General features: G+C 61.4%; 59 protein-coding genes and 1 tRNA gene (2 of these 60 cut by a window edge). 30 read left to right on the forward strand and 30 right to left on the reverse strand.

The window, feature by feature from the left end; all coding sequences use genetic code 11:
* On the reverse strand, window positions 1-793 hold the 5' portion of the coding sequence (locus ACIPSK_RS15465; protein WP_162117128.1) for a citrate synthase. Its footprint begins 353 nt before the window's first position; only the first 793 of its 1,146 coding nucleotides appear in the window; its start codon is at window positions 791-793; the stop codon falls past the left edge of the window.
* Window positions 794-876: 83 nt separating this feature from the next.
* Here ACIPSK_RS15465 and ACIPSK_RS15470 point away from each other — a divergent pair, with 83 nt between their 5' ends.
* Window positions 877-1,965 carry a citrate synthase/methylcitrate synthase gene (locus ACIPSK_RS15470; protein WP_162117127.1) on the forward strand — a complete coding sequence of 363 codons (1,089 nt, stop codon included), beginning with the start codon at window positions 877-879 and terminating at the stop codon, window positions 1,963-1,965.
* Between the two features lie 42 nt (window positions 1,966-2,007).
* Here the strand turns inward: ACIPSK_RS15470 and ACIPSK_RS15475 are convergent, their stop codons facing one another.
* The 5 genes from ACIPSK_RS15475 to ACIPSK_RS15495 form a co-directional block, all read right to left on the reverse strand.
* Window positions 2,008-2,478 carry an SRPBCC family protein gene (locus tag ACIPSK_RS15475; protein WP_162117126.1) on the reverse strand — a complete coding sequence of 157 codons (471 nt, stop codon included), beginning with the start codon at window positions 2,476-2,478 and terminating at the stop codon, window positions 2,008-2,010.
* 71 nt (window positions 2,479-2,549) lie between these two features.
* Window positions 2,550-4,178, reverse strand: a complete 1,629-nt coding sequence (locus tag ACIPSK_RS15480; protein ID WP_017964388.1) for a CTP synthase — start codon at window positions 4,176-4,178, stop codon at window positions 2,550-2,552.
* 143 nt (window positions 4,179-4,321) lie between these two features.
* A complete protein-coding gene (gene secG, locus ACIPSK_RS15485) occupies window positions 4,322-4,852 on the reverse strand; it encodes a preprotein translocase subunit SecG (protein ID WP_162117125.1) in 531 nt (176 codons plus the stop codon).
* A 131-nt stretch (window positions 4,853-4,983) separates the two neighbouring features.
* Window positions 4,984-5,754, reverse strand: a complete 771-nt coding sequence (gene tpiA, locus ACIPSK_RS15490; protein ID WP_017964390.1) for a triose-phosphate isomerase — start codon at window positions 5,752-5,754, stop codon at window positions 4,984-4,986.
* Between the two features lie 196 nt (window positions 5,755-5,950).
* On the reverse strand, window positions 5,951-6,850 hold the full coding sequence (locus ACIPSK_RS15495; RefSeq protein WP_162117124.1) for an alpha/beta hydrolase: 900 nt from the start codon (window positions 6,848-6,850) through the stop codon (window positions 5,951-5,953).
* 219 nt (window positions 6,851-7,069) lie between these two features.
* On the opposite strand from ACIPSK_RS15495, the gene parE reads away from it, so the two are divergent.
* The 3 genes from parE (at window position 7,070) to ACIPSK_RS15510 (ending at window position 11,855) form a co-directional block, all read left to right on the forward strand.
* Window positions 7,070-9,169 carry a DNA topoisomerase IV subunit B gene (gene parE, locus ACIPSK_RS15500; RefSeq protein ID WP_162117123.1) on the forward strand — a complete coding sequence of 700 codons (2,100 nt, stop codon included), beginning with the start codon at window positions 7,070-7,072 and terminating at the stop codon, window positions 9,167-9,169.
* 197 nt (window positions 9,170-9,366) lie between these two features.
* Window positions 9,367-10,521, forward strand: coding sequence for an esterase-like activity of phytase family protein (locus ACIPSK_RS15505; protein ID WP_162117122.1), 1,155 nt, complete (start codon window positions 9,367-9,369; stop codon window positions 10,519-10,521).
* A 116-nt stretch (window positions 10,522-10,637) separates the two neighbouring features.
* Window positions 10,638-11,855, forward strand: coding sequence for an AI-2E family transporter (locus tag ACIPSK_RS15510; RefSeq protein ID WP_162117121.1), 1,218 nt, complete (start codon window positions 10,638-10,640; stop codon window positions 11,853-11,855).
* Window positions 11,856-11,874: 19 nt separating this feature from the next.
* Here the strand turns inward: ACIPSK_RS15510 and ACIPSK_RS15515 are convergent, their stop codons facing one another.
* Entirely contained in the window at window positions 11,875-12,333 is a 459-nt protein-coding gene (locus tag ACIPSK_RS15515) for a GNAT family N-acetyltransferase (RefSeq protein WP_162117120.1), read from the reverse strand.
* 128 nt (window positions 12,334-12,461) lie between these two features.
* Here ACIPSK_RS15515 and ACIPSK_RS15520 point away from each other — a divergent pair, with 128 nt between their 5' ends.
* Window positions 12,462-12,884, forward strand: coding sequence for a hypothetical protein (locus ACIPSK_RS15520; protein ID WP_162117119.1), 423 nt, complete (start codon window positions 12,462-12,464; stop codon window positions 12,882-12,884).
* Here the strand turns inward: ACIPSK_RS15520 and ACIPSK_RS15525 are convergent.
* From ACIPSK_RS15525 to ACIPSK_RS15535, 3 genes are all read right to left on the reverse strand, one after another.
* The gene (locus ACIPSK_RS15525) at window positions 12,881-14,023 is read right to left on the reverse strand and encodes a DUF2336 domain-containing protein (protein WP_162117118.1); all 1,143 of its coding nucleotides are present in this window, start codon (window positions 14,021-14,023) and stop codon (window positions 12,881-12,883) included. The genes ACIPSK_RS15520 and ACIPSK_RS15525 overlap by 4 nt on opposite strands.
* A 101-nt stretch (window positions 14,024-14,124) precedes the next feature.
* Entirely contained in the window at window positions 14,125-14,742 is a 618-nt protein-coding gene (locus tag ACIPSK_RS15530) for a flavin reductase family protein (RefSeq protein WP_017964398.1), read from the reverse strand.
* The gene (locus ACIPSK_RS15535; RefSeq protein ID WP_162117117.1) at window positions 14,742-15,326 is read right to left on the reverse strand and encodes a nitroreductase family protein; all 585 of its coding nucleotides are present in this window, start codon (window positions 15,324-15,326) and stop codon (window positions 14,742-14,744) included. Before ACIPSK_RS15535 ends, ACIPSK_RS15530 begins: the two co-directional genes overlap by 1 nt.
* Before the next feature lie 114 nt (window positions 15,327-15,440).
* On the opposite strand from ACIPSK_RS15535, the gene ACIPSK_RS15540 reads away from it, so the two are divergent.
* A complete protein-coding gene (locus ACIPSK_RS15540) occupies window positions 15,441-16,541 on the forward strand; it encodes a hypothetical protein (protein WP_162117116.1) in 1,101 nt (366 codons plus the stop codon).
* 160 nt (window positions 16,542-16,701) lie between these two features.
* Here the strand turns inward: ACIPSK_RS15540 and thrS are convergent, their stop codons facing one another.
* The 5 genes from thrS to ACIPSK_RS15565 form a co-directional block, all read right to left on the reverse strand.
* On the reverse strand, window positions 16,702-18,687 hold the full coding sequence (gene thrS, locus ACIPSK_RS15545) for a threonine--tRNA ligase (protein WP_162117115.1): 1,986 nt from the start codon (window positions 18,685-18,687) through the stop codon (window positions 16,702-16,704).
* Window positions 18,688-18,810: 123 nt separating this feature from the next.
* Window positions 18,811-19,338: a DUF1697 domain-containing protein gene (locus tag ACIPSK_RS15550; RefSeq protein WP_017964402.1), complete on the reverse strand. Its 528-nt coding sequence runs from the start codon at window positions 19,336-19,338 to the stop codon at window positions 18,811-18,813.
* Window positions 19,335-19,754: a DUF2267 domain-containing protein gene (locus ACIPSK_RS15555; RefSeq protein ID WP_162117114.1), complete on the reverse strand. Its 420-nt coding sequence runs from the start codon at window positions 19,752-19,754 to the stop codon at window positions 19,335-19,337. The genes ACIPSK_RS15550 and ACIPSK_RS15555 overlap by 4 nt, the downstream gene beginning before the upstream one ends.
* 5 nt (window positions 19,755-19,759) lie before the next feature.
* A complete protein-coding gene (gene yidD, locus ACIPSK_RS15560) occupies window positions 19,760-20,164 on the reverse strand; it encodes a membrane protein insertion efficiency factor YidD (RefSeq protein ID WP_162117113.1) in 405 nt (134 codons plus the stop codon).
* 5 nt (window positions 20,165-20,169) lie between these two features.
* The gene (locus ACIPSK_RS15565; protein ID WP_162117112.1) at window positions 20,170-20,616 is read right to left on the reverse strand and encodes an iron-sulfur cluster assembly scaffold protein; all 447 of its coding nucleotides are present in this window, start codon (window positions 20,614-20,616) and stop codon (window positions 20,170-20,172) included.
* 307 nt (window positions 20,617-20,923) lie between these two features.
* On the opposite strand from ACIPSK_RS15565, the gene folE reads away from it, so the two are divergent.
* The 3 genes from folE to ACIPSK_RS15580 all read left to right on the forward strand — a co-directional run bounded on the left by folE (window position 20,924) and on the right by ACIPSK_RS15580 (window position 23,095).
* A complete protein-coding gene (gene folE / locus ACIPSK_RS15570) occupies window positions 20,924-21,538 on the forward strand; it encodes a GTP cyclohydrolase I FolE (RefSeq protein ID WP_017960561.1) in 615 nt (204 codons plus the stop codon).
* Window positions 21,539-21,563: 25 nt separating this feature from the next.
* Window positions 21,564-22,016: a phosphoribosyl-AMP cyclohydrolase gene (gene hisI / locus ACIPSK_RS15575; RefSeq protein WP_017964406.1), complete on the forward strand. Its 453-nt coding sequence runs from the start codon at window positions 21,564-21,566 to the stop codon at window positions 22,014-22,016.
* A 116-nt stretch (window positions 22,017-22,132) separates the two neighbouring features.
* On the forward strand, window positions 22,133-23,095 hold the full coding sequence (locus ACIPSK_RS15580; protein ID WP_017964407.1) for a patatin-like phospholipase family protein: 963 nt from the start codon (window positions 22,133-22,135) through the stop codon (window positions 23,093-23,095).
* 69 nt (window positions 23,096-23,164) lie between these two features.
* Here ACIPSK_RS15580 and ACIPSK_RS15585 read toward each other — a convergent pair whose 3' ends face one another.
* The gene (locus tag ACIPSK_RS15585) at window positions 23,165-23,599 is read right to left on the reverse strand and encodes a CBS domain-containing protein (protein ID WP_017964408.1); all 435 of its coding nucleotides are present in this window, start codon (window positions 23,597-23,599) and stop codon (window positions 23,165-23,167) included.
* 93 nt (window positions 23,600-23,692) lie between these two features.
* Window positions 23,693-24,484, reverse strand: a complete 792-nt coding sequence (locus tag ACIPSK_RS15590; RefSeq protein ID WP_162117111.1) for a rhomboid family intramembrane serine protease — start codon at window positions 24,482-24,484, stop codon at window positions 23,693-23,695.
* A gap of 263 nt (window positions 24,485-24,747) precedes the next feature.
* Between ACIPSK_RS15590 and ACIPSK_RS15595 the strand changes: the two genes are divergently transcribed.
* The 7 genes from ACIPSK_RS15595 to ACIPSK_RS15625 all read left to right on the forward strand — a co-directional run bounded on the left by ACIPSK_RS15595 (window position 24,748) and on the right by ACIPSK_RS15625 (window position 31,677).
* A complete protein-coding gene (locus ACIPSK_RS15595; protein WP_170255840.1) occupies window positions 24,748-25,392 on the forward strand; it encodes a PAS domain-containing protein in 645 nt (214 codons plus the stop codon).
* A 124-nt stretch (window positions 25,393-25,516) separates the two neighbouring features.
* Window positions 25,517-26,128, forward strand: a complete 612-nt coding sequence (locus tag ACIPSK_RS15600; protein WP_017964411.1) for a PilZ domain-containing protein — start codon at window positions 25,517-25,519, stop codon at window positions 26,126-26,128.
* 374 nt (window positions 26,129-26,502) lie between these two features.
* Window positions 26,503-27,474 carry a prolyl aminopeptidase gene (gene pip, locus ACIPSK_RS15605; protein WP_446532945.1) on the forward strand — a complete coding sequence of 324 codons (972 nt, stop codon included), beginning with the start codon at window positions 26,503-26,505 and terminating at the stop codon, window positions 27,472-27,474.
* Window positions 27,475-27,839: 365 nt separating this feature from the next.
* Complete coding sequence (locus tag ACIPSK_RS15610) at window positions 27,840-28,445, forward strand: transglutaminase-like cysteine peptidase (RefSeq protein ID WP_017964412.1); 606 nt, start codon at window positions 27,840-27,842, stop codon at window positions 28,443-28,445.
* Window positions 28,446-28,748: 303 nt separating this feature from the next.
* Complete coding sequence (locus ACIPSK_RS15615) at window positions 28,749-29,558, forward strand: hypothetical protein (protein WP_162117108.1); 810 nt, start codon at window positions 28,749-28,751, stop codon at window positions 29,556-29,558.
* 110 nt (window positions 29,559-29,668) lie between these two features.
* The gene (locus tag ACIPSK_RS15620) at window positions 29,669-31,288 is read left to right on the forward strand and encodes a D-alanyl-D-alanine carboxypeptidase (RefSeq protein WP_162117107.1); all 1,620 of its coding nucleotides are present in this window, start codon (window positions 29,669-29,671) and stop codon (window positions 31,286-31,288) included.
* A 113-nt stretch (window positions 31,289-31,401) separates the two neighbouring features.
* Window positions 31,402-31,677 carry a hypothetical protein gene (locus ACIPSK_RS15625; RefSeq protein WP_162117106.1) on the forward strand — a complete coding sequence of 92 codons (276 nt, stop codon included), beginning with the start codon at window positions 31,402-31,404 and terminating at the stop codon, window positions 31,675-31,677.
* Window positions 31,678-31,766: 89 nt separating this feature from the next.
* On the opposite strand, the gene ACIPSK_RS15630 is transcribed toward ACIPSK_RS15625, so the two are convergent.
* Together ACIPSK_RS15630 and ACIPSK_RS15635 are read right to left on the reverse strand one after the other, a co-directional pair.
* Window positions 31,767-32,204, reverse strand: a complete 438-nt coding sequence (locus ACIPSK_RS15630; protein WP_162117172.1) for a DUF1489 family protein — start codon at window positions 32,202-32,204, stop codon at window positions 31,767-31,769.
* A 169-nt stretch (window positions 32,205-32,373) separates the two neighbouring features.
* A complete protein-coding gene (locus ACIPSK_RS15635) occupies window positions 32,374-33,777 on the reverse strand; it encodes an L-serine ammonia-lyase (RefSeq protein ID WP_162117105.1) in 1,404 nt (467 codons plus the stop codon).
* Window positions 33,778-34,126: 349 nt separating this feature from the next.
* Here ACIPSK_RS15635 and ACIPSK_RS15640 point away from each other — a divergent pair, with 349 nt between their 5' ends.
* On the forward strand, window positions 34,127-34,561 hold the full coding sequence (locus ACIPSK_RS15640) for a VOC family protein (protein WP_162117104.1): 435 nt from the start codon (window positions 34,127-34,129) through the stop codon (window positions 34,559-34,561).
* Between the two features lie 38 nt (window positions 34,562-34,599).
* On the opposite strand, the gene ACIPSK_RS15645 is transcribed toward ACIPSK_RS15640, so the two are convergent.
* A complete protein-coding gene (locus ACIPSK_RS15645; RefSeq protein WP_162117103.1) occupies window positions 34,600-35,799 on the reverse strand; it encodes an acyltransferase family protein in 1,200 nt (399 codons plus the stop codon).
* A gap of 163 nt (window positions 35,800-35,962) precedes the next feature.
* Here ACIPSK_RS15645 and rpiB point away from each other — a divergent pair, with 163 nt between their 5' ends.
* From rpiB to ACIPSK_RS15660, 3 genes are all read left to right on the forward strand, one after another.
* Window positions 35,963-36,406 carry a ribose 5-phosphate isomerase B gene (gene rpiB, locus ACIPSK_RS15650; protein WP_162117102.1) on the forward strand — a complete coding sequence of 148 codons (444 nt, stop codon included), beginning with the start codon at window positions 35,963-35,965 and terminating at the stop codon, window positions 36,404-36,406.
* Window positions 36,407-36,647: 241 nt separating this feature from the next.
* Complete coding sequence (locus ACIPSK_RS15655; RefSeq protein ID WP_017964420.1) at window positions 36,648-37,412, forward strand: DUF599 domain-containing protein; 765 nt, start codon at window positions 36,648-36,650, stop codon at window positions 37,410-37,412.
* Entirely contained in the window at window positions 37,412-38,401 is a 990-nt protein-coding gene (locus tag ACIPSK_RS15660; protein ID WP_162117101.1) for a heparan-alpha-glucosaminide N-acetyltransferase, read from the forward strand. Before ACIPSK_RS15655 ends, ACIPSK_RS15660 begins: the two co-directional genes overlap by 1 nt.
* Window positions 38,402-38,426: 25 nt before the next feature.
* Here ACIPSK_RS15660 and ACIPSK_RS15665 read toward each other — a convergent pair whose 3' ends face one another.
* Complete coding sequence (locus ACIPSK_RS15665) at window positions 38,427-38,819, reverse strand: MerR family transcriptional regulator (RefSeq protein WP_011652104.1); 393 nt, start codon at window positions 38,817-38,819, stop codon at window positions 38,427-38,429.
* Window positions 38,820-38,882: 63 nt separating this feature from the next.
* The gene (gene mgtE / locus ACIPSK_RS15670) at window positions 38,883-40,298 is read right to left on the reverse strand and encodes a magnesium transporter (protein ID WP_017964422.1); all 1,416 of its coding nucleotides are present in this window, start codon (window positions 40,296-40,298) and stop codon (window positions 38,883-38,885) included.
* Between the two features lie 240 nt (window positions 40,299-40,538).
* Here mgtE and ACIPSK_RS15675 point away from each other — a divergent pair, with 240 nt between their 5' ends.
* The 3 genes from ACIPSK_RS15675 to ACIPSK_RS15685 all read left to right on the forward strand — a co-directional run bounded on the left by ACIPSK_RS15675 (window position 40,539) and on the right by ACIPSK_RS15685 (window position 42,323).
* Entirely contained in the window at window positions 40,539-41,033 is a 495-nt protein-coding gene (locus tag ACIPSK_RS15675; RefSeq protein WP_162117100.1) for a peptide deformylase, read from the forward strand.
* Window positions 41,034-41,130: 97 nt separating this feature from the next.
* Window positions 41,131-41,649, forward strand: a complete 519-nt coding sequence (locus tag ACIPSK_RS15680; RefSeq protein WP_162117099.1) for a BON domain-containing protein — start codon at window positions 41,131-41,133, stop codon at window positions 41,647-41,649.
* A 308-nt stretch (window positions 41,650-41,957) separates the two neighbouring features.
* Complete coding sequence (locus ACIPSK_RS15685; RefSeq protein WP_017964425.1) at window positions 41,958-42,323, forward strand: hypothetical protein; 366 nt, start codon at window positions 41,958-41,960, stop codon at window positions 42,321-42,323.
* Window positions 42,324-42,418: 95 nt separating this feature from the next.
* Here the strand turns inward: ACIPSK_RS15685 and ACIPSK_RS15690 are convergent, their stop codons facing one another.
* Together ACIPSK_RS15690 and lipB are read right to left on the reverse strand one after the other, a co-directional pair.
* Entirely contained in the window at window positions 42,419-43,063 is a 645-nt protein-coding gene (locus ACIPSK_RS15690; protein WP_017964426.1) for a methyltransferase family protein, read from the reverse strand.
* Between the two features lie 259 nt (window positions 43,064-43,322).
* Window positions 43,323-44,042 (reverse strand): lipoyl(octanoyl) transferase LipB, encoded by a 720-nt coding sequence (lipB, locus tag ACIPSK_RS15695; RefSeq protein ID WP_162117098.1) that lies wholly within the window; start codon window positions 44,040-44,042, stop codon window positions 43,323-43,325.
* Window positions 44,043-44,224: 182 nt separating this feature from the next.
* Between lipB and ACIPSK_RS15700 the strand changes: the two genes are divergently transcribed.
* From ACIPSK_RS15700 to sugE, 7 genes are all read left to right on the forward strand, one after another.
* Window positions 44,225-44,309 (forward strand) — tRNA-Leu (locus tag ACIPSK_RS15700).
* 97 nt (window positions 44,310-44,406) lie between these two features.
* The gene (locus tag ACIPSK_RS15705; protein WP_210254184.1) at window positions 44,407-45,357 is read left to right on the forward strand and encodes a DMT family transporter; all 951 of its coding nucleotides are present in this window, start codon (window positions 44,407-44,409) and stop codon (window positions 45,355-45,357) included.
* 97 nt (window positions 45,358-45,454) lie between these two features.
* A complete protein-coding gene (locus ACIPSK_RS15710) occupies window positions 45,455-46,159 on the forward strand; it encodes a hypothetical protein (protein WP_162117096.1) in 705 nt (234 codons plus the stop codon).
* A gap of 75 nt (window positions 46,160-46,234) precedes the next feature.
* Window positions 46,235-48,244 carry an acetyl-CoA carboxylase biotin carboxylase subunit gene (locus tag ACIPSK_RS15715; RefSeq protein ID WP_162117095.1) on the forward strand — a complete coding sequence of 670 codons (2,010 nt, stop codon included), beginning with the start codon at window positions 46,235-46,237 and terminating at the stop codon, window positions 48,242-48,244.
* A gap of 426 nt (window positions 48,245-48,670) precedes the next feature.
* Entirely contained in the window at window positions 48,671-49,069 is a 399-nt protein-coding gene (locus ACIPSK_RS15720) for a hypothetical protein (RefSeq protein WP_162117094.1), read from the forward strand.
* Window positions 49,070-49,203: 134 nt separating this feature from the next.
* Window positions 49,204-49,671 (forward strand): YaiI/YqxD family protein, encoded by a 468-nt coding sequence (locus ACIPSK_RS15725; RefSeq protein ID WP_017964432.1) that lies wholly within the window; start codon window positions 49,204-49,206, stop codon window positions 49,669-49,671.
* Window positions 49,672-49,884: 213 nt separating this feature from the next.
* Window positions 49,885-50,199, forward strand: a complete 315-nt coding sequence (gene sugE, locus ACIPSK_RS15730; RefSeq protein WP_017964433.1) for a quaternary ammonium compound efflux SMR transporter SugE — start codon at window positions 49,885-49,887, stop codon at window positions 50,197-50,199.
* 42 nt (window positions 50,200-50,241) lie between these two features.
* Here sugE and ACIPSK_RS15735 read toward each other — a convergent pair whose 3' ends face one another.
* The 6 genes from ACIPSK_RS15735 to ACIPSK_RS15760 all read right to left on the reverse strand — a co-directional run.
* Entirely contained in the window at window positions 50,242-50,634 is a 393-nt protein-coding gene (locus tag ACIPSK_RS15735) for a DoxX family protein (RefSeq protein ID WP_003559672.1), read from the reverse strand.
* Between the two features lie 139 nt (window positions 50,635-50,773).
* A complete protein-coding gene (locus tag ACIPSK_RS15740) occupies window positions 50,774-52,306 on the reverse strand; it encodes an acyl-CoA carboxylase subunit beta (protein WP_162117093.1) in 1,533 nt (510 codons plus the stop codon).
* 103 nt (window positions 52,307-52,409) lie between these two features.
* Window positions 52,410-52,871, reverse strand: coding sequence for a hypothetical protein (locus ACIPSK_RS15745; protein WP_162117092.1), 462 nt, complete (start codon window positions 52,869-52,871; stop codon window positions 52,410-52,412).
* 67 nt (window positions 52,872-52,938) lie between these two features.
* Window positions 52,939-53,724, reverse strand: coding sequence for an ATP12 family chaperone protein (locus ACIPSK_RS15750; protein WP_162117091.1), 786 nt, complete (start codon window positions 53,722-53,724; stop codon window positions 52,939-52,941).
* Between the two features lie 9 nt (window positions 53,725-53,733).
* Entirely contained in the window at window positions 53,734-54,387 is a 654-nt protein-coding gene (locus tag ACIPSK_RS15755; protein WP_162117090.1) for an HAD-IA family hydrolase, read from the reverse strand.
* Window positions 54,384-55,178 carry the 3' portion of an RluA family pseudouridine synthase gene (locus ACIPSK_RS15760; RefSeq protein WP_017964438.1) on the reverse strand. The gene runs 198 nt beyond the window's last position, so only the last 795 of its 993 coding nucleotides appear in the window; its start codon lies off the right edge, out of view; its stop codon occupies window positions 54,384-54,386. Before ACIPSK_RS15760 ends, ACIPSK_RS15755 begins: the two co-directional genes overlap by 4 nt.

The raw sequence follows: 55,178 nt of genomic DNA on the forward strand, positions 1-55,178 counted from the left end.
TCGCCTTCTCCGCCCCAAGGGTGGAAGCGGTCTCTATCAAGGCGTCGACGGCTTGCCAGGCGGCACCATGCAGCGGCCCTGTCAGCGTCGCCAGACCGGACAGCACGGCGGCCGAAAGGGCCGCCCCCGCCGATGCCGTGACCCGCGCCGCAAAGGTCGAGGCGTTGAGTTCGTGATCGGCAAGCAGCACCAGCGCGCGGCGCAGGCAATCGGCGGCATCCGGCCGCTGCCAGCTTGTCGCAAGCCTGAGATGCAGCGGCTGGTCGAAAGGCCCCGGCGCCAGTGCATCGGCGATGGTGTGGAGAACGCCGCTTGCTTCGCGGCGAAGTGCTGCCTGCGAGCGGCCGAGCGATGGCAGATCCGATGTCACCCGCCCCGCCAGCGCCTGGAATGCTGCCTGAAGCGACGGCGAGGCATGGCAGGTCTCGTTGCCACCAGAGAATGTTTCCGCGCCGTTCCAGAGCAGTGTCGCCGTCTGCTCGAGCGTCGCGGCTTTCGCGAAACCGGCCGCATCCTTTCCGCGATAGAAAAGCCGTCCGCCGATGATGGTGGAGATTGCCGACGACAGAACCGGATCGCCCCAGCGGATCGCCTCGGCGGCGACCGTTTCGGTCTTGCGGCGGCCGGCATGGCGTTCGGCAAGCCGCTGTACGTCAGTAGCTTGATAGAGGCTGCGACGCGGGTCGGCGGGATCGGGCTTGGCGCGGATGCGTCCGCGGCTGACATTGGCATAGAGCGTCTGCGGCTTGGTCTTCAGTGCCTGCAGCGCCTCCTCGGCGGTCAGCCACGACATCGGAGCCTCACATTGATCAATTGCGTCAAGATTGACGTCAATGAAACTAGGTCGGATCATCCGGACCGTAAAGGAGAAACAACATGAAAAGCGGCTTGGAAGATGTCATTGCTGCCGAAACGCAGCTTTCGGATGTCGATGGCGAAGCAGGACGACTGATCATCCGTGGCGTATCGCTGGATCACCTGGTTGCAAACGGCACCTATGAAGGCGTCGCCGCCCTATTGCTCGATGGGCTGATGGAAAAAAGCTTCGACGAAGCGGAATTGCGCGACTGGTTGGCGCAGGCGCGAACGAGGATTTTCGGCCACATCAAGGCCGCTGACGCCGCCCTGCTCGCTTTGCCTCCGGTCGATGCGATGCGGGCGCTGATCGCCCGCCTTCCCGACGGCGAGGATTTCGATACCGCTCTCAGCCTTCTGGCTGCGCCCGCAGTTTTCCTGCCGGCGATCCTTCGCAAGCAACGCGGCAAAAGACCGATCGCGCCCGACACCTCGCTGCCGCAGGCGGCCGATATCCTGCGCATGCTGACTGGAAAATTGCCGACCAGGGAGCAGACAGCGGCACTCGACACCTATCTCGTGACGATATCGGACCATGGCCTCAATGCCTCGACCTTCGCATCGCGCGTCATTGCCTCGACGCAGGCCGGCCTCACCTCTTCCGTACTCGCGGCGGTGAGCGCGCTGAAAGGGCCGCTGCATGGCGGCGCGCCCGGTCCCGTGCTCGACATGCTGGATGCAATCGGAACGGCGGAGAATGCTTACCCGTGGATCGAGGAAGCACTCGACCGCGGCGAAAGGCTGATGGGCTTCGGCCACCGCATCTATCGCGTCCGCGATCCGCGCGCCGATGCGCTGAAGGGCGCGCTGAAGCCGTTGATCTCAACGGGCCAGGTGAACAGCGCCCGCGGCGCTCTGGCGGAAGCCGTGGAGACCGCCGCATTGGCGATCCTGAAGGCGCGCAAGCCGAACCGGCCGCTCGACGTCAATGTCGAGTTTTATACCGCGCTGCTGCTGGAAGCGCTCAGCTTTCCCCGCGAGGCCTTCACCGGCGTCTTCGCGATCGGCCGCACGGTCGGATGGCTGGCGCATGCGCGCGAACAGGCGCTTGAAGGCAGGCTGATCCGCCCGCGCTCGGTCTATATCGGGCCGCTGCCGGCCGCTGCCTGAAAGTTGAATTCGCCAGCAGGGGCATGTCCTTGCCGGCGATCGTCAACCGCCGACGAAGGCGGCGAGGTTGTCGAGTGTCGAGCGGCAGCCTTCTTCATTGTCTTCCAGCCGAATGCCGGAGGGGATGTTGTCGCAGACCATCGTCACATCGGTGCCTCCATCGGCGGTCGACAAAGTCGTGCTGACCGTCATCTCGCCGGAAAAATCTTCATCATCGGAATCGAAGACCGTCGCCCAGACGATGTTCTCGTCAGGCACGAGCCGTGCAAAACGGCCCTGGAACGTGTCGATCTTGTCAGAGGTCTTGCCCGGCCGCGACGCCTCGTCATCGGGATAGACGAGCGACATGCTGAAGGCGCCGCCTTCCCTGCCCTCGAAGGCATGGACGATGCCCTTCATCGTACCGGGCGGAAGCCAGGTGGCGACCGCCTCTGCATCGAGGAAGGCGCGGTAGATGCACTCGCGTGGTGCCGCGATGAAGCGTGAGACGGTCGTGCTGCGTGAAGAGGTCATGCCGGCAAGTTAGCGCAGGCACGGATGTTATCCAGATCGCGCCTGAAACAACGCGATCTGGTTTGCATGCATCAGACGAGGCGGCTCTGTTCCGTTGCCGCTTCGATGAAGCTGGCAAACAGCGGATGCGGGTCGAGCGGCCGGCTCTTCAGTTCCGGGTGGTACTGCACGCCGATGAACCACGGATGATCCGGATATTCGATCGTCTCCGGCAGGACGCCGTCCGGTGACATGCCGGAGAAGACGAGGCCGCAGTTCTCGAGCCGGTCCTTGTAGTCGATATTCACCTCGTAGCGGTGGCGGTGACGCTCGGAAATATCGGTGGAACCGTAGATATCCGAGATCTTCGTGCCCTTCTTCAGCGCCGCCTTGTAGGCGCCGAGGCGCATCGTACCGCCGAGATCCCCGGCTGCCGTGCGCTTCTGCAATTCGTTGCCCTTGACCCATTCGGTCATCAGGCCGACCACCGGTTCTTTCGTCGCGCCAAATTCGGTCGAGGAGGCACCGGACACGTCGGCGAGATTGCGCGCCGCCTCGATGACCGCCATCTGCATGCCGAAGCAGATACCGAAATACGGCACCTTGCGCTCCCGGGCAAAGCGGGCAGCGTGGATCTTGCCTTCCGAACCGCGTTCGCCGAAGCCGCCGGGCACGAGGATGCCGTGCACCTTTTCGAGATAGGGCGCCGGATCTTCCTTTTCGAAGACCTCGGATTCGATCCATTCGAGGTTGACCTTGACGCGATTGGCGATGCCGCCGTGATGCAGCGCCTCGATCAGCGACTTATAGGCATCCTTGAGGCCGGTATATTTGCCGACGATCGCGATGGTCACCTCGCCTTCCGGCGTGCGGATGCGATTGCAGACCTCTTCCCAAGGGTCGAGCCGCGGCTTTGGCGCCGGCTCGATGCCGAAGGCAGCAAGGACTTCGTCGTCCAGGCCTTCCTTGTGGTAGGCGATCGGCACGTCATAGATGTTGGCGACGTCGAGCGCCTGGATGACGGCGGACGGGCGAACGTTGCAGAATAGCGAGAGCTTGCGGCGTTCGGCTTCCGGAATTTCGCGGTCGGCGCGCACCAGCAGGATATCGGGATGAATGCCGAGCGCCTGCAGTTCCTTGACCGAATGCTGCGTCGGCTTGGTCTTGAGCTCGCCGGCCGCCGGAATGTAGGGCATCAGCGTCAGGTGGACGTAGACGGCAGTGCCGCGCGGCAGGTCGTTGCCAAGCTGGCGGATCGCCTCCATGAACGGCATCGCCTCGATGTCGCCGACCGTGCCGCCGATCTCGCAGATGACGAAGTCGTAATCGCCATTACCCTCGGTGACGAAATCCTTGATCTCGTTGGTAACATGCGGGATGACCTGCACCGTCGCGCCGAGATAATCGCCGCGCCGTTCCTTGTCGATGATGTTCTTGTAGATGCGGCCGGTGGTGATGTTGTCGGTCTTGGTCGCCGAACGCCCCGTGAAACGTTCGTAATGACCGAGATCGAGATCGGTTTCCGCGCCGTCGTCGGTGACGAAGACCTCCCCGTGCTGGGTCGGGCTCATCGTGCCCGGGTCCACGTTCAGATATGGGTCGAGCTTGCGAAGCCGGACCCGATATCCACGGGCCTGCAGCAACGCTCCGAGAGCCGCGGCCGCAATTCCTTTTCCGAGAGAGGAAACCACGCCGCCAGTGATGAATACGTATCGCGCCATGGGAGTCACCGGATACCTTTTCAAAAACGATTCCACCAGCCCAAAAATTCTTTTCCAGAACTTTCGATGCGTGGCGCAGGAATCTGAACAAAAGAAAACCGGCAGACCCGAGGGCCTGCCGGCGGTTTATGTCGAAGACCGGCTTACTGTCCCGTCGGGACGCCGGAGGGCTGAGCCGGTGCCGGCGCGGCCGGAGCTGCGGGCGTTGCCGGAGCAGTTGTTGAAGGCGCGGTGGCCGCCGGGGCCTGAGTTGCCGGAGTGCCAGTTGCCGGCGCCCCAGTTGCTGGAGCTTGAGCGGCGGGAGCCTGCGGTGCGGGCGTCGCTGCCCCGCTGCTCGGAACACCGTTGCCGGCCGGCTGATTTGCCGGAGCCTGCCCGCCGCCGAGCGAATCGAGAATACCGTTGCCCTGGCCGCCTGTTGCCGGAATGCGATCGAGAATGTCGCTCGGGCGGCCTTCATAACGCGTCAGAATGCCGAGGCCGAGTGAGGTCAGGAAAAACAGCGTCGCGAGGATCGCGGTGGTGCGCGTCAGTGCATTGGCCGTGCCGCGGGCCGACATGAAGCCCGAACCGCCGCCGATGCCGAGGCCGCCGCCTTCCGAGCGCTGGATGAGCACGACGCCGACAAGGGCGAGCACGATCATGAGATGGATGACAATCAATACGGTCTGCATGGGTCCAGTCCTGCCCGCCTCGAGACGGACAAAGTTAAGAATTCTGGCGGCTCTTTACATGAGGCTTTCATCTATTCCAAGCCCTTCGGCCAGGAATAAACTCGGGAATAAACTCAGGAATAAAAAATGTCTCAGGCGAGCAGCGCCTCATAGGCCCGGTAGATGGCAAGGAAGTCGGCCGCTTTCAAGCTCGCTCCGCCGATCAGCGCCCCGTCGACATTGGCAATGCCCATCAGCTCGTGGGCATTGGCCGGTTTGACCGAACCGCCGTAGAGAAGACGCATCTTGCGGCCGTCATCACCGAAGCGGGCCACAAGTTCTGCGCGCATGAAGGCATGAGCCTTTTCGACATCACCTGATGTCGGCGTCACACCGGTGCCGATCGCCCAGATCGGCTCGTAGGCGATGACTGTCCTCTCAGCTGTGGCGCCGTCCGGAACCGAGGCGGAAAGCTGGCGCTTGATGACGTCGAGCGCCTGGCCTGTCCGGCGTTCATCCGCGGTTTCGCCGATGCAGATGATCGCCGTCAGCCCGGCAGCGAAGGCGGCCTCCGCCTTGGCGCGGACCAGATGGTCGGTTTCGGCATGGTCGGTGCGCCGCTCGGAATGGCCGACGATGACATAGGTGCCGAAACAATCGGCAATCATCTCGGCCGAGATGTCGCCGGTATGCGCACCGGACGGGTTCTGATGGCAGTCCTGAGCGCCGATCGCCAGCGGGCTGTCGGTGCACAGCGCCGTCGCCACATAGAGCAGCGTCGTCGGCGGGCAGATCAGCGCTTCGACCTTGTCGGCCAGCGGCGGGCGAACACCCTCGGCGATCGCTTTGATCTGATCCAGGGAGGCACGCATGCCATTCATTTTCCAGTTTCCCGCCACAAGCGGGCGCACATCAGGTGTCATGCCGGCCTTCCACAATCTGCTTATGCCTTGGGCAATATCAAAAGCTTGCAGCAAAGAAAAGCATCATGCCCTTGACGTAAGGGGAATCTCTGCGATCCCGCGCATATTTCTGCCGAAAATCGTCCGCTATAGCGCCGCGCGTCTTATCAGGCACGCTGAGGTAGCATTTTGAATTCACGCATCGGCCCGCTGCGCTCTAGCCGGCGAGAATCCAGTTCAACACCCTGCGCCAGTCGATCATCCGGATTGGCGTCCCGTGATTGCCGGTCTGAAACAGCGTGAAACGCGCCGGATATTTTGCCTTGTGCAGGCTTTCGAACAGCGCTTGCTGGGCGGCGGCGGCATAGACAGGATCGCGGCTGCCATGGGCGAACCAGAGCGGCAGCTTCGCCTTGTAGAGGGCGCTCCTGGTGAAATCGGGATCGGTCACGCCGCTCATGATCAGCATGCCCTTCAGCCGCTTGACGCTGTCGCTGTCACGCGCAATGCCCCAGCAGACCTGGCTGCCCATCGAGGCGCAGGAAAGGATGATCGGCCGGCCGGGTGATTGCGCGCTGGCATAGCGGATCAGGCCGGTGATCGCCGCAACGCCGCTGCTGTCGAAGCTTTTGACCGTCGGCGAATAATAAACGCCGCCATTGCCGGCGACGAGGTTCTTCAGCCGGTTGAAATTGCCGCCGAAGCTATAGTCGTTGGCGCCGAGCCGCCGGTCACCGTCGCGCCCATGGATGAAAATCACCGTGAAGGCGGCATTCCCGACCGGTCCCACCCTGGTGACATCGAGCTTGATGCCGTCGACAGACAGCGTCTCGTCCGCTTGGGCCTTGCGGATGGCGAGCGCCACATATTTCTGCTGCACCCGCTTCTGCGGGATCTGGTCGCGGCCGTTGATATCTCGCATCTCGTCATAGTCGATGACCTCGAAGGCGCCGTCATCGCCCGTCTGCAGCACGGCCTGCTTCGAAAACAGGTCGTCCTTGAAAGGCGGCAAAGCATCGGCTGCCTGCGCCGGGCCAACAGCGGACAGGATGGCCGCGGACAAGAAAAACGCCGCAATTGCCGTCAAGATGGTGCAATGACTTGTGGACATTCGCATTCGGATGGTTCCTGAAGGCTGCTGCCGCTTGCCATTCCGCACCCGGCAACGCAAATCATTTGAGAAAAGCCCGCCAAAACAGGCGGTGTCGCGTATAGATGTGCTTTCTGGCAAAATCTGCCTGATTCGCAAACGTGGCATGAAATGCGGTGATTTTGGGTCGGCGGCGGATGCCCGCCCAAGCCAGACCTAAGACAGGATGAAGATCTGAACGGCTCCATGGACGACAGCAACGACCTCTTTTCCGCAATGCCCCTCTCTGAAAAACGCGAGGAGGCGCAGAAGCCTGCGGCGCCCGCCGAACGGCCGCCGGCTCCGGCTGCGCCCATCGCCGCAGCACCCCCTGCTGCCGGAGCCTCAGCACGTCCCGCGCCCGCCGCCTCGAACTCGGATGATTACGGCGCCTCGTCGATCCGCGTCCTCGAAGGCCTCGAGCCGGTGCGCATGCGCCCTGGCATGTATATCGGCGGCACCGATGAAAAGGCGCTGCACCACCTCTTTGCCGAAGTCATCGACAATGCGATGGACGAGGCGGTCGCCGGGCACGCCAATTTCATCGAGGTCTATCTCGACCTCGAGGGTTATCTCACCGTCTCCGACAACGGCCGCGGCATTCCGGTCGAGAACCATCCGCAGGTGCCAGGCAAGTCGACGCTCGAAGTCATCATGACCAAGCTGCATGCCGGCGGCAAATTCGACGGCAAGGCTTATGAGACCTCGGGCGGCCTGCACGGCGTCGGCGTCTCGGTCGTCAACGCTCTCTCCGACGACCTCGAGGTCGAGGTGGCGCGAAATCGCAAGCTCTATCGCCAGCGCTTCTCCCGCGGCCTGCCGCAGGGCGGTCTCGAAGAGTTGGGCGACGTCCACAATCGCCGCGGCACCCGCGTGCGCTTCCATCCCGACCCCCAGATCTTTGGGGATCATATGAAGTTCGATGCCGCCCGCGTCTTTCGCATGGCGCGCTCGAAGGCCTATCTGTTCGGCGGCGTCGAAATCCGCTGGAGCTGCGAGGCGGGCGTGCTGCCCGAAGGTTCCGAGGTGCCTGACAAGGCCGTCTTCCACTTCCCCGGCGGCCTGAAGGACTATCTCCAGGCGACGATGGGAAAGGAGTTCACCGTTACCCGCGAGATCTTTGCCGGCAAGACCGAGAAGACCAGCGGGCACGGCTCAATGGAATGGGCGATCACCTGGTATGGCGGCGATCCGCAGGTGCATTCCTATTGCAACACTATCCCGACGCCCGAAGGTGGCACGCATGAGGCCGGCCTGCGCATCGCGCTGACCAAGGGCCTGAAGGCCTATGCCGAGCTGACGCAGAACAAGCGCGCCGCGCAGATCACCACCGACGACGTGATGATCTCGGCCGTCGGCATGCTGTCGGTCTTCATCCGCGAGCCGGAATTCGTCGGCCAGACCAAGGACAAGCTTGCGACCGTCGAGGCCCAGCGCATCGTCGAGAACGCGCTGCGCGATCCCTTCGACCATTACCTTGCCGATAATCCGAACGAGTCGGCCAAGCTGCTCGACTGGGTGATCGAACGCGCCGAGGAGCGCCTGCGCCGCCGCAAGGAAAAGGAAGTCAACCGCAAGACGGCGGTCCGCAAATTGCGCCTGCCCGGCAAGCTCGCCGACTGCTCGCAGAACACCGCCGAAGGCGCCGAACTCTTCATCGTCGAGGGCGACTCGGCGGGCGGTTCGGCCAAGCAGGCGCGCAACCGCTCCAATCAGGCCATTCTGCCGCTACGCGGCAAGATCCTCAATGTTGCCAGCGCCGGCCGCGAAAAACTCGGCGCCAACCAGCAGCTCGCCGATCTCGTCCAGGCGCTCGGCTGCGGCACGCGCTCGAAATACCGCGACGAAGACCTGCGCTACGAGCGCATCATCGTCATGACCGATGCCGACGTCGACGGCGCCCACATCGCCTCGCTGCTCATCACCTTCTTCTATCAGGAGATGCCGGAACTGGTGCGCGGCGGCCACCTCTTCCTCGCCGTGCCGCCGCTCTACAAAATCACCCAAGGCTCGAAATCCGCCTATGCCCGCGACGACAATCATCGCGCCGAGCTGATGCAGACGGAGTTCAAGGGCAAGGCCAAGGTCGAGATCAGCCGTTTCAAAGGCCTCGGCGAGATGATGCCCGCTCAGCTCAAGGAAACCACGATGGATCCGTCCAAGCGCACCCTGCTCAAGGTGCTGATCGACGAGATCGATTTCGAAGGCACGCGCGCCGCCGTCGACGATCTGATGGGCACCAAGCCCGAAGCCCGCTTCCGCTTCATCCAGGATCGCGCGGCTTTCGTGGAGAATCTCGATATCTAGGGTATGCCATCGAGCGCGCCGAACGGTCGGATAGACACGGATTCGGCGCTCCGCATTTTAGCATTGGCGATTTCACGGAACTGACGAAGAACCGTAACAACTCCGTCAAACAACCGGCGCATGAAGCGGTCGGCGTGCCTCCCCCTGGGAGGATTTGCGCCGGTCGAACCGTTTTCAACCCTTGCCGGATATTTGTCATGACCAAGCGTTTTCTCGCGGCCGCCGCTTTCGTTCTCCTGTCCAGCACCGTCACCGCCAGCACCACCGATATTGGGGCCACCGATATCGGCGCCACCTTCGAGACCGCCTGCCCCTTTGGCGATTGCGCCGCCGGCATTTCGCTCTCCTATCTCGGTGAATTCGTTATCCCCACCGGCCACATGGAAAACGGCGTCGAATTCGGCGGCATTTCCGGCCTAGATTTCGATGCCGCCACCGGCCACTATCTCGCCATCAGCGACGACCGCTCGGAAAGAGGCCCGGCCCGCTTCTACGAACTCGACGTCGATCTCGAGGCGTCTGGCCTCAAGGGCGTTTCGGTCGTCAAGCAGGTGACGCTGAAGGACAAGAACGGCGAGCCCTTCGCTGCCCGGGCCGTCGATCCGGAATCGATCCGCCTCGGCAAGGACGGCATCTATTGGGGCAGCGAAGGCGACGGCAAGGCGCTGCTTCCGCCCTTCGTCCGCGTCACTTCGCCGGACGGTTCCTTTGTCCGCGAGTTCAAGCTGCCGGAAGGCTTTGCGCCGACCGCAGACAAATCGAGCGGCATCCGCGACAACCTCGCCTTCGAAGATCTCGCCGTCGCGCCCTCAGGCGATGTTTTCGTCGGTGTCGAAGCGGCCCTTTACCAGGATGGCCCGAACCCTTCGCTGACATCAGGCAGCCTGTCGCGCATCATCCGTTACGACGGCGCCACCGGCGAGCCGAAGGCCGAGTACGTCTATCCGGTCTCACCAATCCCGCAGGCCGCTACCAAGGCCGACGGCGGCAATGACAACGGCATGTCGGAGATGCTCGCCCTGGACGATCACCACCTGCTCGCCGTCGAGCGCAGTTATGCCCAGGGCTTCGGCAACAGCATCAAGATCATGATGATGGATCTGACTGATGCCACCGATGTATCCGCCATCGCGTCCCTCGCGAAGAACGACCAGCGCGTCGTTCCCGTCCGCAAGAGCCAGGTCCTCGATTTGAGGGCGATCGGCCTCGTTCCCGACAATATCGAGGCCATGTCGCTCGGCAAGGCCAAGGACGGCACCGATGTTCTCATTCTCGGCTCCGATAATAATTTTTCGACCAGCCAGAAGACGCAATTCTACGCCTTCAAGATTCTCAGCCGCCCGCAGCAGTAAGAGGCCCGGGTCTGAGGGCCGAATAGCGACGCTTTGTATACGCTTTCATGGTGCGGACCTTGAAACCGCCGGGTTGATGGCCCATAACCAAAGTACAAGAAAAAGAAGAGGCGCGCGTGGGTGTGTTTGACCGTCAGAAAAGCAATCATGAACCGCGATGGCTCGGATCGTCGGCGCAGACGCGCACGCCGCTGATTCCCTCCATTTCGGCGGCGCGCTGGCTGCTGGTCCTGGTCGTCGCTGCCGGCGTCTATTTCTTCTACGGCTTCCTCGTGCCGGTGCTCGCAGCCCTCGTCATCGGCTTCGCCAGCTGGCCACTCTACCGCAAGCTTCTTGCCCGCGTCGGCGGTAATACGACGATCGCCGCGACCATCGCCATCATCATGATCATCACTTTCCTGGTCATCCCGATCGGGCTTGCTGTGACCTATACGACGGGCGAAGTACGCACCTGGGTCACCTGGGCAATCCACGCCAACCGCGCCGGCGCCCCGACGCCCGACTGGATCGTCGCATTGCCTTGGGCCGGCGCCTATCTCGATGAGGTCTGGACGAAATATATCGGCAGTCCCGGCGCCCTCGGCGAAGTCATTCAGGCGGTCAGCGGCGCCAATATCGGCAACATCTACCGCGCCGTGCTGGCGGCGGGCGGCGGCGCCTTCCACCTGCTGCTGACGCTGCTCTTCATGCTGATCGCGTTGTTCTTCGTCTATCGCGACGGTTTCTCCTTCTCCAAGCAGATCGATATGCTCGGCGAGCGCATCCTGCCGAACCGCTGGGAGCGCATTTCCCGCGTCGTGCCGGCGACGATCAGTTCCACCGTCATGGGCATGACGCTGATCGCGATCGGCGAAGGCATCGTGCTCGGCCTTGCCTACTGGATTGCCGGCGTGCCCTCGCCGGTGACGCTCGGTGTGCTGACCGGCGTGATGGCGCTGATACCGGGCGGTGCGCCACTCTCCTTCTCGCTGGTCTCCATCTATCTGTTGGCGAGCGGCTCGCATGTCGCCGGCATCGGTCTCTTCGTCTGGGGCACGGTCGAGCTCTTCATTGTCGACAAGACCCTGCGGCCGAAACTCGTCGGCGGTCCGATCAAGCTGCCCTTCCTGCCGACCTTCTTCGGCCTCGTCGGTGGCGTCAAGACGATGGGTTTTCTCGGCATCTTCATCGGTCCGGTGCTGATGGCGCTGATCGTCGCCATCTGGCGCGAATGGATCCACGAAGCCCGCAATGCCGACAAGAGCGAAAGCGGACCGCAGATCATTATCGACGATCGGGCCCCGCCGCCAGTCCCCGGTTCTCCGAAGGCCATGCCGCGCGTCGCCGAAGGCTGAACATCGCTTCGCAGGTGGGTTACCCCAGCCGCTTTTCCAAAAACAGGCTGAGCGGATCCGGCAGATAGCTGCCGAAAGGCTCGATTTCCCGATATCCGTATTTGCGGTAGAGCGCGATTGCCTCCGGCTGGTAGATGCCGGTTTCGAGCCGAATCGCCGTCAGCCCCTTTTCCCCGGCGATTGCTTCGAGCGCATTCATCAGGCCGCTGGCGATCCTCAGCCCCCTCGCCTCGGGATCGACGAACATGCGCTTGATTTCCGCCGTGCCATCGCCGGCCTCGACCAGCGCGCAGCAGCCGACGATCGCATCGCCGCTGCGCGCAACGAGGAAGCTCACCGAAGGTTTCTCCAGCACGGAGAGGTCGACCAGATGGTTGCTTTCTGCCGGATAGAGCGATTGCGCATGGGCATCGGAAAGATCGAGAAGCCGGATGACGCCCTCTTGGCGCGGCGGCTCCAGGGCAATGGTGACGGACATGCTGGCTCCCTCTGCTGGCGCTGGGCACAATTTCCCCGATATGACGAAGAGTTAATGCTCTTGCCTTCATTCGGTTGGAATTGCGCCCTCTAAGACGATGAAGTGCTCAATAATCAAGGAAGCAGAATATGCAAGCGGTGCTGATCGCGATGACCATTCTCGGCTGCGACGATTCCATCAGCCAGTGCAATTATGTCGCGACGGTCGATAAACGCTGGGAAACCGTTTCCGCCTGCGATGCCGAGGCCGAACGACGGCTGAAGACCTATGTTAATGTCAATTATCCCTCGGTGATCGCAGTCTGCGAGGCGCCGAAAGCGATCGCCGCCGCCGAGCCGCCGAAGCCGGCGCCCGTGCCTGCCGCTGCGCCCGAGGTTGCTGTCGAAGCGCCCGAGGAACCCGCAAGAAGGATCGCCGGTTTTGCTGAAGGCATCGCCGGGCAGGTCCGCGCCCACCTGCCCTCGGGCAGAAGCGTCAAGGACACACTCACCAAGCCGGTGCATTTCGTCTCCGCCAGCTATTCCTGGGTGGTGACGCGGCTAGCTGATTAGGCCGCCGCAAGCGCCGCATAGACGCGGGCCGATTGTCGCTGCTCGGTGACGCTAAGCTTTTCCACTATATCGAGCAGTTCGCCGATCGCGCCATGCCCGTCGTGATGGCGGAATTTTTCGAGAAGACGGCCGCATACATTACCGAGCACGCTCGCCGGCGCTTTTCTGGCGGCGTCGCGCCACAGCATCGTCGCCTCGACGAAGACGACGCTGATATCCCTGGGCAGGCCGGCGGACTCATAAAGCGCACGCACGGCATGCATGCGCCCGGTTGCCAGGATCGAACGCACGCGGCGCTCGCTGCAGCCCGTGAGATCGACGATCGCGCCGGCGAAGAAATCCACCTTGCCGGCGCAGAGCGCATGCATCAGGAAGGACGGCGTCAGTCGGCCGTTAAGGCGCAGGTGCTGGACGAGGTCGGGTATTTCGCGTGGGGCAATGTCGCCGGCGATCGAAACGATGGCAGCCTCGGTTGCCTCGCGGCTGATGCGCTGGAGCCGCTGCAGGCCGATCGCCGCCTGTGCCAGCGGCAGGCCAACCAGCGCATTGCTGACATGCTCGGTCAGCAACTGGCGGGCATCGGCCGGAAGGTCGCTGCGGTCGAGAAGCAGGTTGCGGATATCGCAGCAGTCGCCGAGCCGTTCGGCGACGCGTTTCAGCGACAGGCTGGAGATTACCGCGCCGTCATTCTCCAGCAGGCAGAGCAGTTCTTCTTCGTCGCCGACCTCCGCAAGGGCGGCGGAAACCGGCCGAGTCACATGCGCCCTCGCCGCGATCAGCATGCGGGTGGCGCCGTTGCCGCGCGCGGCAAGGTCGACCAGATCGGCATCGCTCAAAAGCGGCGAACAGGTCACGGCGTGGCAGGCGACCTCGGGCTGGTCCTCGGCAAGCGAAAGGACCAGGCTGCGCGGCGCATCGGGCGACCAGGCGATCGCCTCGGCAAGTGCAAGCCGCACGCGCGGCGACGGATCGTCGAGAAGAAAGGTCATCGCCATCTCGGCCGCCGCCCGTTCGTCGCCGGACATTTCGGACTGCAGATAGGCTCGCCCGAGAGCGCTTGCGGCCCGGGCCCGGTCGCCTGTCTTGGCCGTTTCGACCCAACGAAGAAAAGCTTCTACGATCACGCGACGCCCCAGCACTTCAACGCGATTCTTTCGCGCTCTTTTCAATGCTGCGACCGTAGCGGCAAAAGGTTTAAGATTGGTTCACCATATTTCTTAAGCCTTTGTATGCCTTGCGATTAGCCTTCAATTGGTGGAAGTTGCGGCCGGACCATCTCGAAAACATCGCTGCCATCGCTGTAATCCATATAGCCCATGCGGGCGAGAGGCCGGGCAATCGACATGTCGAGGCGGCCGTTCCTGACGATCGCTTCGTCGATGCGGATGCCGATCACTTCGCCGAAGACCAGGACGTTTTCGGACGGCGCGCCCGACAGCGTCTTCGGCTCGACGATTTCGGTCACCTTGCATTCGAGCACCGCGAAAGCCTCGCCGACATAGGGCGCGTCGATCAGTTCGGCCTGCTTCGGCGTCAGCCCGGCGAAATCGAATTCGCTGTCGCCGTAGGCCAGCGCCGCCGAGGAAAGGTTCATCTTCTCGGCGAGATCGCGGCTGACGAAATTGCAGGTGAAGACGCCGGTCTCGGCCGCATTGCGCTGGCTGTGCTTGCGTCCGGCGGAAGAAAACATCACCAGCTTCGGCCGATCGGCAACGGCATTGAAAAAAGAATAAGGCGCGAGATTGATTGAGCCGTCCCTGCCCTTGCTACCGATCCAGCCGATCGGGCGCGGCGACACGATCGCCTTGAAAGGATCATGCGCAAGCCCATGCCGGTTGCTATCGGTGGTATAGAACATCAATCGTCTCCGCCGACCCAGGTCACGGTGTCGCCAAGCTCCGGCCGAGGCCGCTCGATTGCCGGAAATGTCGTCGAGCCGATATGGATGAAGCCCGCCACCCTTTCATCAGGCCGGACGCCAAGCAGCGGATAGGCGCGCTTGTCATAGGCGAACCACTCCGTCAGCCAGTTGGCGACATAACCGTTGGCGTTGGCGGCGAGAATGACATTGAAGCAAAGCGCGCCTGCCGACATCAACTGCTCCCATTCCGGGATCTTGATATGCGGTCCTGCCTTGCTGACGACGGCGACGACCACGGGCGCGCGGGTGAAACGGCTGCGCTCGACCTGGATCATCTCTTCGGAAAGGTCGGGTTTTGTCTGAAGTGCCAGCGTCAGAAGCTCCTCGCCGAGACGGGCGCGCTGCTCTCCGCGATAGACGATGAAGCGCCAGGGCGCGATCTTCCCATGATCGGGAACACGCGAGGCAAGACGCAGGATTTCCTCGATCTCGGCCTTCTCGGGGCCTGGTTCGCACATCTGGAAAGCGGGGATAGAGCGGCGCACGGCGAGGTAGTCGATCAGCTTGATATCGGATTTCATGCGGGAGAGGCTCTCATTATTTATGCTGCTGCAAAGGGTGGGTCTTGAATTTGCCACCGCGTTGGTCTTGAAGTGGCCTTTGCGATTTCAGAAGTCAATCGGTTCACGAAACAGATGTTTGGCATTTTGCCTTTTGCACGCATCGGCCTTGCCATTGCCCTGATGGTATTGATGCCCCTCGGCGCCGGCGCTCAAGATGCCTTCAAGGGATTCAAACAGCTTGAATCGACGCCGAAGATGCCGAAGCTCGATGCCTTCATCGCGCCCGGCACGGTGCCCGAAGGGGTCAAGCTGCACGATGTCCCGATGGAGGCCAAGCTGACGGCGGACGGCGCGCCGGTTGAGGAAGGCCTCTCCTGGTACGTCTTCAGCCCGATCGCCGGAGCCGACGGCAAGCTGCCGCTGATCGCCAGCGCCAAGGGCGGACCTGCCGCCTTCCAGCTCGCCCCCGGTGATTATTTCGTCAACGTCTCTTTCGGCCGCGCCGGCGTCACCAAGAAATTGACCGTGCCCGCTGAAGGCGAGGTCGACAAGCAGGTGATGGTGCTCGATGCCGGCGGCCTGCTGCTCAATGCCGTCTCCGGCACCGACGCCCGCATCCGCCCCGACCAGTTGAGTTTCTCGATCTATTCTTCGGAAGTGCGCGACGATGGCGAGCGCGGCCTCGTCATGGCCGATGTCTCGCCGAATACCATCGTCCGCCTCAATGCCGGCACCTATCACATCGTTTCCGAATATGGCAGCGTCAACGCCGTGATCCGCGCCGACATCCAGGTCGAGGCCGGCAAGCTGACCGAGGCGACGATTCAGCATCGCGCCGCGCAGATCACCTTCAAACTGGTCTCCGATGCCGGCGGCGAGGCGATCGCCGATACGGCATGGTCGATTCTGACCGCGGCCGGCGACAGCGTCGGCGAAAGCGTCAGTGCCTTCCCGACCATGGTCCTCGCCGAAGGCGGATATTCCGCCGTCGCCCGCAACAAGGACAAGATCTACCAGCGCGATTTCACCGTCGTTGCCGGCAGGAACACCGATGTCGAGGTTCTGATGAAGGACCAGCAGCCGCAGCCACCGGTGGATGCTGCCCGCACGGTGCAACAAGTGCCGGTCGGCACGCCGCCCCCGCCAGGCGTCCAGCCGGCCCCGGTGGCGCCGCTGCCCTCCTACGAACAGCTAGTGCCGCAGCAGGGCGGTGACGACACCAGCCTCGATTGATTTTAACTTTACTGGTTTCGTTTGATCGGTGGCATCTCATGACAACGCAGCACGGCGACGCCATCGAGAAGACGGCGTCGTACGTTCACGGCGGCTATATTGCGGTTACATATCGGATTTCTGACAGCGCCACGCTCGGCGCTGTCAGATCCCGGTTATTTCATGCCGCCTTGGCTTTTTTTGCTTCGGCCTTGCGACGAATGTCGGGCGGTGTCGCTTCAAGGGCAAGGCTCTCGACGGCAGCGTCAAGCTCCATCGAAACCTGTTCCTGGCTGCCGAGGCGGCGGATGTTGACCGTGTGCTCCTCGGCTTCCTTCCTGCCGCAGACGATGATGACAGGAACCTTGGTGACCGAATGCTCGCGAACCTTGTAGTTGATCTTCTCGTTACGGAAGTCGGTCTCGACGTTGAGACCGGCCTCGCGCAGCGCCTCGGCCACTTCAAGCCCGTAGGCATCGGCTTCCGAGGTGATCGTTGCGACCACCACCTGAAGCGGTGATACCCAGAGCGGCATGTGGCCGGCGAAGTTCTCGATCAGGATGCCGAGGAAGCGTTCCATCGAGCCGCAGATGGCGCGGTGGATCATCACCGGCTGCGTTTTTTCCGAGTTGCTGTCGATGTAGAAGGCGCCAAAACGTTCCGGCAGGTTGAAGTCGACCTGCGTCGTGCCGCACTGCCATTCACGGCCGATCGCATCCTTCAGCGTATATTCGAACTTCGGCCCGTAGAAGGCGCCCTCGCCCGGCAGGATTCCGGTCTTGATGTTGTTGGACTGCTGCTGGATCGTCTCCAGCACGCCCATCATCACGTCTTCGGCACGGTCCCAGAGCTCGTCCGAACCGACGCGTTTGTCCGGCCTTGTCGAGAGCTTGATGGTGACTTCGTCGAAGCCGAAATCCTTGTAGACCGAAAGAATGAGATCGTTGATCTTCAGGCATTCGGCGGCCATCTGCTCATCGGTGCAGAAGATGTGCGCGTCATCCTGCGTGAAGCCGCGCACGCGCATCAGGCCGTGCAGCGCGCCCGACGGTTCGTAACGGTGGACATTGCCGAATTCGGCAAGCCGGATCGGCAGTTCTCGGTAGGATTTCAGCCCGTGCTTGAAGATCTGGATATGGCCGGGGCAGTTCATCGGCTTCAGTGCGAAGACGCGGTCGTCGTCGGTGTCGTCGCCGGCGACCGTCACCTTGAACATGTTGTCGCGGTACCAGCCCCAGTGACCGGAGGTCTCCCACAACGACTTGTCGAGCACCTGCGGCGCGTTGACTTCCTGATAATCACCGGCAAGCCGGCGGCGCATATAGGCGACCAGCGTCTGGAATACACGCCAGCCCTTGCCGTGCCAGAACACGACGCCCGGCCCCTCTTCCTGGAAATGGAAGAGATCCATCTCGCGGCCGAGGCGGCGGTGATCGCGCTTTTCGGCTTCGGCAAGCATATGCAGATAGTTGTCGAGCTCCGACTGTTCGGCGAAGGCCGTGCCGTAGATGCGGCTCAGCATCGGATTGTTGCTGTCGCCGCGCCAGTAGGCGCCGGCCACCTTCAAGAGCTTGAAGGCGTTGCCGATCTGGCCGGTCGAGGCCATGTGCGGGCCGCGGCAAAGATCGAACCAGTCGCCCTGGTAATAGATCTTGAGATCCTGCCCTTCCGGGATCGCGTCGACGAGTTCGACCTTGTACTGCTCCCCCTTTTCGGCGAAGACCTGTTTTGCCTTCTCGCGCGACCAGACCTGCTTGGTGAAGGCGGCGTTGCGGGCGATGATCTCCTTCATCTTCTTTTCGATCTTCGGCAGATCGTCGAGAGTGAAGGGCTCGTTCTTGGCGAAGTCGTAATAAAAACCGTTTTCGATGACCGGGCCGATCGTCACCTGGGTGCCGGGCCACAGCTCCTGAACGGCTTCCGCCATGACATGCGCCGCGTCGTGGCGGATGAGTTCCAGCGCGCGGTCGTCATTGCGGGTGATGATCTCGATTCTGCCCGTCGTCACGGGATCGGAAAGGTCGCGCACGGTGCCGTCGATCGCAACGGCCACTGCCTTCTTGGCGAGCGACTTGGAAATAGATTCGGCGACATCCCGGCCGGTTGCGCCGGCATCGTAGCCGCGCACGGAACCATCGGGAAATGTCAGGGAAATAGCTTGGGACATCGAAATTCTCCTTGTCCAGTCCCGCCAACGAATGCGGGTGGTTGACATGAAAGCGCCTCCGCGGAGCTGAATGCGCCGCCGCCTGATAGCCAGATTTGCTGTCTGAGTAAAGACGAAGCCCGGCTACATGATCATTTCAGTCAGCCCGCGCACGGTGTTCCAGTTGCGCATCGTACCGACGCCGAGCCGCTTGGTGGTCAGCGCCGAAAGCAGCTTGGACTGGCTCGGCTTGCCTGCGAAATCGATCCAGAGATCGCCGCCGACGACGGCGATGCGCTGTCCCTCCGTCATCAGCGGTTTCAGCGCCTCCACCTTCTTCGGGTCGACCGGCAGGCGCATCACCCGGACGATGACCTGGTCACCATTGCCGTCCTTGAAGGGATTGGTGCTGCAAAGCGCCATCCAGGTGCAGTCGCTGCGCACGATGATATCGACATGTTTGCCGAACTTTTCTTCAAACCCCTCCTCGAGGGCTACTTCGAGTTCGTGCGGCCGCATCTCGTCGGCCTCGAAGACGAGATTGCCTGTGGAAACCAGCGTGCGCGGCTCGCGATAACCGAGCTCTTCGGCAAGTGCGCGCAAATCCTGCATGACGACGCGGCGGTCGGGCGCCAGGACAATGCTGTGCAGAAGGGCGATGAAGGTGCTCATGGCTGCCAGAACTCCTCTGCGCCGTCGGGCAAGGTCTTCAGCACTCTGTCGAATGCGGCGGCGTCGACATGTTTTCGCACAGCCATCGCCACGTCTCGGATGACTGTGTCGGGGGAAAAGTTATGGTCACCGCGCAGTGCCTGCACCTCCCGCGTCATCGCGTCGCGATCCTCGAAGGGCCGTTTGGCCTCGTCGGGATTCCAGTCGGCGACGAAGATCGCACGCAGCACCGGCGGCAGCACATCGGCGAACCGGAGCGCGTCTGCCACATCGAGGCGGCAGCGGAACGTCTGAAAGACCCCTTGGGTCATGGTGTAGACCACATTGCGGCTGTCGATCAGCGTATCGGCTCTGATATCCTCGAGATAAGCGTCAAAGTCTTCCGATGCACGCCTGTATCGGCCGGGCATCGTCATGGCGGTCAGCCTCTCTTGCGTCCGAGGGCGAGATAACGCCACGGCGTCCACCAGCGGAAGCTGTCGCCGAGCATCTCCGGCACCTGATCGAGGCCGCTGGTGCCACCCGGGCCGCAGCGGCCGACGCGAAACAGCGTCATCCAGCCGCCGGCCCAAAGGCCGTGGCGGGCGATCGACTCGTAGCCATATTCGGAGCAGGTCGGGATATGGCGGCAGGAATTGCCGATGAAGCCGGACAGCGTCAGCTGGTAGAGGCGGATGAGCCCCATGCCGAGCAGACGGTCGGGGGTCTTGCGGAACGGACCGGCATAGTTGCGGGAGGTGCGTGCGGCCTTTTCACGCGGCTTTTTGCGTCCGGCGGCGCCGCCGTCATCCTCATCGTCAGCCTGCGGGGCGCAGAACTCGCACATCTCGGTTATGCCTCGACAACTTCTGCCCGTTTCGCCTCAATCTGCCCGATCGCGTCGACGACGGCATCGAAGGTCAGCATCGTCGAGGCATGGCGGGCCCTGTAGTCCCGCACCGGCAGCAGATAGCGCATGTCTTCGAACCGTCCCTGAGGCCCCGCCCCGTCCGCCTTCAACATGGCAAGCATGTCTTGGCGCGCCTGGCGCAATTCGCCCGATGTGGCGCCGACGACATGGCGGGCCATGATCGAGGACGAGGCCTGTCCGAGCGCGCAGGCCTTCACCTCATGGGCAAAGCCGGTCACGGTATCCCCGTCCATCTTCAGCCAGATATGCACCTTCGAGCCGCAGAGCTTGGAATAGGCCTGGGCGGTCGCATCGGCATCATCAAGCGTGCCGGTCAACGGAATATTGCCGGCGAATTCGAGGATTTTGCTGTTATAGATGTCGTCCATACTGGATTTCCGCTCCAAAATCGCTGCGGATCGGCCTCTGCAGGGGGTGTTATTGTCGTCAAAACAAAAAACACACCGTGTCGTCTGAGGATACTTACATATAATGGCCGTCTTCCTATATGTATGTCGTTCGAAGGCCATGAAAATGCAATGGCCTCGTGTAAGTTTGATTGGGAAACCGTGCCGGACGGGCTGAATGTGCCCTGAAAGCCCCGGAGCCTGCCAAAGGTGCATGAATTCCCGCATGGGATGACCAGTGGCGATTCCGACAGATGGGTCCGCGGTGCGGACCAGGAGACCATTGTTCATGGACGCAATCGTAAAAAACTTTCCCCAGACGAACCGCGACTCGGATCGCCCCTCCCAGCAGGAGGCGGAGGAAGCCGTTCGCGTTCTGTTGCGCTGGGCCGGCGACGACCCGACGCGTGAAGGCCTGCTCGAAACGCCGGCCCGCGTCGTCAAATCGTACCGCGAGCTTTTTTCCGGTTACGACATGGCGGCGGAAGACGTGCTCGGCCGCACCTTCGAGGAGGTCGCCGGTTACGACGACATGGTCCTCGTCAAGGATATTCCGTTCTACTCGCATTGCGAACACCACATGGTGCCGATCATCGGCAAGGCCCACGTTGCCTACATGCCTGACGGGCGTGTGCTCGGCCTGTCGAAGATTGCCCGTGTCGTCGAGATCTATGGCCGTCGGTTGCAGACCCAGGAAACGATGACCGCCCAGATCGCCCGGGCAATCGACGATACGCTTAATCCGCGCGGTGTCGCAGTGCTGATCGAGGCCGAACATATGTGCATGGCGATGCGCGGCGTTCAGAAGCAGGGCTCGACCACGTTGACGACCACGTTTACGGGAACGTTCAAGACTGAGCCGGCCGATCAGGCCCGTTTCATGACCATGGTGCGGAGCCGCTGATACCGGCTCCCTCAGGAGGGCCGCGATGAGTCAACTGATCTTCAATCAACCATCCGAGGACAAGTCGGCGCTGGAAGACGCCGGCGATTTCACGCCGCGTTTCGACGACCGTGGCCTGATCACCGCGATCGTCACCGACGCCGGCGATGGCGAGCTGTTGATGGTGGCGCATATGAATGCCCAGGCGCTGGCGCTGACCATCCAGACCGGCACGGCGCATTATTTCAGCCGTTCGCGCGGCAAGCTCTGGAAGAAGGGCGAGACCTCGGGCAATCTCCAGACGGTCAAAGAAATCCGCACAGATTGCGATCAGGACGCTATCTGGCTGAAGGTCGAGGTCGCCGGCCACGACGCCACCTGTCACACCGGCCGCCGCTCCTGCTTCTACCGGACGATCACGCTTCGAGACGGAAAGCCGATGCTTGATATCGTCGACGACGAGCTTCATTTCGATCCGCAGGATGTCTACGGAAAATAGCCAGAATTTCCCGGCATTTGCTCCTTATTGCGCCAGAAACAGCTTCTATATACCATTTGGAAACTGATCGGGCACACTATCGGGAACCAAGTGTTCTGCTGGGAGGGGAGAGCGCCATGCTGAGCTGGAGTCTGCATCGTCAAAGCTCTGAAGGCGAGGGTTCCGGTTCCGATATGTCGACGACGCTCGAGATGCTCCCACCTCCGGCGCCTCAAAAGAAAATCAAGATCGCGCTGGCACTCGGCGGCGGCGCTGCCCGCGGCTGGGCCCATATCGGTGTGCTGCGCGCACTCGACGAGGCAAGGGTCGAGATCGGCATGATTGCCGGCACCTCGATCGGCGCGCTGGTCGGTGGCTGTTATCTCGCCGGCAAACTCGATGAACTCGAAAGCTTCGCGCGCTCGCTGACAATGCGCCGCATCGCAAGTCTCCTTGATCTCACCATCGGCGGCAGTGGCCTGTTCGGCGGCATGCGGCTGACCAAGCGCATGCAGGAACATCTCGAAGGCCTGAACGTCGAGGATCTCGATCGGCCGTTCGTTGCGGTCGCGGCCGAGGTCAATACCGGTCACGAGGTCTGGATCGCCAATGGTTCGCTGATTACGGCGCTGCGCGCCTCCTATGCCCTGCCTGGCATTTTCGAGCCGGTGCGCAGCAATCACCGCACGCTGGTCGACGGCGCACTGGTCAATCCCGTCCCCGTCTCCGTCTGCCGCGCCTACGAGCAGCCGCTCGTCGTCGCCGTCAATCTCAATTACGATCTCTACGGCCGCTCGGCCGTCGTCCGGCACAATGCCAGCCTGTCGGCCCAGGAAGTGCAGAAACAGGAAGAAGCGCCCTATGCGCGCCTCGGCATGACCGGCGTCATGGTGCAGGCCTTCAACATCATCCAGGACAGGATTGCCCGCGCCCGCCTTGCCGGCGACCCGCCTGATATTTCGCTGCAGCCGCGTCTCAGCTATATCGGCCTTTCCGAATTTCACCGGGCTGGCGAGGCGATCGAACGCGGCTACGAGGAAGCCAGAGCCAGGCTCCCCGAGATCAAGCGCATGCAGGAAGTCTACGCCAGCCACCCCTGATGCAGGCCGTCCACAAGCCTGCAGCGGTTTTGCGACAACGACATCGGTCGAGCATGGCCGGCGAAAACCTCAGCCGGCGATATAGGCCTTGATTTCCTCCGCCTCACGCTCGACTTCGGCGATGCGCGATTTCACCACGTCGCCAATCGAAATGATGCCGGCAAGCTTGCCGTTGCTTTCCACCGGCACGTGACGGAAACGGCGGCTGGTCATCAGCTCCATAAGCTCGTTGACGGTCGTCTCCTCATGGCAGCGGTAGACCTTCGCGGTCATGACCTTGGCCAGCGCCTGGTCCAAGCCGTCCTTGCCGTGTTTGGCGATCGCATGCACGAGATCGCGCTCGGTGAACATGCCTGAAATCCGGTTCTCCATGCCGACGACGACGATGGCGCCGATCTTCTTCTTGCTGAGGATGGCGGCCGCCTCGGCGACGGTGGTGTTCGGCCCGGCGGTGACGACGTCCCTGCCCTTCAGGTCGAGGATTGCTTTGACTGAACTGGTCATTCGAACCTCCTATGTCCGTGAAACACTTGTCACAGGCATCCGCGGCGGTTTCTCCCCCCATCGCGGATATAGGTCGATCGTGCACTGCCCGGCTCAGGATTGCAACATATCCTTCTCCATTCCGGCGGGTTCCATCACAGGCGGGCGCGGCGCCCGATCGAACAGCGAAAACAGCAGGAAGCCGAAGACGAAGCCGCCGATATGTGCGTCCCAGGCAATCGGCTGGTCGCTATCGCCGACGAGAGGGATGCCGACGGCGATCAGCGCATTGCCGACCAGCCAGAGCAGCATGAAGATGATGACGGTGCGGCTCTTCAGCGCCTCGACGATGGAAAGCCGGGGATTGAGATGCGCCGGTGCCATCGGCCGTCGTTCGGCCGGAAAGGCGAATCGGCAGGCGGCGCCCATCAGCCCGGAGATGACGCCCGACGCGCCAATCAGCAGCGACACGTCCCCCCAGTTCAGGACCGCGTGCAGGGCGGCTGATGCAATGGCGGAAAAGACCCAGAAGAGCACGAAGCGTAGCGTCCCGATGCGGCGCACGACCGGCGCGCCGAAGGCCATCAGCCAGAAAGCGTTGAAGAGGATATGCTGGACGCTGCCGTGCAGCAGCGAATAGGTGACCGGCGTCCAGAACAGCTCCGGTCCCTGCTGCGACAGCGGAATCACATAACGGGCGGGAACGAAGCCGAAGGTGAAGAACAGCCAGTTCAGCGCATCGTCGGACAGCAGGAGCTCCTGCACCGCATAGATGATACCAAGCAGGCAAAGGCTGAAGAGCAGTGCTGGTGGAAGGTTAAAGACCGGTTCGCGCGGTGGCCGTGCCGGCGGCTGGACCTCGGGAGGTTCTGGCGCCTTATGCGGCTCGGCCGTCTGCTCATTCATCTGTGTTTTGCCTCGTTGAGGCCACAGCCATACAGGAGCGCCTGTCAAAAAAAAAGCCGCCCGAAGTGCCGGGCGGCGGACCGGGAGCTCAAGGAAAGACCTTGGGCCCGGGCAGGTTGTGCTGAACTTCGAAAGTCGAAGCGATGCGGGACAGTGTCACGACAGGCACTGCATCTCAACCGAAACCATCTCTTAACCTTAACCGCCGTGATTTGGCATGAAATCCGCAAGGTAGAGTCTGTACGGGCAATGACTGCCCGAAAATGCTCCGGAATGAGACAGGTTGGTGTGAAATGCGTGTGCAAACGACCATCGAAATTTTTGACTACTGGAACCGTATCCGCGGCGCTGCCGATGCGCCGCTGAAATCACAGGTCGAACCCTCCGCCGTCCCCCACCTCCTCCAGAGTCTGTTCATTCTTGAGAAGCGCGACGGCGGAGACATCGGTTTCCGGCTGGCCGGCACCCGCATCTGCGATCTCTTCGGGCGTGATCTGCGCAGTGAACGTTTTTCGTCTCTCTGGGCAAATGGCCAGCACACGGACATCGAACGCACCGCGATGGGCGTCATGGACCATGCCATGCCGGCCCTGTTCAATGCCACCGGCTATAGCACCGTCGGTCATCAGGCCTCCTTCGAGATTATCATGATGCCGCTGCGTTCGCCGGACGGCGCCTGCGACCGGCTGCTCGGCGCGATCGCGCCGACAGCGGCCGCGAGCTGGCTGGAGATCGTACCGCTCGAATTCCTGGCGCTCGACCGCAGCCGCCTGCTGCCCGGAAAGTTCGCCAATGCAGCACCGGCCGAGCTGCGACCGATCAACAAGATCGTCGCTGGCAAAAGCATCCATTTCGGCCAGGTCATGCGCCGCATGGTTTCGCAGCTGCTGAGCGTGGAGGCGCGCTGAGGGTCCCATTTCAGGACACCGGATATACTCGTTTTCCGTTATGTCGGGAGGGGGCGAAACAACCTTCTGTTAATGGATTGCAGGTAAAGATCGGTCTCTGCGATTTTCATGAAGAAGCCCTTTGATGCACTCGTTCCAGCCAGCTCAGACGCAACGACCTGCGCCGCGCCCTGAACAGGGCGTTTTCCAGCGCGTGCCCATCAATATGCAGGGCCGGCTGATGCTTGCGAACTACGAGGAATTCGAATGCATGGTGATCGACATGTCGCCTGGCGACATGTACGTCACCTGCCCCGGCCGGCCGCGCGCCAACGAACGCGTCGTCGCCTATATCGACCATCTCGGCCGCGTCGAAGGTTATGTCCAGACCATCGATGGCCGCGGCTTCACCATGTCGATCAACGCCACCGACCGGAAACGCGAGAAGCTTGCGGCCCAGCTCACCTGGCTTGCCAACAAGCATGAACTCGGCCTGCCGGAAGATCGGCGCCACGACCGCCTGACCCCACGTGACACGAAGACCGAGCTGACGCTCGAGGACGGCACGCGTTATTTCTGCCGGATCATGGATCTTTCACTGTCAGGCGCTGCCGTCGACGTCGAAATGCGCCCTTCGATCGGAACGGCGGTGCGGCTCGGCAACATGCGCGGTCGCGTCGTACGCCACTTCGTCGAAGGTGTGGCAATCGAATTCCTGTCGATCCAGTCCCGCGAGACGCTGCGCGAATTCCTTTAAAAGCTGCGGAAGATGGCGCTGCCTTTCCGGGGGTTCCGCGGCGGGGCGCAATTTTCGACGGACGTTCATCGAACGCGATTGCCAGGTCCGGCGCACACTCGGTCAGGTCGTGTTGAAAGGCCTGCACGTCACGGCAAGAGATTTGCAAGCGGCAACGAATCTGGCTTTGGAAAGCAGGCGCGAAATCCTGTCGCAAGTCGTTCCACCCAGTCGGCAGATAATATTATGAGTGGAACAAGCTGCGACACCGATCTGCACTCGGTGAGGTTGCCCAAAATGTGCAGTGATTTTGCGTTCGAAAATGCCTCGCCCTCGCTCGTCATTCGTTCGTCACGGATATGACGGATAAGGCCCGGCTCGATCGCAGGTGGCCCATGTCAGCTCTCTATCCCGAAATCGAAACCTATGATCACGGCCTTGATACGGGCGACGGCAATCTGATCTATTGGGAGGCCTGCGGCAATCCGACGGGCCGCCCGGCACTGGTGCTGCACGGCGGCCCTGGCTCCGGCTGTTCGACCATGGCGAGGTGCTATTTCGATCCCGATGCCTATCGAATCATTCTGTTCGATCAGCGCAATTGCGGCCGCAGCCTGCCGAGCGCTGCCGATCCGCAAACCGATCTCTCCCTCAACACCACCTGGCATCTCGTTGCCGATATCGAACGGCTGCGCGCCGGTCTCGGCATCGACACCTGGCTCCTTTTCGGCAATTCCTGGGGTTCGACGCTGGCGCTCGCCTATGCCGAAACCCATCCGGAGCGGGTCGCGGCAATGGTCATCGCAGGCGTGACCACCACCCAGCTCTCGGAAATCGACTGGCTCTATCGGGGCATGGCGCCGCTCTTTCCGGAAGAATGGCACCGTTTCCGCCAGGCGGCTGCCCCAGCGATTCAGGGAGGAGACGAGGACATGGTGGCCGCCTATCATCGTCTCCTCAACGATCCGGACCCGGAAACGCGCCTCAAGGCGGCGCGCGACTGGCATGATTGGGAGGCGGCCTCGATTCTGCTCGCCGATCCCCAAGGCCTACCGCGCCGCTGGGCCGACCCCACCTATTTACTGACGCGCGCCCGCATCATCACCCACTACTTCAGCAACGGCGCGTGGCTGGAGGACGCCCAACTTTTGAAGAATGCCACGCGGCTCACCGGCATTCCCGGCATCCTGCTGCAGGGAAGGTTCGACATCGAGGCGCCGCTTGTCACTGCCTGGGAACTCGCCCGCGCCTGGCCGCAAAGCGAGCTCAGCATCCTTCCGCATGCTGCCCATTCCACCGGAAATCCCGATATGAGCGCGGCGATCGTCGCCGCCACCGATCGATTTCGCGATTTTCCTCAAAAATAATTTTCCCGTCGGAATCGGCGATCTGAGCGACATTCTGCTTTTGAACCGGTCGAATCGGTCGATTCCGGCGGCGTCGACGGTCGACCGCACGTCGCCGGCCGGCCGCCGGAAGTTATCCGGCTCAACGAAAATCCTTAACATGAGGACGGCAACGCAACCTTTTCGCGGGCGAAAGCCTTGTTGCGTGCATTACAATTTTAATCGAATTCGAGACAAATCCGCATCGAATTTTACTCGCATTCAAGTTTGTTTTTAGCCAAGCTTTATTGGTATTTGAATCAACTAAGCCTTTAATTCTATTGCGTAATTTTCCGTGAGATAAAAACGTCTGTGCCATTGTCACCTCAACTTACGGGGAGACGGCAATGACAACTGCGAATATCCTGAAAGGCGGCCTTCTGGCTGGTGCCATCATGATGGCCATGGCGGGTTCGGGACAGGCGATGCCCGCCAGCATGGCCCTGGCAGGCAACGCCAGCCCGCCGATCGGCCATTACGAATTCTGCAAGGCGAATCCGACGGAATGCGTCGAAGTTGGCGGCGATGCCGGACCGGCCATCCTCACCGAGGATCGCTGGAAGGAAATTCTCAAGGTCAACTACACCGTCAACTCGACGATCCAGCCGATGACGGACGAGCAGATCTACGGTGTCGAGGAGCACTGGGCGTATCCGCGCACCGTCGGCGATTGCGAGGATTACGCCCTGCTGAAGCGCAAGATGCTGATCGACGACGGTTTCTCGCCGTCCGACACGCTGATCACCGTCGTGCTGCAGCCGAATGGCGAAGGCCATGCCGTACTGACTGTTCGCACCGATCACGGCGACTTCATCCTCGACAACATGCGCAACAAGGTGCTGCTGTGGTCGGATACCGAATACACCTATTTGAAGCGCCAGTCCGCCGACGATCCGGCCCGCTGGTCGAAGCTTCAGGACGGCCGCGCTGTCGCGGTCGGTAGCGTCAAGTAAGAACAGCCTGCCGGCCAGAGCATGATGCCGAAAAGTGTGAGCGGTTTTCGGACGACATCATGCTCAAGAACAGGATTCAGATTTTTCGGCCGAGCGGCCTAAAATCATCCTGTTCTAGCCGGCTGCAGCCTGCGGCCCGGTCAGTCCCCGCATCCCGTCCCCGACCGGTGCCCAAGAGCCGTTCCCGCTGTCCCGGGAACGGCTCGCCCTCTTTTAAAGCCTTACCTCACCAGTATCTTAGCGAATTGTTAACCTTGCCGGCTCGATCATGGCGGTGAGATTCATCATCGGCACCGGCGGCTCATGTTCTTCCTGCGGCGGACCGAAACGCGAAGAACCGCCATGAGCCATGCCGCGCACAGCGCACCCGACGAGCAGCCGCTTTTTTCCATGGGATTTCTCCTCCGCACGATGGCGGCGATCGCTGTTCTGGCGGTCCTGACAGTTGTCATCAGCATCGGCGGCCGTTGGTTCGGCCGCCACATCTCGCTTGCCGGCAACACCGACAGCACGGTTGAAATCATGCTGGCCATCGGCCGTGACACCGTGAAATTCCCCGAGAACGCCATCCGCTTTCCGAGCCAGAGGCATGAAGGCGCCGCCGAACGCGTCGATCTCTACCTCGCCTGGCCTGAGATGCAGGGTTACGGCAAGGAAAACCACCTTCGATTCGACGATGTCGCCCAATCCTCCGGGCTGATCTTCCTGCAGGTTACCCAGAGCACCATGTCGCGCGACATGTCCGGACGGCTGGAACCGATCTATTCGCATCTGCTCGAAGGACCGGCCGAGCCCTTCCGCAACGGCCTGACGCTGCATCGCCTTCGCGCCGATGCGGGTTATGGCGACGAGGTACTGCTGACGGCGCCCGTCGAGGGCGGGCCGGATTACGTCGTGCGCTGCATTTTGCCTTCAGCCCCGGACAAGGCGGCGAGCGGAGATTGTCAACGCGATATCAAGGTCGGCAGGGATCTCAGCGTTCTCTACCGCTTTTCGAGCAGCCATCTCGACGACTGGGAACATATTGATGCCGCTATCCGCACCTTTGTGGAAACGCGTCTTGTGAACCGTTCTGCGACAACACCCAAAAATGCTCCCCAGACAGCGAAATAAACGATTCATCATAAACGGATTGGTAACGCCCAGCCGGTAATTTTAGAAGACGAGCTGTGCGGCGGGAGGTGTGCGGTTCCTGCCAAAATCTGAAATGCCAAATATCTGAAATGCAAGAGAAGAGTGGAATAGTGTCAAGGTCAGCCTCCTCCGTATCATCGTCCCGATCCGGCAATTTTCTGGCAAAGCTGCTGGCGATCCTTTCGGTGGCCGTCACGATCGTCCTGGTCGATTCGGTAAATGCCGACGCAGAAGCGGCGAATTCGAAATATGCAGGCATCGTCGTCGACGCCAAGACCGGCAACGTTCTCTACAGCGAGAATGCCGACCGGCTGCAATACCCCGCCTCCCTGACCAAGATGATGACCATCTACATGACCTTCGAGGCATTGGAGCAGGGCCGCATCCGCCTCGATACGCCCGTCCCCTTCTCCGCTCATGCGGCAGCCCAGGCGCCGACCAAGCTCGGCGTCCGCGCCGGCGGCACGATCACCGTCGAGCAGGGCATTCTCGGTCTCGTTACCCTGTCGGCCAATGATGCCGCAACCGCGCTCGGCGAAATGCTGGGCGGCGGCAGCGAGGATCGTTTTGCCCAGCTGATGACCGCCAAGGCGCATGCGCTTGGCATGACGCGCACCACCTATCGCAACGCCAACGGCCTGCCGAATACGGCGCAGATGACGACGGCGCGCGATCAGGCTCGCCTCGGCATCGCCCTTCGCCAGCATTTCCCGCAATATTACGGCTATTTCTCCACCCGCGCCTTCAAGTTCGGCAGCCGCACGATCCGCAGCCACAACCGCCTGGTCGGTTCGGTGCGCGGCGTCGACGGCATCAAGACCGGTTACACGCGCGCTGCCGGTTTCAATCTGGTGAGCTCGGTGCAGGTCGACGGCAAGTCGATCGTCGGCGTCGTGCTCGGCGGCGCCTCGACGCCCGCCCGCGATGCCCAGATGCGCAATCTGATCGCCACCTATCTGCCGAAGGCATCGAGCCGCGGCGGGTCGTCGGCGCTGATTGCCCAGGCAGCCCCCGCCCCGGCGATGATCGAGACACCCGCTCCGGTCCAGCCGCAGAAGGTCCAGCAGAGAGCTCAGCCGCAAATGGCCCAACAGCAGGTCGCAAAGACGATCACCGCAGCGCAGCCGCCGATTTCGGCCGCAGCCGCCGATCTCAGCCTGCCGCACAAAGGCCCGCTGCCGGATGCGCGTTATCAGGTCGCCGAGACCGAGGTTGCCTATGCCGAGACCGCTCAGTCGAAATCCGACAATCCACTGGTAGCCCAGCCGATGCCGGCGCCGACCAAAGTCAAGACCATGACCTTCAAGCAGCAGGCATCGGTCGCCGTGCCGACGCCGGCGCCCGCCTATATGCCGCCGGAACAGGGCGATACCTCGGTCGATGATGTCACCACCGCCTCGACCACTCCCACTTCTCCCACTTCTCCCACTTCGACTGGCGCCGTTTCAACCAGCGATGGTCCCAGCGGCTGGGTCGTGCAGGTCGGCGTCTCGCCGAACCGGCAGATGGCCATGGATCTCCTGGAGAGCGCCAAGAGCAAGGGCGGCAGAGCGCTGGCCTCGGCGAAGCCCTTCGCGGTCGCCTACGCCGCTGGTGGTGATCAGCTTTACCGCGCCCGCTTTGGCGGCTTCGACGATCAGCGCGATGCCGTCAACGCCTGCAAGGCCTTGAAGAAGGCCGGCATCAAGTGCTGGGCGGCTGCCCAATGAGCTATTCGATGCTGCCTGCAAGATGGCCGGCAGCATTGGTGACGGCCGGAATCGGTGTTTGCGTTTCCGGCCACCATTCTTGAACTCGATCAGTATTGCGTACGGGGAAAACAATGGCGATTAATGAGAACTTTCCAGGAATGCCTTCAGACCGCCGCATGACGGCCAAGGGGCGCTCATCTCTGCATCCGCTGCACGAGGCGGCTTTGCGCCTCGCCGAGATTGGCCTGCAGCGACCGAAGGCCAAGTCCCCGAAGACCCGGGATCTCATCAATCTGCTGCTGTGCCATGGTGCGCGCGCCTGGCGCTATTCCCAACCCGAAGCCCGCATCCATCTGCATGTGACATCCCCCGATGGCAGCGCGCCGGTGCAACTGCGCCTGCGCTGAACTGCGGAGTGCCGCGTGCCCGAATGGGCACGCCGTCAGCTTCAATCCACGCATAAACCTTTCCGGAAGTCGGCTTCGATTTTCGGGGACTAGAGCAGACCAAGGTCCGTGAGTTCGCGGCGAAGATCAGCGGGCATTTCGGCAATGCCGGCGCCAAGGCTTGTCAGGTCGCGCGGCACGTCGTCCTCAGTGTAATAGCGCCATCCCTGGAAGGGACGCTTCGGCTGCACGGCCGTCTCGATGACCTCCGGGCCGAGTATTAGGCGGCAGCGCGAGATGCCCTCGCCGTCCGTGAAGGTCTCGATGCCGAGCAGCTTCTGCCTGGCCTGCACCTGCCCCTTGATCACCCAGTAGAGCGAGCCGCCGTCAAGCAGTTCCTCCATGCGTTTCGGCGCCATGCGCGTCGTATGCACCGAATGCGGCTCGAGGCCGGCGGCAATGGCGCGCAGCGAGCGTTCCGCCACCCATTCGCGCAGATCGTCGATCGAGTCGGCGCCGACGCAGAGTTTGATGAGATGCAATGCCATGCCGCCGTTGAAATCCTTTTGGCAGCGACCGTCAAGCACCTCCAGCATAATTTCATTCTTAGACCGGAATCGATCTAAGGATGAAATTATGCAGCAGTTCAAAGTGTTACAAGCGTCCTTTGCGCGTCTGAAAGGACGCATGGTGCTGTAACGTCAGGCGTCCACAAACTCAGCATTCAACGACGTTGACCGCAAGACCTCCGGTCGAGGTCTCCTTGTATTTCTCGCTCATGTCGTGGCCGGTCTGGCGCATCGTCTCGATACAGGCATCGAGCGGCACGAAATGCTGGCCGTCGCCCTTGACGGCAAGTGATGCCGCGGTGACCGCCTTGACCGCGCCGAGCGCGTTGCGCTCGATGCAGGGAACCTGCACCAGGCCCGCGACTGGATCGCAGGTCATGCCGAGATGATGTTCGAGCGCAATCTCGGCAGCGTTTTCGATCTGCTCCGGCGTGCCCCCCATGACGGCGGCAAGGCCCGCGGCGGCCATCGCCGCAGCCGAGCCGACCTCGCCCTGGCAGCCGACCTCGGCGCCCGAGATTGAGGCATTGTGTTTGATGATGCCGCCGATGGCAGCAGCCGTCAGCAGGTAGTCGCGGATGCCGTTCTGGTCCCAGTCCTCGTGGAAATGCTCATAGTAGCGGATCGTCGCCGGAATGACACCGGCCGCTCCGTTGGTCGGCGCCGTGACGACGCGCCCGCCGGCTGCATTCTCCTCGTTGACGGCCATCGCATAGACGCTCAGCCAATCGTTGGCGAGCAGCGGGTTGACGCGGTTGCTGCGCCACTCCTCTTCCAGCTTGTCGTGAATCCTGCGGGCGCGGCGCTTGACGTTCAGGCCGCCGGGCATGATGCCCTCGACTTTGAGGCCGCGCTCGATGCAGGACCGCATCGCCTCCCAGATGCGATCGAGCCCCTGATCGAGCTCCTCGCGTGAGCGCTGGCTCTCCTCGTTCGCCCGCTTCATCTGCGCGATCGACAGCCCGGAGCGCTCCGCCATTTCGAGCATCTGCTTGGCGGTGGAGAAGGGATAGGGTACGCGCGTGCCGCCGGCCGCGTTCTTCTTCGCCCGCATCTGTTCCAGTTCGGTGTCGGTGACGACGAAGCCGCCGCCGACCGAATAATAGACGCGCTTGACGAGCAGCCGGCCGTCCCTGTCATAGGCGGAAAAAACCATGCCGTTTGCATGGCCGGGCAATGGCTGTTTCTTGTCGAAGACCAAATCGGTTTTCGGCTGGAACTGATAGGCGGGATGCCCATCCGGCGTGATGCGGCCGGTGCGCTCCACCGTGTCGACGATGCCGTCCATCCGGTCGGGATCGACGCTGTCGGGCGCCTCGCCCATCAACCCGAGAATGACAGCCCTGCCCGTGCCGTGGCCGATGCCGGTATGGGCGAGCGAGCCGTGCAGGCTGACTTTGATGGCTGTGACCTGTGCGCCCGATGACGGGCGCGGCCATTCGTTCGACAGGATCAGCTCCAGGAACCGGTTGGCGGCCGACATCGGACCCATCGTGTGTGAACTCGACGGCCCGACACCGATCTTGAAGACATCGAATACCGAGAGAAACATGGGTGCGCCTTCTGTATATGAGGATGCAAGCTTAAGCGAGGTCGGTTTCGAATCCGTGCAGCACACCGACATCGCATGGAGCCGGTGCGACATTCCGGCTGCCCACTGGAGCGCCGCGTGTCCCATAAGACGCGCTGGCACTTTGAGTGTGCGCATAATCCCTTCCGAAAATCGAATCCGATTTTCGGGGTCATGCGTTAAGCCAAGCGGTCCGCCTTACCAATGATTGCTGCATTCAATCAAGCCTAGGCGGAGGAAGAACTGGTTGCCTTATCTTGACAGTCTGCACCGACTCCCAATGTCCTGCTGACGTCGATGCTAGAACCTTGCAGATTGGGAGATTGGACACATGGCGCTCAAACGGATGGACAACGTAGGAATCGTCGTCGAAGACCTCGGAGTGACGATTGATTTCTTTCGCGAGCTCGGCCTCGAGCTCGAAGGGCGGGCCACGATCGAAGGAGAATGGGCCGGACGTGTCACTGGACTGGGCAATCAGCATGTCGAGATTGCCATGATGCGCACACCGGATGGCCATAGCCGGCTCGAGCTCTCCCGCTTCCTCACGCCGCCCGTCGTCGCAGATCACCGCAACGCCCCGGTCAACGCGCTCGGCTACCTCCGCGTCATGTTCACGGTTGATGACATCAATGAGACGCTTGACAGGCTGCGTAAGCGCGGCGCGCAGCTCGAAGGCGAAGTCGTGGACTATCAAGACACGTATCGGCTCTGCTACATCCGCGGGCCTGAAGGGCTTCTCATCGGACTGGCCCAAGAACTCTGAGCGCAATACGAAGTCAATGACGACGAACGGCAACTGCGCTATGCGCGAAGCTTTTCGTTACGATCATCTTGAATGACCGTGCCGTCGGCTCCATCCGGTGGGGTGGACGTCGTCGAGATCTGTCGTTGATCGACCATGGTTGACGTTGCCCCGTTCAGCAGGCGTTTTTCGATCTCCTGCAGGTCGAGGATCGCGCGGTTCATTTGGCCAACTGGAGTTTCGCGCCAAACCAGACGCGAGCGATTATCCTGCCATAGCTGGATCAGCCACCGTCGGCCTGGAACCTCGATCGTCTCGTGGATGAACCATGCCCCGACTGCCGCAACGAAAAGCGTCACCATGATGAGCGCCGGTTCCGGCATCAATGCATCAAAAGTCAGACGCGCCAGGAACATGATGGGGACATGGAAAAGGTAAAGTGAAAAGCTGATCTTTCCGAAAAACCGTACCGGCCCAGCTGCCAGGACACGGGCTGCGATGGGAGGCTGTCGAGCGACGAGCCCGACAATGACGGCCGCGGCCACCGCACTTTGCAGGCTCCAAAATACCGGGGAAAAGCCGGGCAAGATATGCCGGTAAGTGAAAAACACCGCCAGAGCGAAGAGCGTTAAAATGCCTGTAAGGGCAGATGGAAACCAGCTGTTCCAGTAGGAATGCATCATTCCGGCAAGTGCGCCGAACAGAAAGTAAGGGAGCTTGGAGACGAGCAGGATTCCCGGGCCTGGCAATTCGACCAGGCCATCCACGACGACGGCCACGGTCAGGCCCACAATTATGCCGCTATAGCGGTGCGGCTGGGCCAAGCAAAGCCACAGGACAGGAAAGAACAGATAGAACTGGATCTCGGGTGGTATCGACCAGAAAACACCACTCGAGCCGAGAAGAAAGATATGACGTACAAAGTCCGTGCCGCTAACGATCGGCTGAATAAAATCCAGATTTTGCATGCTCGACAGCATCGCCACGAGAATGACGGCCGCCAGGTAAACCGGATAGATGCGGGCAAAGCGGCTCACCAGAAAATCCAGCACGTTTTCTCTCGTGACCGGCCGTGAGCCATAGAGATGGGCCATCAGGAAGCCGCTGAGCGCAAAAAACAAACCGACGGCTTCGTCGCCCATCGTCACGAGATGCGGAGCTGTGATCGGAAAGATAAGGCCAATATGGGCTCCAACGACCAGAAGCGCAGCGACACCGCGCAGGCCATCGAGACTCGGGATGTAATCCGGCCGACTCATGGGTCACTTTTGAATTCGGAGTTCAGGTTCAGTCCTGAACAATTGGCCATCACGACTTTACAAGCGGTTAACACGGCGCCCTGCTCGCGCACCTCTAGACTGGTGTGGCGCTAGCATGCATCGTCAAGACGGCAAATTGCTTTGGAAAACGGAACCACTCTCCATGACAGCCACCAACCGCATCGCCCTCTCCAGCGACCACGCCGCCATTCAACTCCGGCAGGCCATTGCCGGTCATATCGCGGCGCAAGGCTGGATAGCGGTCGACATCGGACCGACAACGCCGGAGAGCACACACTATCCTCACCACGGCCAAGCGGCGGCGCGTCTCGTCGCCTCCGGCGATTGCCGGTTTGGCATCATCCTATGCGGCACCGGCCAGGGCATCATGATGGCGGCGAACAAGGTAAAGGGCATCCGTTGCGGCGTCTGCGCAGACACATTCTCCGCCCGTATGATCCGCCAGCACAACGATGCCAACATGCTTTCGATTGGCGTGCGCGTCGTGGGCGAAGGGCTGGCGCTCGATATCGTCGATGCATTCCTGACCGCTCGCTTCGAGGGCGGCCGGCATGCGACGCGGGTGGGGATGATTGAGGCGGGGTAGCGCCGTCCTTTTCTCCTTCTTTGGGTTCCATCCCTAATCCCCAGGCTGACGGATCACCGCATTGCTCCATTTAGGCCCAGAAGATGCCGGTCGGCTATCCGCCAAGCCTTGTCGTTTCCCGACGGCTCGATTATGCCGAACTGCCGCATGGCCAAACTCGCGTAAAGCCGCCGAACTCGGCCATGCAGCATAATCCGACTTGCGGCATAGTGGTCGCGTTCATGCGGAGACCGAATCACTGATGACGACGGCGGATTATATCGCTCTGACTTTCTTTGCCTTTGTCTGGATGGGCTATTCCTGGCTGCTGCACGGCCGCACCTTCTTCGGACGCACCAGCCTGACCCATGCGATGACCGAACGGCGCCGGGAGTGGATCTACAATTCGCTGCGCCGCGACCTGAAGATGATCGACACGCAAATCATGGCCGGCCTGCAGAACGGCACCGCCTTCTTTGCCTCGACGTCGATCTTCGCGATCGGCAGCTGCTTTGCTTTGCTCGGAGCGACGGAGAAGGTCGATGCCGTCTTCGCCGACCTGCCCTTCGTCTTCCATGGCGGCCATGCCGTCTTCGAGATGAAGGTCGGTGGGCTGGCAGCGCTTTTCGGCTACGCCTTCTTCAAATTCGGCTGGTCCTATCGGCTGTTCAACTACTGCACCATTCTTTTCGGCTCGATCCCGATGATGCGCGACAGCGAGCGCGACGTCATCGCCGCCGAGCGGGCGGCCGAACGCGTCATCCGCATGAACGTCATTGCCGGCAGCAATTTCAACGAGGGGCTCAGGGCGATCTTCCTGTCGATCGGCTATCTCGGCTGGTTCATCAACCCCTATGTCTTCATGATGACGACGGCGATCGTCATCTTCGTGCTGACACGCCGGCAATTTTTCTCGCAGGCGCGACTGGCGATCATGGATGCCGGTCCGCCATCAAATCTCCACCTTTCTGCTATTGGCCGCGATAGTCCGTCGAGCGGCGGAAATGATTTGCCCGAGGGACTTTGATGATATTGCCGGCAACGAAAGCCGATGCGGCGGTAAAACCGCCGCGCATCGGTCTATTGGATACGGCGCGCGGCGTCGCGCTGATCGCCATGGCGAGCTACCATTTCAGCTGGGACATGGAGTTCATGGGCTATCTCGCGCCGGGCACGGCCGAAACCGGCTGGCTGAAGATTTATGCCCGGGCGATCGCCACGACCTTTCTCTTCATCGTCGGCATCAGCCTGGTGCTATCGAGCACGCCCGGGATTCGCTGGCCCTCCTACTGGAAGCGCTTCGGCATGATCGCCGCGGCAGCCGCGCTCATCTCGATCGCCACGCGCATCGCGATGCCGAACGAGTGGATCTATTTCGGCATCCTGCACTGTATCGCGGTGCTCACGCTCATCGGCGTCGTTTTTTTGAGGCTGCCGCTCGCCTTCACGCTCATCGCCACGCTCGCGCTCTTTGCCGCCTGGATCACCGATAATTTCGGGCCACCCGGCCTGCTTCGCTCATCCGTCTTCGATCCCAGATATCTCGCCTGGATCGGCCTTGCCGTGACGCCGGAACGCTCTAACGACTACGTCCCGCTGTTTCCCTGGGCCGTGCCCTTCTTCGCTGGATTGAGTATTGCCTCGATCGCCATCAAAACCGGGCTGCCGCAGCGGCTTGCCGCCATTGGCACCGGTTCCTGGTGGCCGGCAAGGCTCGGCCGCCACAGCCTTGCTTTCTATCTCATCCATCAGCCGGTGTTGATCGGCATCGCCTACGGGCTTTCCCTCGTCGTCCCGCCGCAGGCGCCGGATCCGCTCGCGACTTACCTAAGGCAATGCAACGCCTCTTGCGTCATGCAGCAAGGCGAAGCGCTTTGCCGTGGCTTCTGCCAGTGCACGCTGGACAAATTGCAGGCTCAAGCCCTGTTCACGCCGCTGCAGGCGGGAGAGATCGATATTCGGAACGACGAGCGGGTCCAGACGATCGCCGCCGAATGCAGCGTCGAGGCACAATAGAGGTTGGCAGCCCGGTAGCCGCTTTTCAGGTGGTGACGCCGATTTCGGCGAGGCGGCCGAGGCAGGTCTCTTCGATAGCGTCAAGTTCCGCCAGCGTGTCGTCGATATCCTTGCGCTTCTGGCGCAGGTCGTCGCGCTTCTCGTCGACGCGCTTCATGAGGAGTTTCAGCTGGCCGAGTTCGCCCGGCGGCTCCTTGTAGACCTGGATGATCTCGCGGATTTCGGCGATGGTGAAACCGATGCGCCGGCCGCGCAGGATTTCCCCGATGAGGCGCCGGTCGGCTTGCCGGAACAGACGCGTGCGCCCGCGCCGCTCCGGATGGATCAGTCCCTCGTCCTCATAGAAGCGGAGCGTGCGCGTCGAGACCCCGAATTCGCGCGTCAGCTCCGTTATGCTATAATATTTGTTCACCGGCATGTGTTCCCCGTCGTCGGACAGACGATAATATTGACTTTTACGTAATAGTCAATTTTTGGCCGTTCAGATGCCGAACCACCAGGTGGCGATGCCGAGAAAGGCGAAGAAGCCGGTACAGTCCGTCACCGTCGTGACGAAGACCGACGAGGCGATCGCCGGGTCGGCGCCCATCTTGTCGAGCAGTAGCGGCAGAAGGATGCCGGCAAGAGCGGCTGCCATCAGGTTGATGACCATCGCCGCCGCAATCACCCCGCCGAGCTGGTAGTCGTGGAACCAGGTCCCGGCGATCGCGCCCATGATCGTCGCGAAGACGATGCCGTTCAGGATGCCGACGCCCGCCTCCCTGCGGATGATGCGGCCGGCATTGTAGATGTCGAGATCGCGGGTCGCGAGCGCGCGCACCGTCACCGTCATCGTCTGCGTGCCGGCATTGCCGCCCATCGAGGCGACGATCGGCATCAGCACGGCAAGCGCGATCATCTTCTCGATCGAGCCGTCAAACAGCCCGATGACGCTGGCCGACAGCATCGCCGTGCCGAGATTGATCAAAAGCCACAGGAAGCGCGAACGCACCGTCGAGAGCACATTGTCCGACAGCTCTTCGTCGCCGACGCCGCCGAGGCGCTTGATGTCCTCGTCCGCCTCCTCGTGGATGACGTCGACGACGTCGTCGATGGTCAACACGCCGACCAGCCGGCCGTTCTCATCGACGACGGCGGCCGAGAGAAGGTCGTACTGCTCGAAGAGCTGAGCCGCCTCCTCCTGGTCCATCTCGGCCGGAACCGGATGGTTCGTCTCGCGCATGATCTGCTCGATCTTCGTCTGCCGCTTGGTGCGCAGGATCTGATCGAGATCGACGGCGCCGAGCAGCTTGAAGGTCGGGTCGATGACGAAGATCTGCGAGAAGGAATAGGGCAGATCCTCCTCGTCGCGCATGTAGTCGATCGTCTGTCCCACAGTCCAGAATGGCGGCACGGCGACGAATTCCGTCTGCATGCGGCGCCCGGCCGAGCTTTCGGGATAGTCGAGCGCCCGGCGCAGCCGCACCCGCTCGGTGAACGGCAGCTGGGCGAGGATCTCTTCCCGGTCCTCCTTGTCGAGGTCTTCGAGAATATAGACGGCGTCGTCCGAATCGAGCTCGCCGATCGCGGCGGCGATCTGGTCGTTCGGCATCTGGTCGACGATCTCGCGGCGGATCGCCTCGTCGACTTCGGTCAGCGCCGTCATGTCGAAATCGTCGCCGAGCAGGCGCACCAGCGCCAGGCGCTGATCCGGCTGGATCGCCTCCAGCAGGTCGCCTATTTCGGATTCATGCAGCCGGGCAACGTTCTGGCGCAGGAACAGCGTGTCGCGGTCGGCGATTGCGGCGCCGACAAGCGCCAGGAAATCGCCGCGGACATTGCCGTCCTCGTCGTAGATATCGGCTTCTTCGTCATCAGGACGCCTGCGAATGCGGTCTTCCCCATCGGTCGTCGTCATCTGCCGCCCTCGCATCTGGTTCGAATTTCAACGGCTGCCGCGCCGCATTCGCAAATGTTGGCCGAAAACACATTATCAACAAGCGGATAAGCGAATCCCGCAAGGCTCCCGCAGCCGGAATTCTTGGCCCCTGCTAGCCCAAAGCACCCGTGTCGTAAAGCGGCAAACCCTGCTTCGTGATGACAATGCCCGCGGCCGGCGATAGTTTCCTCACCCGTCCAAGCAGAGGAAGCCTGCCCCATGCCCATCCGTCCGATTCTGCGCTATCCACATCCGGGCCTGAAGACTGCCTGCGCGCCGGTGACGGCCTTCGATTCCTCGCTCACAGCACTTGCCGACGATCTGCTGGCGACGATGCGCGCAGCCCCCGGCGTAGGCATCACCGCCGCCCATATCGGTGTCTTCAACCGTGTCACGGTGCTGGAGCTCGACAAGGCCGACGGCGTGCACCTCTATGTCAATCCTCATATCACCTGGTTTTCGAAGGAGACGGTGAGCCATACCGAAGGCAGCGTATCCATGCCTGGCGCGACCGACGAGGTGACGCGCCCGCGAGCAATCCGCTTCCGCTATCAGGATGCCGAGGGCGCCGTGCACGAGGACGGTGCCGAAGATTTCCTTGCCATCTGCATCCAGCACGAAGTCGACCAGCTCGATGGCATTTTCTGGCTGCAGCGCCTCTCGCGCCTGAAGCGCGACCGTCTCGTGAAGAAATGGGAGAAGGCCGAGAGTTGACAATCACGACTGACAATCACGGCTGACAAATCGCCGTCCGCACCGAACCATTCGCCGCTGCCGGCGTTTCCAGCAAAAGCAACAAGGAGCGACTGCAATGGCAAGGATCGGTGACAAGACCCCGATTTCGCGGGAAAAGCCTGAGCTTTCCCGTGAAGAGGATTATCGCGACCTCGAAGAACGCAACCTCGATGACGGCTGGCCCTATGCCGATGACAGCGGCGCCGGCACCGGCGGCCCGGATAATCGCCCTTACGGCGAGGCTGCGGCCAATTTCGACAGCGATCCCAACAAGGGCTTCCGGATAGACGGCACGGATGAGGACGGCAACGAGAACCGCCTGAAGGATTCGCTGCGCGCCGATACGATCGACCGCGATGAAAGTGACGAGCTGGAAGCGCGGGTGAACGACAATCTCGAAAACATCCCTGATGTCGATATCGACAGCATCGAGGTTCATGCAGACGGTCACGTCGTCACCCTGGAAGGTTCGGTGGAAACGATCGGCATCGCCCGCAAGGTCGAACTCGCCGCGCTTTCGGTCGACGGTGTCCATCATGTGCGCAACAAACTGCAGCTGACCGGTGTCGACGCGCATATCCCGAACGAGGACTAACGTCACGCATACGGACAATCGGCGGAAGGCGCCGATGCCTCCCGCCCGCCTGTTACATTACCAAAAGTTAACAATTTCAGATTGCAGCCGGATACGTCTTTTGAGGCACCGTATTTTGCCGTTTTACTTAGGCAGCTTTTGTAACGCGAACGTCAATTTCGTTGATAACACTGTGATTTCATTTGGACAAAAGGTCGCGGCTGCGTCGCCTTTTTATCACAAAATTGCCTGAATTGGGGCGCGAACTCGTGTTTGCCGAGGGTTAGTTTATGTTGTGGAATTCAACAGCAGATTGAGGAGATAGACCCATGCGCATCAAATTTGCCCTTGCCGCTTCCCTGTTCGCCGTCAGCCTTGCAGGCGCTGCCTTCGCCCAGCCGACCTATTCCGATGACTACACCAACGACAGCGACGGCTTCGCGCCGAGCCCGACGTCGAAACCGGCCCCGGTCCACTACAGCAGCCGCAAGGCCCCGGCCTATTCCAGCGACTATACCAATGACAGCGATGGTTTTGCACCGAGCGCCATGGCAGCCCCTGCCGTCGACAAGACCGCAACGGCCAGCATCACGCCGCTGCCCCCATGCCACAGCATGATCGGCCCGAAGGGCTCCCACACCAAGGGTGCCGACAGCGGCGCCTCCCGCACCGAAGCATGCCGCGCGACGCATTGAACCGATAGAAGACCTGGATCCGATAAAAGAAAGGGATCCGACAAAAGAAAGGGCCGGAAATCGGCCCTTTCTTTTCAATCCATCTTTATGTCGTCTCAGAATGCCAATGGAACGAGCCGGTAACGGGTCGTGGCCATGAAAGCCTCGTAAGCAGGATCCTGCTTGAGCAGACCTTCTTCCGCCAGGAGGCGGAAACATTGTGCGGCCAGGGCCGTCGCATAGATGGCGAAATTCCAAAGGCTCGGATGAGCCAGGAAGAAGCCGATGTGTGTCATCAGATATCCCGCATACATCGGGTGGCGGATAAATTTGTAAGGCCCGCCGATCTTGACGCCGCGATTGGCCGGCACCAGGCCGAAGCTTCGCCGCAATGCCAGCTTTGCCGATATCTGCAAGATGAAACCGAGCGCCATCACCGTCCCGCAGAATGCGAGCGGCGCTAGCGGCTGTGTCGCAGAGGGCGCGGCAAGCAGCGGGAAGATCGTGCCAATGGCAGTAACCGTCCAGTCGAAGAAGCGTAGCGACGCATTTCTCGTCGGCCGGCGGGTCAGGATGAGGAATGCGGCAGCTCCCTCCGAAACGATCAGCAGGCAGTCGATGATCGCGCGATCGTCCTGCATCTGCGGCAGGACCCGCATGACGATCCCAACGAAGAAATAACCGATGAGAACCTTCTCGATAATATCGACAACGAAATACACATCGAGGAACGACCAGCTTGCCGCTGCTTTTTTTCTCATTGTCCTCGGACTTCCATATTCACACTGCTGTGATGTCCTATATATTTCCGCCGCTAATTATCGGTTAAAACGCTGGCTCAGATCTGACGGTGAAGCGATTGCCGAGCCTGACGGCAGAAAGACTCGAACGTCCAAGGGTTCCTCGACAGCGACCTCAACGCTACGCGACCGCCAAAGCTTCCACGAAGCATTGTTCCCCTAGAAAAAGCCGAAACCAGCCTTTCTTTCCGATACAAATTGCCCCGGTCGCCGCGATTAGTCAGGTTTCGCCGGCCGTTTCGCCGAAAACCGCTTCGAAGGCGGTGCGCAGCCGGATATCGACATCAGCCATCATCACCGGCAAGCCAAGATCGACGAGGCTGGTCACGCCATAGGCCGATATCCCGCAGGGCACGATGCCGCCGAAATGATCGAGATCGGGATCGACGTTGAGCGACAGTCCGTGGAAGGTCACCCATTTCCGCAGCCTTATGCCGAGAGCGGCGATCTTGTCCTCGGCCATCGTCCCATCGGCCAGCAATGGCTTTTCCGGCCGTCGCACCCAGACGCCGACGCGATCTTCACGTCGCTCACCGCGCACATTCATCATGTCGAGCGTGCGGATGACGACATCTTCAAGGGCGGCAACGAAGGCGCGCACGTCCTGACGCCGCCTCTTCAGATCGAGCATGACATAGGCGACGCGCTGGCCGGGCCCATGATAGGTGTATTCACCGCCACGCCCGGTCGCAAAGACCGGAAATCGATTCGGCTGGACGAGATCCCTCGCATTGGCGCTGGTGCCGGCAGTATAGAGCGGCGGATGTTCGACGAGCCAGACGAGCTCATCACCGCCATCTGATATCACCGCCACCTCGCGCTCCATCGTCTCCACCGCCTCCTCATAGGGAACGAGGCCATCGGCGATGCGCCAACGGACCGGCCGCGTGCCGAGTTGGGGAAGCATGGAGAATTCGAGATCGGTGCGAAGCATGGCCATTCCTCGCCGCTCTCCCCGAAATGCCTGTGAAATAGGGGCGGCAGGACAGCTATATGGACCCGTTTCGAGACCAATTCAAATGCTGTGACCGGTTTTCAAAAAAACTGTCGTATCGCCCTTGTGCACCCCAGATGCTTTTGCTACATGCTGCCCCGCCGACGCAAATCGGCACCTACCACGATGCGGTCGTGGCGGAATTGGTAGACGCGCAGCGTTGAGGTCGCTGTGGGGCAACCCGTGGAAGTTCGAGTCTTCTCGACCGCACCATTTCCCTTCAGGGAAACGCTTTCTAAGCGAAGATTTCGTTTTCACCTCGAAGCCATTTGCGATTGCTCGGCTTGATCGCCCGGCCTTCTCATGGTTGATGGCGTCATCCTCGCAAGAATCAGCGGCCATGTCAGCGTCCCATCAAAATCCCCTGCAGGGCATGGCCATCATGTCCGGCGCCATGCTCATCCTGCCGACCATGGATGCGATCGCCAAATATATGGCGACCTTCGAGGCGATGTCGCCGGGTCAGGTGACCTTCTACCGATTCTTCTTCCAGATTGCCTGCACCCTGCCGATTCTTTTCGCCCTTTTCGGGCTGAAGGCGCTCTCGGCCAAACGGCCATGGATGAACCTGCTGCGCGGTGTGCTGCACGGTGCTGCAAGCCTGCTGTTCTTCGTCGCCGTCAAATACATGCCGCTCGCCGATGTCTTCGCCATCTATTTCGTCGAGCCCTTCATGCTGACCGCCCTGTCGGCGCTGTTTCTCGGCGACAAGGTCGGCTGGCGGCGCTGGACAGCGATCGTCGTCGGTTTCGCCGGCGCGATGATCGTCATTCAGCCAAGTTACGAAATTTTCGGCTTGAAGGCGCTGCTGCCGGTCGCCTGTGCCTTTCTGTTCTCGCTCTATCTCTTCCTCAACCGCGCCATCGGCGAGGCCGATTCGCCGCTGACCATGCAGACGATGGCCGGCATCGGCGGAACGGTCTTCATGGCGGCTGCCCTTCTCGTCGGCAGCACTTCCGGCAATGCCGATTTTACCGTCTCCCTGCCCTCCTCCGTGCTCGGCCTTATCCTGCTTCTCGCCCTCGGCTCGATCTCCGGATATGCGCATATGCTGGTGGTCCGGGCTTTCCGGCTCGCGCCGCTGTCGCTGCTAGCGCCGTTCCAGTACTTCGAGATCATCTCGGCGACCGTTCTCGGTTATGCGCTGTTCAACGATTTCCCGAGCTTTTCCAAATGGATCGGCATCTTCGTCATCGTTGCGTCTGGCCTCTTCATCATCTGGCGCGAGCGGCTGCAGGCGCAATCGTTAAAATCTTCCTGACCTCGGGAATGTCAGGTTAACTCCTCTTCTTGAGGGATCGTCAATTCGCCGGCGCTAAAATTGTCTCCGGTTTCATGATGAAGCCTGGAGTTAAAACATGAGCGAATTTCGTCTCGCTTTTCCGGCCTGTGTGGTGGCCGGCAAGCATCGGCTGACGGCCGAAGATATAGTGCTGCTGCGCAAACATGCTTTTCCGGAGGGCATCCGGACATCCGACGATGTCGTGGCGATGTTGGCGCTCAATAATTCCTGCCCTGAAAAATGTGCCGCTTGGAACGCTTTTTTCGTGGAGCAGCTCGCCGGCTTCATCGTTCGCTACACCTATCCGCAAGGCTCACTTGATGAAATCAACGTCGCCTGGATCATGCGCATGTTTACGACCGATGGTGTCGTCAACTCGGCGCTGGAACTCGAGCTCATTCTTCACGTCATGGAGATCTCGGCCGATGTCCCGGGCGAGTTGAGAGCGCTCACCCTCGATCAGCTCCGCCTGGCGATCACCGACAATATCGGTGGCTACAAGCTGTCGCGTGCCGTCGATCGTCGGGGCATCACCCGCCAGGACATCGATTTCGCGATGCGCATCTTCAGAAGCGTCGCCGAAGGCGGCGTTATCCCCGTCTCGTCGGTCGAATATGGCGTGCTCCAGCAGATCGAGCAGGCAACGCTGGACTGCGCCAATCATCCGCACTGGGCGGGGATCATGGCCGCCGTCAAGCTGCGCGAATATGCCGAGCCGCGGCGCAGCCGCTGGCTGCGCATCGTCGACGAGGAACCCGTCTCGGAAGCCGCTGTCGCCTGACGCTCCGCAAGCCTGATTGTGCGTTCCGGTGTTTTATGCGTAAAACTCCGGGACGCATTTCTGGGTGGAGTCTCGATGTTCAAGAAAATCCTGATCGCGAATCGCGGCGAAATCGCCTGCCGCGTGATCAAGACTGCACGCCGCATGGGCATTCTGACCGTCGCGGTCTATTCGGATGCGGATCGGGACGCGCTGCATGTCGAGATGGCCGACGAGGCTGTTCATATCGGCCCGGCCGCAGCGTCGGAGAGTTATCTGGCTGCCGAAAAGATCATCGCGGCCTGCAAGGCGACGGGCGCCGAGGCGGTGCATCCCGGTTACGGCTTCCTGTCCGAACGCGCCTCCTTCTGCGCCGAACTGGAAAAACAGGGCATCGTCTTCATCGGCCCGAAGCCGAAGGCCATCATGGCGATGGGCGACAAGATCGAATCGAAAAAATTCGCCAATGCCGCCGGTGTATCCACAGTGCCTGGCCATCTTGGCATCATCGTGGATGCGCCCCATGCGGAGGTGATCGCTGGCGGGATCGGTTATCCCGTCATGATCAAGGCGTCGGCTGGTGGCGGCGGCAAGGGCATGCGCATTGCATGGAACCAGGCAGAAGTGCGCGACGGCTTCGAGCGTGCCCGCTCCGAGGCGAAAAGCTCCTTCGGCGACGACCGCCTCTTCATCGAGAAGTTCGTCGTCGAACCCCGCCATATCGAAATCCAGGTGCTGGCCGACGCGCATGGCAACGTCGTGTACCTCGGCGAGCGCGAGTGCTCGATCCAGCGGCGGAACCAGAAGGTGGCGGAAGAGGCGCCCTCGCCCTTCCTCGACGAAATGACCCGCAAGGCCATGGGCGAGCAATCGGTGGCGCTGGCCAAGGCCGTCGACTACCAGAGCGCCGGAACGGTCGAATTCATCGTCGACCGCGATCGCAATTTCTATTTCCTCGAAATGAATACTCGCCTGCAGGTCGAACATCCCGTGACCGAACTCATTACCGGCATCGATCTTGTCGAGCAGATGATCCGGGTCGCAGCGGGAGAGCCTCTTCCACTCGCCCAGGAGGACATCAAGCTCGATGGCTGGGCGATCGAGAGCAGGCTCTACGCCGAAGATCCTTACCGCAACTTCCTGCCCTCGATCGGCCGCCTGACGCGCTACCGCCCGCCGGCGGAAGGCAGGACCGGCAATGTCGTCCTCCGCAACGATACCGGCGTCTTCGAGGGTGCCGAGATTTCGATGTATTACGATCCGATGATCGCCAAGCTCTGCACCTGGGCGCCGACACGGCTTGAGGCGATCGACGCCATGGGCCGGGCGCTCGACGGCTTCGTCGTCGATGGCATCGAGCACAATGTTCCTTTCCTGTCGGCGCTGATGAAACATCCGCGCTGGCGCGAAGGCCGGCTGTCCACCGGCTTCATCGCCGAGGAATATCCCGATGGTTTTGCGCCAATGAAACCGGACCCGGCGGAAGAAGCCGTGCTTGCGAGCATTGCCCTCTCCGCTTCGCTGATTGAGACGAACCGCCGCGAACGGTTTGCCGATCGTCTGCGCGCCGCATCGGGCGCGTTGCGCGAAGATTGGGTGGTCAAGATCGGCGACAAGTACGTCGCGGCACGATTGCTCGACGGTCTCGTCACCATCCCCTTCGATATGGACATCGCGATCGAGGGCGAGAACAACAGCGTTGTCACCGATTGGAGACCGGGCGACCCAGTCTGGAGCGGCAAGGTCGGAGGTCGCGACATTGCCGCGCAGATTCGCCCCGTTCTAAACGGGTTGCGTATCGACTGGCAGGGGCTTTCGGTGATTGCCAAGGCCTTTTCGCCGCGTCATGCCGAACTCGACAGGCTGATGCCGGTAAAGCTGCCGCCCGATACCTCCAAGCTCCTGCTCTGCCCGATGCCCGGCCTCGTCGTCGCCATCGCAGTTGCCGAGGGCCAGGAGGTCAAGGCCGGTGAGACGCTTGCGATCGTCGAAGCGATGAAGATGGAGAACGTGCTGCGCGCCGACCGCGATCTCGTCGTCTCGAAGATCAATGCCGCGGCCGGCGAAAGCCTGGCCGTCGATGCCGTGATCATGGAATTCGCCTGAGAGGAAGAGACCGGGCGAATGGCTGTTTTCGCTTGAGCCGAGTTCGTCGACCTTCGCGTCGGGGCTTGGCCAAGTCAGTGGTCATCGGCAGGCCGGCGCCGGCCAGGAGACCTCCATCTTGTCACCGACCGACTGCCGAAGATCGTCGCCTGGTACTTGCGAGGTAAGAGCCAAACCGAGCCGATAATCACCCACAACGACGCCGCTTGAAGACATCAACAGAAGCATCGAGCTGATGCACCAGGGCAAGAGCATCCGCTGCGTGGTCTTGTACTAAACACTGCCATAAAGACTGCGGGCTTGAAGTAAAACTGCTCGCTACCCCAAAAATAACTGGCCGGATCTGCAAAGGGCTTCACCAAGTGTGAAGCCCTTTCATGTTACCGTTTCGGTGCTTGGCACTCATGCTTTGGCAAAGGGGACCCTATGATCTTTCGGACTGTTATTTCGGCTTGCGCATTTGTGTTACTGCCCGCCATCGCACTTGCGGACCCCACAGGTTCCTACAAGGTCGCCGGCACCAGCGAGGACGGCAGCGAGTATCAGGGCACCGTCAAGGTGCTTCGCAACGGCGAGACCTATATCGTCGACTGGATGATCGGCAAGAACGAGTCGATCGGCACCGGCCTCGGCGCAAAATTCAGTGGCGATCGTTTCGAAATGGGTCCGGCAAGCGACGAGGACACGGCGATCTCCGTCGGTTACGTCTCCAAGGAGAATTTCGGCATCGCCATGTATTTCGAGCAGCCGGACGGCAGCTGGCAGGGTGTCTGGACCTATGGCGGCTCGGAAAAGGTTTCGAGCGAAATCTGGACTCGTGAGTAAACCGCGCGTATCAGGCGTCGGCATTGGATCCGGAAGTTTTTAGGTCCGGATCTAAATCAAAGAATTAGAGCATGATGTCTTCCGAAAACCGCGCACACTTTTCGGCCTCGTGCTCTGAGTGAGGTAAACAGCCTTTGATCTATGTCGACGCCGATGCCTGCCCGGTAAAGCCGGAAATCCTGAAGGTAGCCGAACGCCACGGCCTCGAAGTTACCTTCGTTGCCAATTCCGGCCTGCGCCCCTCGCGCGATCCGATGATCCGCAACATCATCGTCTCCAACGCCTTCGATGCCGCCGACAACTGGATCGCCGAACGCGCCGGCACGGGCGACGTCGTTGTCACCGCAGATGTGCCGCTCGCCGTGCGCTGCGTCGCGACCGGAGCCTTCGTCAGCGGACCCACAGGCCGCGTCTTCGACGAGACCAATATCGGCATGGCAAGCGCCATGCGCGATCTCGGCGCGCACCTGCGCGAAACCGGCGAGAGCAAGGGCTACAACGCCGCCTTCAGCCCGAAAGACCGCTCACGCTTCCTCGAAACCTTCGATCGCCTCTGCCGCCGCGCCAAAAGCCTTGCCGCGGAGGCTGACGGGCAGCCGTGATGCAGCAACTAAAGGTGCGATAGCGTCCTTTGCACGTCTGAAAGACGCGCGGCGCTGTAAGCGGCAAGAAGCGGCCGGCATGGCAGCTGTGCCGATTCCGATCTTGAACACCGCCGCTTCCTCACGCATATAGGCTTCATCGCAGACGACTGCGGCATCCTCCAGGATGCAACTGTCGCGGGGACGGCCTCGCTCTTCAACAAGGAGAGTCGCATGGCCTGGTTTCTGCTATTCCTCGCCGGTCTTTTCGAATGTGGTTGGGCAATCGGCCTTAAATATACCGATGGCTTCACCCGGCCGCTGCCGACGGCGCTGACCACCATATCGATGGTCATCAGCATCGTGCTGCTCGGCCTGGCGGTGAAGCATCTCCCGATCGGCACCGCCTATGCGGTCTGGACCGGCATAGGCACGGTCGGCACCGTATGTCTCGGCATCTGGCTGCTTGGTGATGCGGCAAGTGTCTCCCGCCTTGCCTGCATCACGCTGATCGTCGCCGGCATCGCCGGTCTCAAGCTTACCGCCTAATGTGAGGTTGAGGGGCGTCGCCGACGCCCCTCAGTGTATCGTTCAGGCTGCCTTGCGGTTATCGACGGCAAAAGCGCCGGGACCGGAGAAGAACAGGTAGAGGAAAACGAAGCAGAACAGGATCGCGGCGTCGCCCTGGTTGACGGCCGGGAAGAAGCTGTTCGGGGCATGCGCCATGAAATAGGCGACCGCCATTTCGCCGGCCAGCAGGAAGGCGACAGGCCGCGTCAGCAGGCCGACGAGAATGAGGATACCGCCGATCAGCTCAAGAAGGGCGGCGAAAAGCATCAGCGGCGGCAACGGGCCGGCCATCTGCGCAGCCGGGAAAGCGAAAAGCTTCATCGTGCCGTGTTCGATGAACAGCAGCGCGGTGATGATTCTGAGAGCGGCCAGCCCATAGGGGCGATAGGCAGAAAGACGCTCGAAAGTTGACATTAAACCTCTCCTTTAAAACAATGAGAGTCGAGCGTTAGCCTGTCCCCCGCAGGGATTGAACACACGGATCGCTGACGGCCGTTCACTTTTTCGACAGTGGCTAAACACCTGAGCGGACAGTTTTATTCGTCGGCGGCCGTCAAAGCGGGATGTTGTCGTGTTTCTTCCACGGATTGGCGAGATCCTTGTTGCGCAGCATCTTTAGACCGCGCGCCAGCCGCCGGCGGGTCGAGTGCGGCATGATCACCTCATCGACATAACCGCGCTCGGCGGCGACGAAGGGCGAGAGGAACCGGTCCTCATACATTTTCGTATGCGCGGCGATCTTTTCGGGATCGGCGATATCCTTGCGGAAGATGATCTCGACAGCACCCCTGGCGCCCATCACTGCGATCTGCGCCGTCGGCCAGGCATAGTTGAGGTCGCCGCGAAGATGCTTTGACGCCATCACGTCATAGGCGCCGCCGAAGGCCTTGCGGGTGATGACGGTGAGCTTCGGCACCGTCGCCTCGGCATAGGCAAAGAGCAGCTTGGCGCCGTGCTTGATGAGGCCGCCATATTCCTGCGCCGTCCCCGGCAGGAAGCCCGGCACGTCGACGAAGGTGACGATCGGAATGTTGAAGCAATCGCAGAAGCGCACGAACCGGGCCGCCTTGCGCGAGGCGTCGCTGTCGAGAACGCCGGCCAGCACCATCGGCTGGTTGGCGACGACACCGACGGTGGAGCCTTCGACGCGGCCGAAGCCGCAGACAATGTTTTTGGCAAAGCTCGCCTGGATCTCGAAGAAATCCCCCTCGTCCGCCACCTTCCGGATCAGTTCCTTGATGTCGTAAGGCTTGTTGGAGCCCGCCGGCACCAGCGTATCGAGCGACATGTCGACCTCCGTCACCGACTGATAGCATTCGATCTCGGGCAGCGGCGCGGTATTCGAAAGCGGCAGGAAATCGATCAGCCGGCGCACCTGCAGCAAGGTTTCGACATCATTGTCGTAGGCGCCGTCGGCAATCGACGAGCGAACCGTATGCACGATAGCGCCCCCGAGTTCTTCCGCCGTCACCGTCTCGTTGGTGACGGTTTTCACCACATCGGGACCGGTAACGAACATGTAGGAGGTGTCCCGCACCATGAAGATGAAATCGGTCATGGCAGGCGAATAGACATCGCCGCCCGCGCAGGGACCCATGATCACCGAGATCTGCGGTATGACGCCGGAGGCGAGCACATTGCGCTGGAATACCTCCGCATAACCGCCGAGAGCCGCCACGCCCTCCTGGATACGGGCGCCGCCCGCATCATAGATACCGACGACCGGCGCGCGGTTCTTCAGCGCCATGTCCTGCACCTTCATGATCTTCTCGGCATGCGCTTCCGATAGCGAGCCGCCGAACACGGTGAAGTCCTTGGCAAAGACGAACACCGTTCGGCCGTTGACCGTGCCCCAGCCGGTGACGACGCCGTCGCCGGCAATACGGCTCTTATCCATGCCGAAATCGGTGGAGCGGTGTTCGACGAACATGTCGAACTCCTCAAACGAGCCTTCGTCGAGGAAGAGGTCGATGCGCTCGCGCGCCGTCAGCTTGCCGCGCTTGTGCTGGGCGTCGATACGCGCCTTGCCGCCGCCGAGGCGGGCAATGCCCCGGCGCCGTTCCAGTTCCTCGAGAATTTCCTTCATGCGATCTCCCTCGCCGCTGCGGGCGGCAATCCGGCGGTTAGATTATGCGCTAGAGCATGATGCCGAAGAGTGTGAGCGGTTTTCGGGCAACATCATGCTCCAATTATTTAGCGCCGCGCCCGCTGAGTGAGAAAACCGAGCGTATCCTTGCCGCGACGTCCTCGGCCAGAATCTCGTCGGCAAGCTTGGGATCGGCGGCGATGCTGGTCACGTCGAAGGCACTGACGGCGATGACCGAGCCGTCTTCGACCGAGGCCGCATCGATGCTGATCTTGGCGACGTTGCGGTCCTTCTGGAAGCCGAGGCCCTTCTGGACGGAAACCACGCGGATCGTCAGCACCACCCGCGGCAGCACGGTGTCGCGCACGGTAGCGTTGATCGCCGCGTTGACGCGATCGTTGATGCCGGAAAGCAGCTCGGCCGGCATGTTAGGGCCGGAGAGAACGACGGCGCTGCGCACATCATAGACCGGCGCCGCCGGCTTGCTGGCCGAGAGGCTGCCGCAGGCCGTGAGCGCGACACAGATGAGTGTCGCCCGGCAAAAACACGACCTGAGCCAATTCATTGCAAAATCCCGCACCACCCCGTTGGAGTCGCAGACTTCGTCATAATGCATTGGAAGGCAATATGTTTCAGGCGCTTAGGGCGAAAAAAACATCCGCTGCGGCTTTGAACTCGGCAAAGCGTTTGGCACGCCGCTGCTCGGCTTCCTCGTCGCTGCCCCAATGCTCGATCGTCCAGTCTTCGTCGAGATGGGCCAGCGACCAGGCCTCCTCCACCGTCACCCGGCCCTCGGCCAAGGCGAGCGCCAGGATCGCCGAGCCGGTCAGCGTGGTGACTGTGTGCAGCGCCGCAAGTGCCATCGGGTTATCATATCTCGCGAGTGTGACGGCGAAGGCGGCCGTCGCCTCGCGCGGCTGCTCATGCGGCATCACCCCTTCGACGAGGATGAACCGGGCGCCGAGATCATTCGCCGCCCAGTCGATCACCGGATCCCAGCGCTCGGCCTGGCGCTCGACCAGCAGTTCCGGCTCCTCGGCGCGGTAGCAGATGAGGTCGCTGGAGGAAAAGCGCAGAATATCTTCGAAGATCGCCTGCGCATTGGCGGCAACGCCGTCGAGTGCGGTGTTGACGAGCCGCGTCACCGGCATGCTCATAGGATTGATCTCCTCGCCCTGCGCCTGCCATTCGGCAGCGACAAGCCGCGCCAGCGCCTCGGTCGGCACGGCGAGAACCTGCCGCGCCGGTGTGCGCACCATCTTGCCGTCGAGCGTAATCGCAAAACCGCCCTCGTGCTCGGCAACGGCGACATCGGTATAGAAACGCTTCGGCAGCGGCTTCTTCATCTGGATCTGCGCGCGGCGGATGGGATCGGGATGGCTCAGGCCTTCGGAAAGGTCGTTCAGCAAATCGCGCATGGGCTCACCTCAGGAAAAATGACGCAATATCTCGTTCGGATGGTAGGCGATCGCATCAGCGCCGTTGGCGATCAGCTCATCCACGCTGGCATAGCCCCAGGCAACGCCGATCGCCTTGGCGCCGGCAGCCTTTGCCATCTGCATATCGTAAACCGCATCGCCGATGACAATGGTGTCGGCAGCATTCATGCCGGTTTCATCGCAGCATTCCGTCACCATGGCCGGATGCGGTTTGGAGGGGCAATCGTCGGCGGTACGTGTAATGACGAAATGCTTGTCGAAACCATGCGTCTCCATCACGAGATTGAGCCCGCGGCGGGATTTACCCGTGACCGCGCCGATCAGCAGGTCGTCGCGCCCGATGATCGCGTCGATCATCTCGCCGATGCCGGGAAACAGCGGCTCTTTGTAATCGAGATCCTGACGCACGATCGAGAACAGCGATTTGTAATGCGCCGTCATGTCGACGTCTTCCTGCTCAACATGTGGCCTGCCCAGCATGCGGGCAATCGCGATATCGAGGGACAGGCCGATAATGGCCTTGGTGTCTTCAAAGCGCGGTTCCGGCTTGCCGAACTTGTCGAAGGTCCTGCGCATGGTTTCGTGGATCAGACCGGCGCTATCGACCAATGTGCCGTCGCAATCAAAAAGCGCCAATTTCATTCGGCGTCCCTTTCGGCACCGGCGAGGTCGAGGCCGAGAAGGTTCCAGGTCTGCACCATATGCGACGGCAGCGGCGCGGTGACGCGCAGGCGCCCGCCGGAGGGGTGCGGGATGTCGATGCGACGTGCGTGCAGATGCAGCTTCTTCTGGACGCCGCCTGGAAAATCCCAATTCGGATCGTCGTCGAAATATTTCGGGTCGCCGATGATCGGATGGCCGATATGCAGCGCGTGCACACGCAGCTGATGGGTACGGCCGGTATAGGGTTCCATCTCCAGCCAGGCGAGGTTCTGGGCGGCGGTTTCGAGCACGCGATAGAAGGAAACGGCGTGATCTGCTCCGTCCTCGCCGTGTTTGGCGATCCGCATGCGGTCGCCGTCGATCGTCGGCTCCTTGACAAGCCAGGTCGAGATCTTGTCCTCGTGTTTGCGCGGCACACCCTTGACCAGCGCCCAGTAGGTCTTCTTGGTATCGCGCTCGCGGAAGGCGGCCGTCAGTTTCTGTGCTGCGCCGCGTGTGCGGGCGATGACGAGAACACCCGATGTGTCGCGGTCGAGACGGTGAACGAGCCGCGGCTTCTCGCCCTTCGGGCTGGTCCAGGCTTCGAGCATCTGGTCGATATGCCTGGCCACACCCGAGCCGCCCTGCACCGCAAGACCAGGAGGCTTGTTGAGCACGATTACCTTTTCGTCCTCATGCAGCACCATGCGCGACAGCAGCTCGAAATCCGTCGAATGCTTGAGATCCTTGCCGGCGATCGGTCCGGATTTCAGCTTCGCATCGACGTCGAG

This window comes from Rhizobium sp. LARHSG275, from assembly GCF_052871115.1.

Coding starts and splice junctions, on each gene's coding strand:
- hisI (WP_017964406.1), top strand. CDS start 21,564: ATGAGTCAACTGATCTTCAATCAACCATCCGAGGACAAGTCGGCGCTG.
- ACIPSK_RS15595 (WP_170255840.1), top strand. CDS start 24,748: ATGCTCCGGAATGAGACAGGTTGGTGTGAAATGCGTGTGCAAACGACC.
- ACIPSK_RS15625 (WP_162117106.1), top strand. CDS start 31,402: ATGGCGATTAATGAGAACTTTCCAGGAATGCCTTCAGACCGCCGCATG.
- ACIPSK_RS15580 (WP_017964407.1), top strand. CDS start 22,133: ATGCTGAGCTGGAGTCTGCATCGTCAAAGCTCTGAAGGCGAGGGTTCC.
- ACIPSK_RS15515 (WP_162117120.1), bottom strand. CDS start 12,333: ATGTCCGTCACCATTGCCCTGGAGCCGCCGCGCCAAGAGGGCGTCATC.
- ACIPSK_RS15620 (WP_162117107.1), top strand. CDS start 29,669: ATGCAAGAGAAGAGTGGAATAGTGTCAAGGTCAGCCTCCTCCGTATCA.
- rpiB (WP_162117102.1), top strand. CDS start 35,963: ATGACAGCCACCAACCGCATCGCCCTCTCCAGCGACCACGCCGCCATT.
- ACIPSK_RS15565 (WP_162117112.1), bottom strand. CDS start 20,616: ATGGACGACATCTATAACAGCAAAATCCTCGAATTCGCCGGCAATATT.
- ACIPSK_RS15690 (WP_017964426.1), bottom strand. CDS start 43,063: ATGAGAAAAAAAGCAGCGGCAAGCTGGTCGTTCCTCGATGTGTATTTC.
- ACIPSK_RS15640 (WP_162117104.1), top strand. CDS start 34,127: ATGGCGCTCAAACGGATGGACAACGTAGGAATCGTCGTCGAAGACCTC.
- ACIPSK_RS15520 (WP_162117119.1), top strand. CDS start 12,462: ATGCAAGCGGTGCTGATCGCGATGACCATTCTCGGCTGCGACGATTCC.
- ACIPSK_RS15755 (WP_162117090.1), bottom strand. CDS start 54,387: ATGAAATTGGCGCTTTTTGATTGCGACGGCACATTGGTCGATAGCGCC.
- ACIPSK_RS15655 (WP_017964420.1), top strand. CDS start 36,648: ATGACGACGGCGGATTATATCGCTCTGACTTTCTTTGCCTTTGTCTGG.
- ACIPSK_RS15630 (WP_162117172.1), bottom strand. CDS start 32,204: ATGGCATTGCATCTCATCAAACTCTGCGTCGGCGCCGACTCGATCGAC.
- ACIPSK_RS15475 (WP_162117126.1), bottom strand. CDS start 2,478: ATGACCTCTTCACGCAGCACGACCGTCTCACGCTTCATCGCGGCACCA.
- ACIPSK_RS15505 (WP_162117122.1), top strand. CDS start 9,367: ATGACCAAGCGTTTTCTCGCGGCCGCCGCTTTCGTTCTCCTGTCCAGC.
- ACIPSK_RS15585 (WP_017964408.1), bottom strand. CDS start 23,599: ATGACCAGTTCAGTCAAAGCAATCCTCGACCTGAAGGGCAGGGACGTC.
- ACIPSK_RS15530 (WP_017964398.1), bottom strand. CDS start 14,742: ATGTTCTATACCACCGATAGCAACCGGCATGGGCTTGCGCATGATCCT.
- ACIPSK_RS15610 (WP_017964412.1), top strand. CDS start 27,840: ATGACAACTGCGAATATCCTGAAAGGCGGCCTTCTGGCTGGTGCCATC.
- lipB (WP_162117098.1), bottom strand. CDS start 44,042: ATGGCCATGCTTCGCACCGATCTCGAATTCTCCATGCTTCCCCAACTC.
- pip (WP_446532945.1), top strand. CDS start 26,503: ATGTCAGCTCTCTATCCCGAAATCGAAACCTATGATCACGGCCTTGAT.
- ACIPSK_RS15715 (WP_162117095.1), top strand. CDS start 46,235: ATGTTCAAGAAAATCCTGATCGCGAATCGCGGCGAAATCGCCTGCCGC.
- ACIPSK_RS15710 (WP_162117096.1), top strand. CDS start 45,455: ATGAGCGAATTTCGTCTCGCTTTTCCGGCCTGTGTGGTGGCCGGCAAG.
- ACIPSK_RS15555 (WP_162117114.1), bottom strand. CDS start 19,754: ATGACGATGCCCGGCCGATACAGGCGTGCATCGGAAGACTTTGACGCT.
- parE (WP_162117123.1), top strand. CDS start 7,070: ATGGACGACAGCAACGACCTCTTTTCCGCAATGCCCCTCTCTGAAAAA.
- yidD (WP_162117113.1), bottom strand. CDS start 20,164: ATGTGCGAGTTCTGCGCCCCGCAGGCTGACGATGAGGATGACGGCGGC.
- thrS (WP_162117115.1), bottom strand. CDS start 18,687: ATGTCCCAAGCTATTTCCCTGACATTTCCCGATGGTTCCGTGCGCGGC.
- ACIPSK_RS15720 (WP_162117094.1), top strand. CDS start 48,671: ATGATCTTTCGGACTGTTATTTCGGCTTGCGCATTTGTGTTACTGCCC.
- ACIPSK_RS15550 (WP_017964402.1), bottom strand. CDS start 19,338: ATGAGCACCTTCATCGCCCTTCTGCACAGCATTGTCCTGGCGCCCGAC.
- ACIPSK_RS15495 (WP_162117124.1), bottom strand. CDS start 6,850: ATGCGAATGTCCACAAGTCATTGCACCATCTTGACGGCAATTGCGGCG.
- secG (WP_162117125.1), bottom strand. CDS start 4,852: ATGCAGACCGTATTGATTGTCATCCATCTCATGATCGTGCTCGCCCTT.
- sugE (WP_017964433.1), top strand. CDS start 49,885: ATGGCCTGGTTTCTGCTATTCCTCGCCGGTCTTTTCGAATGTGGTTGG.
- ACIPSK_RS15740 (WP_162117093.1), bottom strand. CDS start 52,306: ATGAAGGAAATTCTCGAGGAACTGGAACGGCGCCGGGGCATTGCCCGC.
- ACIPSK_RS15735 (WP_003559672.1), bottom strand. CDS start 50,634: ATGTCAACTTTCGAGCGTCTTTCTGCCTATCGCCCCTATGGGCTGGCC.
- mgtE (WP_017964422.1), bottom strand. CDS start 40,298: ATGACGACGACCGATGGGGAAGACCGCATTCGCAGGCGTCCTGATGAC.
- ACIPSK_RS15645 (WP_162117103.1), bottom strand. CDS start 35,799: ATGAGTCGGCCGGATTACATCCCGAGTCTCGATGGCCTGCGCGGTGTC.
- ACIPSK_RS15665 (WP_011652104.1), bottom strand. CDS start 38,819: ATGCCGGTGAACAAATATTATAGCATAACGGAGCTGACGCGCGAATTC.
- ACIPSK_RS15660 (WP_162117101.1), top strand. CDS start 37,412: ATGATATTGCCGGCAACGAAAGCCGATGCGGCGGTAAAACCGCCGCGC.
- ACIPSK_RS15705 (WP_210254184.1), top strand. CDS start 44,407: ATGGCGTCATCCTCGCAAGAATCAGCGGCCATGTCAGCGTCCCATCAA.
- ACIPSK_RS15590 (WP_162117111.1), bottom strand. CDS start 24,484: ATGAATGAGCAGACGGCCGAGCCGCATAAGGCGCCAGAACCTCCCGAG.
- ACIPSK_RS15600 (WP_017964411.1), top strand. CDS start 25,517: ATGCACTCGTTCCAGCCAGCTCAGACGCAACGACCTGCGCCGCGCCCT.
- ACIPSK_RS15750 (WP_162117091.1), bottom strand. CDS start 53,724: ATGCGCGATTTGCTGAACGACCTTTCCGAAGGCCTGAGCCATCCCGAT.
- ACIPSK_RS15680 (WP_162117099.1), top strand. CDS start 41,131: ATGGCAAGGATCGGTGACAAGACCCCGATTTCGCGGGAAAAGCCTGAG.
- ACIPSK_RS15615 (WP_162117108.1), top strand. CDS start 28,749: ATGTTCTTCCTGCGGCGGACCGAAACGCGAAGAACCGCCATGAGCCAT.
- ACIPSK_RS15480 (WP_017964388.1), bottom strand. CDS start 4,178: ATGGCGCGATACGTATTCATCACTGGCGGCGTGGTTTCCTCTCTCGGA.
- folE (WP_017960561.1), top strand. CDS start 20,924: ATGGACGCAATCGTAAAAAACTTTCCCCAGACGAACCGCGACTCGGAT.
- ACIPSK_RS15540 (WP_162117116.1), top strand. CDS start 15,441: ATGTTTGGCATTTTGCCTTTTGCACGCATCGGCCTTGCCATTGCCCTG.
- ACIPSK_RS15470 (WP_162117127.1), top strand. CDS start 877: ATGAAAAGCGGCTTGGAAGATGTCATTGCTGCCGAAACGCAGCTTTCG.
- ACIPSK_RS15745 (WP_162117092.1), bottom strand. CDS start 52,871: ATGAATTGGCTCAGGTCGTGTTTTTGCCGGGCGACACTCATCTGTGTC.
- ACIPSK_RS15535 (WP_162117117.1), bottom strand. CDS start 15,326: ATGAAATCCGATATCAAGCTGATCGACTACCTCGCCGTGCGCCGCTCT.
- ACIPSK_RS15675 (WP_162117100.1), top strand. CDS start 40,539: ATGCCCATCCGTCCGATTCTGCGCTATCCACATCCGGGCCTGAAGACT.
- ACIPSK_RS15685 (WP_017964425.1), top strand. CDS start 41,958: ATGCGCATCAAATTTGCCCTTGCCGCTTCCCTGTTCGCCGTCAGCCTT.
- ACIPSK_RS15635 (WP_162117105.1), bottom strand. CDS start 33,777: ATGTTTCTCTCGGTATTCGATGTCTTCAAGATCGGTGTCGGGCCGTCG.
- tpiA (WP_017964390.1), bottom strand. CDS start 5,754: ATGACACCTGATGTGCGCCCGCTTGTGGCGGGAAACTGGAAAATGAAT.